The following is a 57,671-nucleotide window of genomic DNA, read 5'->3' as shown; positions in this document are numbered from 1 at the left end:
AGCTTTTTACGTTCCGCTGTTGGCAAATAAGAAGCCAGCTTTTGCTCAATTACTTTTGGTGTTTCTCCTTCTAGGAGTGAAAGCACTCCTTCGATCATCATATACTTTACCTTTACTTCATGTTTCGATTTACGCTTTAGTTTATTTGCAAACGGATGCCATAGTACATACCCAGTAAAAATACCAAGAAGCGTAGCAACAAACGCCGCGCTGATCGCATGTCCTAGCGTATCTGTATCTTCCATGTTCCCAAGCGCAGCAATTAACCCTATAACAGCTCCAAGTACACCGAGAGTTGGAGCATATGTACCTGCTAAAGCAAAAATACTTGCACCCGTTTGATGTCTTTCTTCCATCGCATCAATTTCTTCAGACAACACGTCTCGTATATAATCCGCACTTTGACCATCAATAGCTAAATTCAAACCATTTTTTAAGAAAGGGTCATCTACATCAATAATTTGGGCTTCAAGTGATAGTAACCCTTCTTTTCGAACAACTTGTCCCCATTCAGAAAACATGGATACTAAATCAACGGGCTGCAGCATTTTTTGTTCTTTAAACAGGACACCAAACAGTTTTGGGACTCTTTTGATTTCATTTGAAGGAAATGCAATCACTACTGCTCCGACGGTTCCCACAATAATAATTAAAATAGCAGCCGGATTTCCTAACACAGATGGATTAACCCCTTTGAAAAACATGCCTACAATAAGAGAGGCTATTCCTAAAATCAGTCCAATAAAAGATGTTTTATCCATATGTAATTCTCCTATCCTTAACTTCCTGTTCTTTCTTTTTGTGTATTTTATCCTCATCTTTTATTTCGACTATTTCATAGAATTTTTAAGCTTTTTATGAATCATATTTACAATTACAGCTTTTCTCTTATTATAAAAACACTTTTTTCAACTTTTCATACAGAATATCTGAAGGTCCAGCTATAATCGCTACAATTTGATTTTCCACATAAATAGCAGCCGTCATCTTATTATCAATATCAGCTAAAATGGCAAATCCGACGTTAATGTTCAACTTTACTCACCTCTATCACGTTCTTGTTTATTCAACATATAAAAAGAACAGTCTTACCATTTATTTTTCCGTGTTTTATTGACATTTGTAAATTTTATATTAAGATTATGTAAATGAGTTGACAAAATGGAGGTGATATTATGCTATTAGAAAAATACTGTAAAGACACTGATTTAATGATTATCCAGTTTACAATCGAACTAACAAAAGACATTCACGCTAAAATCTCCGCACGTACTTTATTTTATGAAGAACAGGTGATACGTTATGCTGAAAAAAGAATACGTTCTTTCTTACATCCTCTTTCTCTTAAACATACGCTAAAATTTGTCTATCAATCTGAAATACTACAAACCATTCTATTCAAATTAAAACCAACTTTTGAGCAGCAGCATGTATTGCGCTGTATTTCATCTTAAAAAGGAGTTTCCTTTAGCGGAAACTCCTTTTTGATTTGATTCTACGATATAGACGATATGCTTTTCTGATCACGTTTAAAAGCGGATACGGCAAGCGGATATGGTACTTATCAATAAACGGATAAAAGGTGTAATAAGCTTTTACAAGGTCTGTCCATTTTTTATCAATACCTTCCTTATAAAAGTCAGAGATATCCACCACATACCCTCTTCCATCTTTCATCATGACATTTTTACCATGCACATCATACGGGTTTAAACCTTGGCTTCTTGCATAGTCCAAAGCTGCGTTCACATCTTTTATGACTTGTTCTGGAATCTTTATTCCCCGCTGGACGGCATCATACAAGGTAACGCCTGTAAGTCTTTTTAAAATCAAGTACGTCTTTCCCTCATGAAAAAGTTGAGAATAAGCTGGGTGAACGCCCAGCTTTCTATACACTTGCGCTTCTTTCTTTACACCATAAATTTCTCTTCCGTATACTTTTACGACAAATTCAGGATAATTTTCGTGCGTAAACACACCGGCATAGTTTCCTTTACCAATAAGTACCCACTCTTTTGTTTTGTTCGTAACTTCAACTGGATCATAGTCACTTTCACTTTGAATCGTAACTTGCGTTAGTAATGATGTTTCAACTAGCGACACCAACTGTTTAATTGTTTTATCCATAGTCCCCTCTAAAAACCCTTCAGTAATCTCTATCAAATATTACCCTATGATAAATCTCAATGCAGGATGTGTCAATAAATTGACAGCCTGATATAAAGAGGGAAAGTATTCCCGTTCATTCAAGACTGGATGTGAACTTTGTGAACATTCACCTTCAGTTCTTCTTTCATATTCAGCATTACGCCCGCCATCGGAGCAATAGATTCGGGCTTAGTCAGCTGAAATAAAAAGCGCTTTGTCATTTCTGACAGAAAAATGGTTACTATTTCAGTGATATAGTCCATGCCCCTTTCCGCTTGATGCTCAATCCCAAGCGGCATATACATATAGCTTGGGACATCAATGGACCCTCCTTTTTCAAAACGGTCAGGTAAAAATTCACTTGGCTCTAAAAAATAATCTTCATGGCGATGCATCATATAAGGGCTAATTAACATAATCTCCCCTTTTTTAATACTGTAGCCATCTATTTGTATGTCTTCACATGCTTGACGCCCAAATAGCCAAAGAGGCGGATATAATCTCATGCTTTCAGCAATTATTTTGCGCATATAGGTCAGATTTTTGGTTGAAAGCGATTCGCCGCTAGCATAGGCTTGAATTTCTTTATGCAGCTGAAGGTGCTCCCTAGTATTTTGAGACAGTAAATGAATAGACCAGCTGCATACGTGCGTAATCATTTCATACATCGAAAGGAATATAGAATTTAGCTGTTCGTATATTTCTCTTTCATCGCTGTCTTCTCCGCAAGAATTCAATATATACTGCAGTAAATCATTTCCTTCGGTTTTGTTTTGAACACGCATTTGAACGCGTTCAAAAAGGAGTTGTTCTAGCTGCTCATCTAAGTCAGGCTGGTGCAAAGGCAGACGAATATAAATTTTGCCTAACTTTTCTTTTTTTCTCATAAGCGCTTGAACGTAGTGAATTTTATCTTCATCCTGAATCGAAATGCCAAATACAAGTTGAAGGAGTACAGCTACGACTATCTGTCTTATGTCTTTTACTATCGTTCGAAGCTGCCCTTCTTCCCACGTTTCCGTATGCTTTTCAATTATTTTTGCGATTGCTTCCTTATTATAAGTTAGATGTTGTTTAAGTTGTGAGGGTTGAATGGGGCTCATGTATAATGCTTCATCTGTCCATAACATTTCTTCGCCTAGCAGCGTTTTAAACATGTGCGTTAGTTTAATTTTTTGAAACGCCTTGCTGTTTGTAATGACTACATCTTTAATAAGTTGAGGGTCTCTCGTTACATAAAAGCGTTTGTGCGCAACTCTAAATGTTGCAATTTCTCCATACTGAGTCAAGTTTTCCAAAAAACCCAGGGGGTTCTCTCTAAACTTTTGCAGGTGACCGGTAAGCTTATACGACGAGGGGCCCTGTATAACCGGCAATGTTATCACTCCTTTTCTAAAAATGCGGGACTTAAACAAATAAAAGAGTAGTCCACTAAAGACTACTCTTTTTCACACAAAGATATGCTATTGATTTTCACAAAAATTCTTACTTATTATTCCATATTGATCCATACGCTTTTCACTTCAGTGTAGTTATCAAGCGCATAGCTTCCCATTTCACGGCCAATTCCCGACTGTTTATAGCCTCCAAACGGGCTTGCTGCATCAAATACGTTGTAACAGTTCACCCAAACTGTACCTGCTTTAATACCATGAGCAATATAGTGTGCTTTCTTTAAATCCTGTGTCCAGACGCCCGCTGCTAGACCATATGCTGTATCATTTGCTTTGGCAATCAAATCATCAAGATCGTCAAACGGCATAGCAGCTACAACCGGACCGAAGATTTCTTCACGAGCAATCGTCATTGAATGATCGACATCTGCAAAGATAGTCGGTTCTACGAAATAGCCTTGATCAAATGGAATGTTTCCTCCTGCGAGTACTTCCGCTCCTTCTTCAATTCCTTTATCAATATAGGTTTTCACTCGTTTTTGCTGCTGCGCAGATACAAGAGGACCCATTGTCGTCTCATCTGCTAATCCATTTCCTTGTTTAATAGATTTCGTTTGAGAAACTAAATCAGCTACGACATTATCATATAAGCTTTTTTGGACATACAGACGACTTCCAGCACAACATACTTGTCCTTGATTAAACATAATACCTGAAAGCGCACCAGGCACCGCTTTTGTTAAGTCTGCATCCGGCAGGATAATGTTTGGTGATTTACCTCCAAGCTCTAACGTCACACGCTTTAAGGAGTCGCTAGCTTGCTTCATAATTGCTTTTCCGACAGCAGTAGATCCCGTAAAAGCAATTTTATCGACAAGATCATGATGAACGAGCGGTTCACCTGCTGTTTTCCCGTAGCCTGGCACAATGTTTAGCACGCCTTTTGGGAACCCTGCTTCATCTGCTAGTCGAGCTAAGTAAAGTGCAGAAAGAGGGGTTTGCTCGGCTGGCTTGAGCACAATTGTACATCCAGTTGCCAAAGCGGCTCCGAGCTTCCAAGCGGCCATTAAAAGCGGGAAGTTCCACGGAATAATTTGGCCTACAACTCCTACCGGCTCATATCTTGTATAGTTAAAATACGCTCCTTGCACAGGAATAGTTTGTCCAACCATTTTAGTTGACCACCCAGCAAAGTAGCGGAAATGTTCGATTGCTAATGGAATGTCTGCATTTGATGTTTCACGAATTGGTTTTCCGTTATCAAGCGTTTCAAGCTGCGCAAGTTCCAATTGATGTGTTTCCATTAAATCAGCTAATTTATAAATAAGTCGGCTTCTTTCAGCTGCTGACATCTTTGTCCAAGGTCCATGATCAAAGGCTTCTCTAGCCGCTCTGACGGCACGATCAATATCCTCTGGATTTGCTTCAGCTACATCTGCCAACTTTTCACCCGTTGCTGGATTTACTGTTTCAAACGTTTTTCCTGAAACAGAGTCTACCCACTCGCCGTTAATGTATAGCTGTTTAACTCCTTTTAAAAACTCCACTACTTTCGGACTCATTTCAACTTTTTTCGCTCCAAGATTTTGCATCAAATACATACCTCCCCACGAATTTTGAAAACGCTAACAATGAATATTTTACCATGTTATCTAGTAAAATCAACAATTTTACATACAATATTCTGAATTTTTCTACATGTATTCTAGCTATCTAAAACTTATCTTACTAGTACAAATGTCGAAAGAGGCGAAACGTTTACTGTATTTCCTTTCACCGTACGGAGCGTTTTTGTTCCTGCCTGCTCGCCGTCAACAAGTAATCTCCACGTTCTGTTAGAAGGCAGATGAACCGTTTGAGCTTGTTTATTTGCATTATGAATCACCATTATTTGGTTTGCTTTATCTTTATTGGCTTTAGCATTTAACGTATAACCTACTACGTTTGCTGGTGCGTCAACAAAGCGTAAATTTTGATGAATAGCCTGTGCACTCGTCATTCTAAATGAGGAATATTGCTTTCGAAGCGCAATAAGTCCCTTCATATAATCTACTTCTTGGCTGAAAGCTGCTCGGCGCTTCCAATCTAGCTGATTGACAGAATCGGGTGACTGATAGCTATTATGATCTCCGCCTTTTGTTCTCATAAACTCTTGACCTGCATGTATAAAGTTCATTCCTTGAGATGTTAAAATAATAGAAGAAGCAAGCTTATGCATCTGCTTTCTCGTTTGCTCGGTGTCAGCAGGGTTCGTCAGCTGAAGCTTATCCCATAACGTATGGTTATCGTGGGCTTCTACATACGTCACAACTTGATCCGGGTCTTCATACGTGGCAGTTGAATGATCATAATCTATTCCAGCTGCTATACTTTGCTGTATGAGCTTTTCTTGACCCTGTTTTCCATTAACAAATCCGTTTTCACGATCAAAAAACACGCTGCCTTTAAGACCATCTCGCATACCATCATTGAAGTGAGCGATGCGCTTCATATCCTGAGCGTTTTTCTGATTAGCTTTTAGCTTAGCATCAAGCTCGGTTCCTAGATCCCAGCCCTCTCCTAAGACGATAATAGAAGGATCAATTTCATCTAATTTCTTTCTCACTTCATTCATTGTCTTTGTATCGTGAATCCCCATTAAATCAAATCGAAACCCGTCAATGTGGTACTCTTTTGCCCAATACGCAACAGAATCTACAATAAACTTCCGAACCATCTTCCGTTCAGACGCCGTGTCGTTTCCAACACCTGTTCCGTTGGATAAAGTTCCATCTTCTTTATAACGGAAGTAGTAGCCTGGAACTAGTTTATCAAAGCTATGCTCACTCACTGCATACACATGATTATAAACCACGTCCATTACCATACGAAGCTGCTTGTCATGAAGCGTTTGAATCATTTGTTTAAGCTCAATAATTCTCGTCTTAGGATTATATGGGTTTGTTGAATAAGAACCTTCTGGGACGTTGTAATTTTTTGGATCATATCCCCAGTTAAACTGCGGCTCGTTTAATTTCGTTTCATCCACCGTACGATAATCGTAAATAGGCAGGAACTGAACGTGCGTCACACCTAAATCTTTAATATGACTGAGTCCTGTTTTTACTCCATTTGGTCCTTTCGTATTCCACTCCGCTACGCCTAAATATTTTCCTTTATTTTTGATACCGCTCTCTTTTTGAGACGATAAATCTCGTACGTGCAGTTCATAGATAATCGCATCTTCTGGATTTTTAAAATTCGGCTTATTTGCACTCCACTTTCTCGGATTTGTCTTAGCCAAATCTACGACAACTCCGCGATCTCCATTCACCGTTGTTGCTCGTACATATGGATCAACCGCTTCGTTCCAGCTGTTCCCAATTTTTACTTTGTACGTATAAATTAGTTCATCTTGGTTTCCTTTTAACTCCGCTTTCCATGTTCCTTTTTCACTTTTAGTCATAGAAATTTCTTTTACAGCTTTGGAGTTCCAGGACGCATAAATCACTAGCTTGGCTTCGCTTGCAGTTGGAGCCCATACGCGAAAATTTGTTTGTTTCTTAGAATACGTGTTTCCTAAATCGTTTCCGCTATATGCATACTTTTCGTCAAATTCTTTCGTGCGAACGACATTTCCATTGACTACATCAGCTGAGCCGTAGCCTTTTTGCTTAACTCTATACGTTTTTGTAACATCCAAAGGCTGTTTTGTTATGATTTTAACTTTAGTAGTAGCAGCGTCTTCTCCCTCTTTATAAGGTATCACTTTCTCAATTTGAGCTCCGTCAATTTCAATGTCTCCTACACTCTTAGAAGAGTCAAACGGCACGTTTGTTTCTAAGGTGATTTGATTAAATGTATCCATAGTCGCTTTCGTGATTTTCCGAGTGATATCTACTCCTGCTCTATCATAATAAATTCGATTTTGTCCTTGAACAATCCATACTTCTACATTCCCATCTTTACCAACCTTGGTAATAAAGTGGTCTCCTCCATCTTTATTTTCCCAATCGCTGTCACTAGTAGAATGGCGTACAATAAAACCAATTTTGTCAAATAAATTGCCACTTCCACTGTTAATGGCGTAAGTCGCTCTCTTCCCAAAATTCGTGTCTTCCGTAAATTCGATTTGCTTGCCTGCTTTTTCATCACCTGGCCATGTCCAAATGTTCCACCCGCTGTAATCTCCGTCGTACCGATGATAATTTAAGGTAACGTTTACTTTATCAAACTTCGGTAAATCTCGGTATTCACCGTCAGGAGGAGACGTATATGTATGTTCATCTCCACTTTTCACCCATACTTCTCCTTCACCGTTCTCCACCGAAACGAAGCGGTCTCCTCCATCTTTTTCCCACGACTCTGTTCGAACAATAAAACCTACTTTGTCATAAGTACCGGGTAATTCAACTTCCGCTACTTTTCCAAATTGATCTTCCCCTGTAAATGCGTAAGGCTTCCCTTCTCCTCCTTCAGGAAAAACCCATAATCCCCATTCCTTTGTATCATTTGGAGCAGGCTGATAGTGAATCGTGATTTTTGTTGCGTCTGATGCAGATGCAAACGATTGCATAAATGGGCTAAAAAAAGAGCTTACTAGTAAGAGTAAAGCCGTCAGTACCATTGCATATTTAGTCCAACTACGTTTCAATGAAAACCCTCCCGTAAAATAAAGTACGTACACATTTTTCACTATAACCTTTTTTGGAAGCGTTATCATAAGTATTTTTTCCTATTTTATGTTGATAAAGAAAAAAAATCCATAGTTAACAATGTTAACTATGGATGACATATCTCTTTTACACTTCTGCTGTTTCAGATGAGATGGTTTGATCGTTGTATACGTTTGTATCTAGCTCTTTTGTTAATTTACTAGTGACGACTCCGGCTGTCATGCTTCCACTTACATTAAGCGCCGTACGCCCCATATCAATCAATGGCTCTACTGAAATTAATAAGCCTGCTAGCGCTACGGGCAAATTCATAGAAGATAATACAAGTAAAGCCGCAAATGTCGCTCCTCCGCCAACGCCTGCTACGCCAAACGAACTAATTGCTACAATGGCAATCAACGTGAAAATAAATGAAGGCGTTAAGGGGTCAATACCTACCGTTGGTGCAATCATAACGGCTAACATAGCTGGATATATTCCAGCACATCCGTTTTGACCAATTGTAAGACCAAATGAACCTGCGAAATTCGCAATTCCTTCTGGAACCCCTAACTGTCTTGTTTGGGTATTAACATTCAAAGGTAATGCTCCAGCACTTGTACGGGAAGTAAAGGCAAAAGCCAATACAGGAAATACTTTCTTAACATATGTGATCGGATTTACACCGATGATTGTTAGAATAACTAAGTGAACAATAAACATAGCTGCCAATGCGACATATGATGCTACAACAAATTTTCCAAGTTTAACAATTGCATCAATATCACTCGTTGCTACTGTTTTGGTCATAATTGCAAGTACCCCATAAGGAGTTAAACGAAGAATTAGCGTCACTACACGCATTACAATTGCATAAAGCGTATCAATAATTTTTGAAAATAACGCCGCTTCCTCAGCCTTTTTACGCTTCACGCCTAAATACGCAATTCCAACAAATGCCGCAAAGATGACAACGCCAATCGTGGAAGTTGAACGTGCGCCTGTTAAATCAAGAAACGGGTTAGCAGGCAATAATTCTACTACTTGCTGCGGGATTGTTTTTGCTTCTAAACTAGATAAATTGTTTTCTAAGTCCTCTCCGCGCTGAAGTTCTGCTTCCCCTTTTGTGATTTGGACAGATTCTAAATTAAAGCTCGTTGTTGTAAAAATACCAATTGCAGCTGCTATCGCTGTTGTGACAAGCAAAATCCCAATAATTAAACTACTAATCTTTCCAATATTGCTCGTCAATTTTAAGCGAGTGAATGCCGCTACAATCGATACAAATACAAGCGGCATAACAATCATTTGAAGAAACTTAACATATCCGCTTCCTACGATGCTAAACCAATCGGCGGTCGTCATCGTTACTTCATGAGTCGGACCATACACCCACTGAAGGGCAAAGCCAAAAATAATCCCTAGTCCAAGCGCTGTAAACACACGCTTTGAAAATGATACATGTTTTTTCTGCATCATAAACAGCCCCGCAAGCAATGCAAGCATAATAAGGATGTTTAGGATGACTAATAAGTTATTCATAGATGTTTCCCCCTGTAATTTTTTCCATAAATTATGTCTCTATTACTTATAATATAACAATACCAATAAGTCAACTAGGTTTTATATTTTTTCCTGAAGACAGTTTTTTTGAATAATTTTGACAAAATAAAAAAGCTAAGGATTTTCCTTAGCTTTCTATTTTACGCCTGTATGTACTTCAGTGGTCTTTTGCTCCATTACCAGTGATGGCCTTTCTTTCATCAGACCAGATGTACTACAATTCATATACATATATAGGATTACATTTCATATAATTCATTTAGCCATTTTACAAACAAATGTCTGGGTAATTCTAGTTCGTGAAGCTCGACATATTGAATATCAGATAGCGTCGTTCCTCTAGCCATATAAAAGTACCACTGCCAGCCAATATCTTTAGCAATGGCATAGGATTTAGCTAGATCTTGCCTATTATCTGTCTGCTGCATATCATTCATCCACTGCGTTTCATCCGCTTCATACTCATAATAATGGAGAGTATATTTATCACACCAATACGTAAGGTCCTGATGGGAAAACGGATTTTCTCCGTCACATACTTGAAGCAATAGCATTCTTAAATTTTCCGGTGTATACGGTAATATAATTTTTTGATCTGCACGTCTCATTTTGCTACCTTCCTGACATGTTCGTTTCTTTTATTACATCATGTACGGCTGCGTTTAGCAATAAGAAATGGATGACGTTTTCATTACTTTTCGTTTACAACATTTCATTTGCTTGCAAAAACCGCCGTATCTTCGACATACAGAGGCAGTCGGATTTTAACAATCGTCCCTTTGTTTTGCTCACTCTCAATCTGCAGGGTACCGTGATGATCATGAATAATTTTGGAGCTGATTGTTAATCCAAGCCCCATTCCTTTTTCTTTTAAAGTAAAAAACGGTTCTCCTATATGTTCTAGACGGTCTTTAGAAATTCCTACTCCTTCATCTCTAACTTCTATAAAAATATAGTTATCCTGCGCTGTTTTGATTGTAATGTAAATATTTCCAGGCCTATTCATGGCTTCAATTGCGTTTTTAAAAACATTAAGTAATACTTGAATAAGGTGATTTTTATTTCCATACACACTAGCGTTATTTGTTTGTTCATCGTATAAGAAGTCAATGTTTTTCAATAAAGCTTCATGGGAAGTTAAACTCATTACATACTTAACCGCTTCTGTAAGAGAAAACACGCGAAAATGTTCACTTTCAGGTTTTGACAAAAGGAGCATTTCACTGACAATACCATTAATTCGTTCCAGCTCATCAAGCATGATGTTAGCATACCCTATTGCGGATCGGTCTGTTTCTTTCATGAGCTGAACAAACCCTTTAATACTCGTAAGCGGATTTCTAATTTCATGAGCAATTCCGGCAGCTAGTTCGCCTACTACAGAAAGCTTTTCCTTTTTTATGAGAAGCGCTTCTGCGAGCTTTTGCTGAGTGATATCTCGTCCAATCGTGATAAGGGCTTTTCTTGAGCCATCATCAAAAAACACAGGCACTTTAATAACATCAAATGTTTTGACCTCGCCGTTTGGTATTTCAAATGCTTCTTCCGTGCGTACCTTTTCCTTTTTTCTCCATGCTTCTTCATCCGATGAAATACAGTGTAAGAAAGCGGATTGAAAGAAAGGCACAAGTTCCCCAAGTTCTGCATCGGTTTTACCCCTGTAATCAATACCCTTTAAATGATAAAGTTCTCTTCCAAAATCATTCACCGCCACCCATTTGCCAGCTCCATCTTTAAAACAAATAAAATCTGGCATTGAATTTATTAATGTAGCAAGCTGATACTGTTCATCAGAAACCTGGGTATGAACCGAACGCTTATGAAGTAAATAAAACGTGCCAGCCGTTACGCCCACTAGTAAACTATCTTTTATCAAACTGCTAAGAGCATATGCTCCTTTAAAAAATGCCATTGTTTGAAAGACGATGTACACCCCTACAAGCAGAAGACCCGCTACCGCCGCTGCTTTTCGTACACCCTCCCTATTTTTTATCAATATTTCCCACCAGCCTTTGTTTTTTACGTGAATACTCTCTATGTCTCATCAATTAAGTTCTGAATATTCTTCTTACTTTTAAACTAGTTTACCTTATTTTTTTATTCTTATCTAATACCTTTTTTTATTACTTTTGACACAGTTTCTTTTATCCTCTTTATTTGTTTTTGCATTTTCATTTTATTTGAATTATTTTCTCTATCAAAATAGGAATTTAGATACGGAATATCCTGGAACATTTAGGTAATAATACTCTTTTTTGTATTTTCTTAATATTGTAAATTCGAGTAGTACCAACTACATCGATAAATTTAGGGGGATTTTAATGAAAAAAACCGTGATTTCTTTGGCTGTAGCAACAAGTTTGACTTTATCTTTTACAAGTGTACAAGCTTCTACTTCTGCAAATGCTTCTCACCATCAAATTTCTGAACAAAAAGTATTAAAAAAAATCAATGCTGAGAAAATTTATCAAGACATTGCGTATCTCTCAAAAAAACCTCGTGTGGCAGGAACTGAAGCTGAACGCGAAGCTGCTACATTTGTTCAAAAGCGTTTATCTAAACTAGGCTATAAGAGCGCAGTAGAGCCTTTTACCTTTACCGGTTACACACCAGCAGCTAGTTTTTCACTAAGCGTAAACAGTACCAGCTACTCTCCAACAACTTTTACTTATAGCACCAATGGAAATGTCACAGCTGAAATTGTAGATGGAGGGCTGGGTACAAAAGATAATTTAGCAAACAAAGATGTGACAGGTAAAATTGTATTAGTTCAGCGAGGCACTATTACTTTTGGTGAGAAAGTATTAAATGCTGCTGAAAAAGGGGCTGCAGCCGTCATTATTTTTAATAATACAGACGGTGAGCTAAACGGAACGCTTGGCGGCGCTAATGACAACTACATTCCGTCTCTTGCTGTTACCAAAGAAGAAGGTGAAAAGATTCTTACTTCTATTCAAAAAGGCGAAAAGCCTTCAGGTACAGTAAAAATTGAAGGAGCTGTCGTAAGTGAGCGAACATCTTATAATGTAACCGCTACTAAACCTTCTACTTTTAAGAAAAAAAGAACAAATGATATTATTGTAGTAGGTGCTCATCATGATTCTGTGGCCGGAGCGCCGGGGGCAAATGATGATGCTTCTGGAACAGCAATGGTGCTTGAATTAGCTCGCGTATTTAAAACTCTTCCTACTGCTACAGAACTGCGATTTGTTACATTCGGAGCTGAAGAAGTAGGCTTACTAGGATCCGAGCATTATGTTAGTGAGCTATCTGAAGATGAGAAAAATCGTATTGTTGGAATGTTTAATTTAGACATGGTAGGAAGTCGAGATGCGGGAGATTTGGTGATGAATACAGCTGATGGAACACCAAATCTTGTCACAGAATTAGCTCAAGCTTCAAGTACAAGATTAAATGGATCACCTACGCCATTCCAAGCTGGCGGCCGCAGTGATCACGTTCCTTTTGCAGAAGCAGGAATACCGGCTGCTCTATTTATTCATAGTCCGTCTGAACCTTGGTATCATACGCCTGAAGATAGCCTTGATAAAATAAGCAAAGAAAAACTTCAAGATGTGGCTGAGATTGTTGGAACAGCTATTTACGATCGTTCCCGTCCCGACCAACAAGGTTCTTCAGTTAAAAAGAAAGCAACATTTAAAGCTCCTCATCTTTATCACGAGCAAGATGTTAAATAAGAATCTATCCCTGTTATTCATACATGATCAAAAAAAGAGATGTTTATGCATCTCTTTTTTTGATAAGCAGATTTCTCAAGGTTTTAAATCCATTATGCTACAATTATTATAGAAGAGCCTCACTTATTGCTTACATAAAAATTTTGAACAAAAGAGGTGTATTTTTTGGATTTTACGGTAGACCATTCAATTCTTTTACTATCTATTCTCCTTGTCATAGGGGTACTTACTGCAAAGTTCTCTACTCGCCTTGGAGTTCCTTCGCTTGTACTCTTTATTATTGTAGGAATGGTTGTTAGCCACTACATCTACTTTGACAATGCTCTTTTAACACAAGGATTCGGAATATTAGCGCTTATCATTATTCTTTTTGATGGGGGCGTGCAGACCAAATGGAAAGATGTTAAACGCGTTGTTCGCCCTTCCGTTTCATTAGCTACTTTCGGAGTCCTCATTACGACAGTTTTAACGGGTGCACTTGCCAAATATATTTTAGGTGTTACTTGGCTTGAAGGCTTTTTATTTGGGGCAATCGTTGGCTCTACAGATGCTGCAGCCGTGTTCTCTGTACTAGGGACACAGAATATCCGCCAAAAATTAAACTCCACGCTAGAAGCAGAATCTGGTTCCAATGATCCGATGGCCATCTTCTTAACCGTTTCTATTATTGAAATAATTCAACATCCGGACTCTCCTATCCTCTTGTTAATCCTTAATTTCTTTTGGCAAATGGGAATCGGGCTGGTACTTGGTTTAGTACTCGGAAAAGCATCCGTCTGGATTATTAATCGAATTAATTTGGATTCTTCAGGTCTTTACCCTGTGCTTACATTGTCATTGGCCGCCTTAACCTATGGAATTTCCACATTTGTAGAAGCAAGCGGTCTACTTGCTGTATATGTAATGGCAGTGGTAGTAGGGAATGCAGATCTAACTTATCGTCACACAATTGTCCGCTTTAACGAAGGTTTTGCATGGATGATGCAAATTTTAATGTTTATTTTACTCGGCCTTCTTGTCTTTCCTAATCAACTGCTAGATATCATTTGGCAGGGTATACTGTTATCTCTTTTACTTATGTTTGTCGCTCGTCCACTCGGCGTATTTCTTTCGATGATGTTTGCTAAATACTCACCCAAAGAAAAACTGTTTATTTCTTGGGCCGGTTTAAAAGGGGCTGTTCCAATTGTATTGGCTACTTATCCTATGATGGCAGGTTTGGAGAACAGCACGCTCATTTTTAACGTCGTTTTCTTTGTTGTCTTAACTTCCGCTCTTCTTCAAGGAGCAACAATCGCTCCTTTAGCCAAATTTCTAAATCTTTCTCAAGGTGAAAAAGAGACGGTTCCTCACAGTCTCGAGCTTGTTTCGATGGGCAAAACCAAAAATGAAATGATTGAGCTGAAGCTCGTGGAACATGCAGATATATCAGGAAAATCGCTTGAAGAACTTCACCTCCCTGAAGACATTTTAGTGACTGCTGTTATTCGAGATGATAAACTACTTACTCCTAGAGGAAATACACAAATTTTTGCAGGGGATACATTATATATTCTTATTTCGAAGAAAAAACGGGATAAAGTAAAAGCATTTTTCCAAAAAAATACGTCTGATGGGGACGAAAGAGAAGGAAAAACCAGTTAAAAAATTGGTTAAAGTCTTTACGAGAAAAAATACAGCACCCGATTATTGAACGGAGTGCTGTTTTTGCTGTTGCATCAAATAAAGAGATTTATAATTGGGGTGATGTTTTAAAAGTTCTGAGACCGTTACAAATTTATACCCCTCTTCCTTTAACTTCGGTAAAATTTGTTTTAATGCTTCAATGGTTTGGGTTCGATCTCCTCCCGTATCATGAAACAATACAATATCTCCTGACCTGGCATGGTTAAGCACTTGACTTACAATTTTACCTACGCCTGGATTTCTCCAATCAAATGTATCTTGATGCCAAGACCAAAGAATAATGGTATACTGCTGATTTTTAGCAGCTTTTACTACCCTATCGTCATAATAGCCAGTAGGTGGACGAAACAGGTAAGGTTTTATTCCTGTAATAGCTTGTATACGTTCATCCGCTTTTTCGATTTCTTGTTCAATTCTCTCTACTTCCTGGCCCCTTACTTTCAAATGGCTATATGTATGATTGGCAAGTTCATGCCCTTCACGAACTTCTCTTTGAGCAAGCTTGGGAAACGACGTTACTCGATCGCCGACTACAAAAAAAGTTGCTTTGGCACCGTACTCTTGCAATAAGTTCAAAATGGTCGGCGTATATTTAGGATCTGGTCCATCATCAAATGTGAGCGCAATCAACTTCTCGTCTTTCATGGGAACTTCCCACACGATATCTCCTTTTTTTTCATAATAAAATCTGCTCTTCTTTGCAGCATCCGCCTGAATACCATAGAAATTAATGGAAACAATAATGATAATTGACAAGCACCATTTCACTCAATGACCTCCTTTTTTGTCTAGGTGTGATTCATGCGTATTGTCAATAAACGCTTTGATACCAACTGCAAATAATCGTTCATCACCCAAACACACGCGCTGTTGACGGCGATTAGCTGCAGAAGTTGATTTACGGTTTTTCATAGTCTTCTCTCCATTACTAATTGATTGTGTTTTTAGCTTTACCAAAAAGTCAAAAATAAACCTACAGGTTCTAACATGGCGAAAACATTTTTTTATAGTAACTACACGCTGTCTAGCGTTTTGAATAGGAGATATATACATGCGAAAATTTTATTTAGCGCTTCTGTTAATGATAAGCATAACCATGGTTATACTGCCTTCTGTTAAAGCAGTCAGTGAAAGCAATAAGGAACATCAGCAGCTCACCGTAAGCGAACAAGGATATTCTCTTTCATTGCCCAATGAATATACGCTTCAAAAAGAAGAGGATGGAAAAGATATTCTTTTTTCAACCAAGACTCCCTATACGTGGATGCGAATTGAAGTCCTTTCCGCGAAAGAAAGTACAAGCAAATCATATCTAGAGCGCTCAAAAGAATTGTTTGATGACCAGTTTGGAAAATCGTTAAAAATTTCTTCTACATCCCTATTTCTTCAACCTGTTATGTTTGCATCTACATCAGGGAGTAAAAAAGAAACGGCAAAGCTGTATGTACTAAGAGAAACAAAGGGGCACCCTGCTTTAAAAATCACGATGGTTACAGCTGAAAATTCTGATGATGAAAAAAAGTTAATTTCAATTGTGAACTCAGTAAAAACGCATGAATGAAAATAGATAAGGAAGCCAACTATGAAAAAAAAGATATTTCTTGTTTGCTTTATATGTTTGATGGGTGGCTGCTCAACTGCTTTTCGTGAAGAGCTTATTAACACACAAGAAGAAATTCCAAAAGAACGCTTGCCACAGCAAAAGTTCACCTATCCTTACAAAGGAAGCAGCAGAACAGATGCGGGTTATCTTAAAAGAAGCACCAATCAAAACTATACGCTTTACGTACTAGAAGGATACGAGTTTACAGAAGAAGAGCCACGAAAAGATGTCATTTACAACAAAAAAATGATGCTTTGTGGATGCGGATTGAAGTGTTTCCCTCAAATAAAAGTGTAGAGGAGCTCAATAAAGAAACAAAAGAAATTTTAAGAGCTGGCTTTTCGGAAGTGGCTTCTCTTGATACACACCTCATTCACCATAACTTAGAGATAGAAGCTGCGTACAAAGCGTCAGATGATAAAAGTAACGCATACGGTTTTCTCGTTCGAAAGCAAAATCAACACCCTACTTTCCGGTTAACGATCTTTGCTCCTAAATCCGAAAGGGATTTAACGCCGTTTTTTGAAATGGCGAGAACGCTTCAAAATGCATAAAACAGAGAAAAAGTCGGTTTACAAAGTGTGTAAACCGACTTTTTCTTTATTTCATATCTAACAGTTTAGTTTTTAAATCTTTTTCCATTTGATACAGCTCTGATTCTGCCTCGGTACGCTTCGTACGTCCTTCTTCTTGTATCTTTAGCACTTCTTCTAACGTGGTAATCAAATCGGACTGCGTTTTTTTCAATGTTTCGATATCGACAATCCCCGCCTCGTTTTCACGAGCTACTTCAATCGTGTTCTGCTTGAGCAGCTCTGAATTTTTAGTAAGCAAGTCGTTTGTTGTCTTAGATACTTGCTTTTGGGCTTCCATTGCTTTCTTTTGGCGTAATAAAGTGGTTGCGATTACTACTTGATTTTTCCAAAGTGGAATAGCCGTTAAAATAGAGCTTTGAATTTTTTCAACAAGGGTCTGATTGACTTCTTGAATTAATCGAATCTGCGGTGCACTTTGAATGGCAATTTGACGGCTCAGTTTTAAATCATGCACTCGTTTTTCTAGCCTATTGATAAATTGATTTAAATCATTGACTTCCTGAGCCATCAAGTAATCATTTTTTTGAGATGCTGTTTGCTGAAGCTGGGGCAGCGTTTCATTCTGCAGCCCCACTAACTTATATTCTGCCGCTGCAATGTAGACGTTAAGCGCCTCGTAAAACTGTTTATTTTTATCATATAAGCTATCTAGCATCGTAATGTCTCGATACAGCATTTGTTTTGAGCGCTCTAACTTATCTGCAATTTTATCAATTTCAACATTAATGCTTTGATATTTTGTTAATAAATTTTGAATAGGCCTAGAGACTCCTGAAAACAATCGACCGATGACTCCTTTTTTCTTTGCAGAAAAATCATCGGGATTCACTTGGCGAATCTTACTCATTAAATCTCCTATAACGTCTCCTACTGGTCCCGTATCTTTCGTTTGAACATGCTGTAGTACAGATTGAGAAAACTGAGATAGTTCTGACTGAGCTGCTACCCCGTACTGTAAGATAGCCTGCTGATTTTTATAATCAATTTGATTTGCGATTTTCTGTGCTTTTTCCTGATATTCCGGTGTCAAATCATCGTATGTGTTTCTTTTTACAGCGCGAGAGTCCGATTGTACCTGCGGGGTAGGCGACGCAAAAGGGTCATCAAGCAGCGCATCTAACGATTGATTTTGATTATATTCTTTCATCATAAAATCCCATCCTTTGCATTTACGTTACTTTGTGCGATTAGTAGCTGTCGGTATATACGGCTGCTCTTCTTCAAATGCTTGTTTTAGCACTTTAAGCTCTACATCTAACGTCAGCTTATCTTGTGAAAGAGCATTTGTTAATAAATGCTCATACTTTCCTGATAACCCGCGCAGCATGTCTTCCGCTTCATGAAGACTTTCTTTGACTTCTATGCTTTTCGTTGGTTTTGATAATAAAAACATATACCTTTCAATGACGGTAACCGTTGATTGTAAGTAGTTCGTAAAAAAGGGCTGAACATCTTTATATCGTGCGGGCTCTTTTTCTACCATTTCAATGATGCTTTTACCTACTTTGTATAGTTTAGAAAGTTCTGTCCACATATGAACAGATCGAATTTTAAAACGATAGCTTCCAATGGTTCTTAATTGCTTTCTTGCCTCTTTTACTTGATGACGAACGTATGCAATTTCTTCTCTATACGGATTTTGATAATGACGTCGAGCACTGCTCATAATAAAAAACAGGCTCATCACGACCATTACTCCTACACTAATGCCAAAGGATTGAATCATCGTGGTACTAAATCCAAAATAGCTGACCGGAACGGCTACTGCTCCTGTTACCCAAATGGCAAGAATCTTTTTTATAATTCGAACGACTTTCATCGCTTTCACTCCTATCTCAAATGTGACCGAACTTTTAAACGTATACATATTATACCATTGTCTTCCCGTCTCTTAAAACGATTACTGTTATAATTTATATACGGATAAAACCTTTAAAGGTTTCACAAAACAAAAAAACAGGCAGCTATTAAAAGCTGCCTGTTTTTTATTGATCTTCGCGCTTGTTGTAATCATACTTCGAGCGTTCAATTGGTTTGAACCCTTCTGGCGTATGAAAGCGGAGTAAATCTCCGTAAACAAGTTTATCTGATAGTTCTAGCTTTTTCTTAACTAGTTCATCATACTTATCATACTGTTTCGCTTCCTTATCTGAAAGCTGCTTGCCCGTTGCGTTGTCATACACTTTCTGATCAACTTTTGTTACCTTAGGTGTAACAAAGTCACCGTTACGGAAAGGTACAACTTGCTGATGTTCTTTTGATAATAAGTCTGTACCAAAGTCAATATAGTCTTTTGTATCAAGACCTAATAAATGCATCACTGTTGGACGAACATCTACGTCTCCACCATACGTATGATTTACGCCGCCTTTAAGGCCTGGTGAAGTAATAAATAATGGTACGCGCTGCAGCTGAGCTTGTTCAAAATCATTGATGTTTTTACCCATTACTTTGCCCATTGCACGCTTATGGTTTTCAGAAATACCGTAGTGGTCACCGTACATCACGACCATCGTATTGTCTGCTAAGCCAGAGGCCTGTAAATCCTCAAAGAATTGCTTGATTGATTCATCTAAATAACGAGCCGTTTGGAAGTATTGGTCAACTGACTTATCTCCTGTATTATGAGGTCCAATCGTTTGGTCTTCCTTATCTAGCGGATAAGGGAAGTGGTTTGATAACGTAATGAACTTCGCGCTAAATGGCTGCTTTAAGCCTTTTAGGTACGGCATTGATTCTTTAAAGAATGGCTTATCTTTTAAACCATAGTTCAACGTATCTTCGTCTGACATATTGTAATAAGCTGAATCAAAGAATTTTTCTACACCCATTGATTTATACATTTCGTCACGGTTCCAGAACGATTTTCCATTTCCGTGGAACACAGATGTTGTATAGCCTTGCTGATCTAGAATACCAGACAGCGACTGATAGGTGTTATTTGCTTTTGTTGTAAATACAGAACCTTGAGGTAAGCCGAATAATGAGTTCTCCATCATGAATTCAGCATCTGACGTTTTACCTTGCCCTGTTTGATGGAAGAAGTTATCGAAATACATTGTGTTCTGATCTTTTAATAGTGAATTTAAGAATGGCGTTACTTCTTCACCATTTAACTTATAACCAATCATAAATGACTGAAGTGACTCTAATGAAATATAGATAACGTTTTTGCCTTTTGCTTGACCGAAATATTCTTTGTTCGGCTCAGCATATGTTGCTTTTGCATAGTTCTCTACCTCAGCCACATCACTGCTATCTGCTAGCGCGCGCTGTGCTGAAGATTTCGAGCTCTGGATGATGTCATAGATCGTATAGTTATACGTTCCTAAATATTTTACTAAATAGTTGCGGTCAAATGTTCTTGTTAATAGTTGAGGACGATCCATTTCCGCTAGTGCGATGTTGGCACTTAAGAATAAAATCCCTGATAGAAATACACCTGTCACAGTACGTCGACTAATTGTTGCTGGTAAGTCAACTTTTTTCCATAGTACTAAAACTAAAAGAATAAAGAAATCTGTGAAGTATAAAATATCAGTTGGGCTAATTAAAGCCATGGCACTGCCGCCTAATTGACCAAAGTTGTTTGACTGAGTCAATACAGGAACAGTAATAAAATCATTAAAGAAGCGATAGTATACTACATTTGCGTACAGGATGAATGAAAGTAAGAAATTCATTCCAAGCAGTGCTCGTACTTTTCCGCGCCCTTTAAATAGTAATGCAATGGCAAAAAAGAAAATTGCCGAACCAATTGGGTTTATGAAAAGTAAGAACTTTTGCATAAAATTATCTAGCCCTAAGTTAAATTCGATACGATAAACGGTATACGTTTTAATCCAAAACAACAAAACTGCAATTAGAAATAACGGCAGCTGTTTCGAAAAAATATTTTTACCGTTTGTCATGAGCTGTTTCATATTCCCACCTCTGTCTCTATTGAAATTTAAGCTCACTTTTATTTTTATAGTAAATGTAAAAAGAAATCTCTCTTACAAAAAATGTAAGAGAGCTAATCTGTTCTTTCACATTTTAACTCTTTTAAAAAAATTGTCAACACCGTTACGTATAATTTTCACCAAACGTGAGAAAATAACTACTTTCTTATTCCCAGCTCTATCGGCTTTCAAACACAAATGTATTCTGTGCTTTTTTCTTCTCACTATTTAATACGGACAGCTTCTCTTTAAGTTTCACTATTTTATATTTATTTTTTATTTTGTCCACTATACATATAAATTTAACACTTGCCTTAGTTTTCCTTCTACTTTACAAGAGAATGCATAAAAGCACTTGTGAATATTTGTTATATCAATCCCTCTTATTTTCTTTTCTTTCTACAGTAAACCACATATTTTGAGTTATTTCTTTCTTTAAATATGAAAAAAATGTGTCAGTTTGCATCGAAAATTTTTATTTTTTTACCTTTTTGTTTATAATATAAATTATAAATATTATTTGAAATTTCAGATCTCTTTAACGTCTGATCTAGAAAGTGCATTTTTTATATAAAATTGGAATGAGTACGGGCTATGCATGCGTGTATGCCTAGCAGTTTAAACGTCTTACATTTTTATAAAGGAGAAAAAATGAAAGAATGTATTGTTTTCATTACAAATATTATTAATGTATTGCACGACGGATTAATTTATATTTTTTATTTACTAGGATTTTCTCTTTCAGATAAAGAACTTCACTTCTGGATTATCGGTATTATTGGACTGCTCACGTTTTTAAGCGTTTATATGATCTTTAAATTATTGTCAAAGTGGAAATTTAGTATTACAGCTATTTCTTTTATCTATACCCTTACCGTTATGCTTGTCTTAGTTTTTGCCATTGAAATTCAGCAAGGAATTACCACTCGGGGCAATATGGAATTTGATGATGCTATAGCAGGTTTATGGGGGTTTTTAGTCTTTTTTAGTATTTATATCGCCTTTGCTTCTTTTTTTCTTTTATCCAAGAAGTTATTGTCTTCGAATAAGGAGAAAAAAATAAAAACCGAGGCCCCTACTCGGAGCCAAAGGCACGTGAATTAATTTCATTTGAGTTTCAAAACAACTTGATGAATTCGTATTCGATTATATCGTTGAACCAAAATAAACGGGACGTTTGCGACAATCGCATAAATAACCATCCAAACACCTATAGAAGGAGAGTTCCATATAAAAAAAAGAATAGAAGGAAGTATGCTGATCCAGTGAGTTAACTCTGCTCGATTTGTTTCAATTAAAAAAAGCTGTGCATATTCCTTCGTTCTACTCTCCCATTTCTTTTTATAAAATCCTCGTTTAAATAGCTTTCCTGCATCAGGAAGCCACGTTTTCCATCGGTGTACCCCGAATTTTTTATATATCCCAACTGTTTCCCAGCTTTGAACCTTAAACAGCGCAAGGTCCTTTTTTAAATAAAAGGCAGAAATTTTTGTGCATCTGTAGGCGATGAACATGTGAATCACAAACCATGCCATGATATTAATTAAGAGCTGAACACCTGTCATTTTATCACTTTCTTCTTTTTTTCTTCTTCTATAGATATGCTGCGTTCTTTCCATTTAACTTTCTTTCTCACCGCTGTTTGGATGAAAGACCATACGAATAGACCCAGAAAAAATAGCACATGAATAGGAAATAAGCATAAAGAAAAAAAAGGAAACGAACCTATTTTTCTTAAGCTATTAAATAAGAGACTTACATAGCAAACATAGCTGCTAATTGCCAAGCCTGCATGTTGATTCCATAGAGTAGGTAAAAAAAGGACATAATTAATCATGCTAGTAAGCCACAAACTTATTAGAAATAAATAAATGGCTTCCGTTTTCCCCGCACCTGAAGCAAAACTTTTACTCCACCCTCTTATAAGGCTTTTCATACCATTTGGATACATACGCATGGAAAGAGCTCCCTGTCCACTCATACACGTAATAAATTCACCTTGTTTGTTCATTTTCTCAACCAGCGCCATATTTTCAACCACTTCTTTTTTTATCCCTTCGTGGCCTCCGCTTTGAAAGTAGGAGGCTGCGCTGCAAAGCAAGCACTGCCCGAAACCGACAGAAGGACTTTTCCAATTTTTAAAGGGGTGAAACGCGCCAATCGATGCAAACGTAACATAGTGAAATAAAGCAGAAAACATTTCATAAGGCCTCTTAACAAGGTGATAAGGATGAACCGACAGCACACCCCCTTGCTGTTGGTAATAGAAAAATACTTTTTCAATTCCGTCTTTCTCTACTGTAATATCAGCATCTAAAAACAAAAGCACCGAGCCTTTTGCTTCTCGTGCTCCATTCCAGCATGCCCATGACTTTCCTAGCCATCCAGCTGGAAGTGCGCCCGGGTGCACTACTTTTACGCCAGATGCTTTGGCTACCCTCTCAGTATTATCTGTTGAATTGTCATCTACAACAATCACTTCAAAGTCAGCATTCTCTAACTGGAGTGACTGCAATAAAAAGGTAAGGTTTCTTTCTTCATTTCTAGCTGGAATAATAATGGACAAACATGACATATCGTTTTTTACTATTTTTACACGTTTAAATGTAGGGATAGTGATGACAAGCGTACCTGTCAAGACAAGAGCAACCAGTAAAAAGGACATCCTTTTCTCCTTTCCTTTACGTATGAAAATTAGCGAACTGGACAAAATAAAAAGTTGTAGACCTATTTTTATTTTGCGTGAAGTCATTTTATACACATTGTTGACAACTCGCTTTGGTTTTATAAGGAGGAAAAAGATGAAAAAGAAAGTAATTGTTGTAGGCGCAGGTTTAGGTGGTCTGTCAGCTGCTATTCGTCTGTCAGCTGATGGATATGATGTAACAGTCGTTGAAAAAAGCGAGCGAATTGGCGGTAAGTTAAATATTCGCAGCGGCAAAGGATTTTCTTTCGATACGGGACCTTCTATTTTAACGATGCCGTGGGTGCTAGAGCAGCTATTTGAAAGTGCGGGCCGCAATATCCACGACTACTTAACAATAGAACGAATTGAGCCTCAGTGGAGAACTTTTTTCCAAGATGGAACACAAATTGATTTGACCAGTGACCTTCCTGGCATGCTTCAGCAGCTTCAAGAGCTTGCTCCAGAAGACATTGAAGGTTTTTTTGACTATTTATCTTATGCAAATAAAATGTATGAATCGAACTTAAAAAGTTTTTATAAAAAAAGTTTATCTGGACTGCACGACTTACGAACGATGCACACAGTAAAAGAACTGCTTCAAATGGATCCAATGAGATCTATGGATGCTACTACACGCAAATATTTTTCAAACAAACATTTGCGTCAATTGTTTAATTTTTTAATTATGTACATCGGTTCTTCTCCTTATCATGCACCGGCTGTATTAACACAGCTTGCTCACGTTCAGCTAGGATTAGGTATTTATTACGTAAAAGGCGGAATGTACAAAATCGCTGAAGCGATGGATAAGCTTCTTCAAGAACTTGGCGTCACTGTGCATCTAAATACGCCGGTAAAAGAAATCACAACAAGCGGAGCAAAGGCAACTGGAATTACACTAGAAAATGGCGAGAATCTATCAGCAGATATTGTGGTATCTAATCTAGAAGCAATTCCAACTTACCGCTATTTATTAAAGAATCATGCGCAGGCAGCTAAGCAAACTCAGCAGCTTGCTAAATTCGAGCCTACTGTTTCTGGGCTTGTTCTTTTATTAGGGGTTAACAAACAGTACAAGCAGCTTCAACATCATAATTTCTTCTTCTCAAAGGATCAGAAAGAAGAGTTTGATACAATCTTTAACAAAGGTCAAGTAGCTATGGATCCGACAATTTACATTGGCGTATCGTCTAAATCAGACCCTACGCAAGCTCCTGAAGGAAAAGAAAATCTGTTCGTTCTTACTCATGTACCTCCTTTAAAAGAAGGCGACGACTGGGCTGCATTAAAAGACCGCTACCGGGATGTCGTATTGAAAAAGCTTGAGGCAATGGGATTAGAAGACTTACGTTCAAGCATTGAGTTTGAATATACGTTTACTCCTAACGATATCCAGGAGCTTTACGGTGCTAACGGCGGGTCCATTTATGGCGTAGCGACTGACCGTAAGAAAAATGGAGGTTTTAAAATCCCGGCAAGAAGTCAGCTTCTTTCTAACCTTTATTTTGTAGGCGGCTCTACACACCCTGGAGGCGGGGTGCCAATGGTGACATTATCTGGTCAGCTTACAGCGGACGCAATTAACGAAGATTTTCAGATTCCCCGTATGCAAAAAGATATTGGATAATGAAAAAGTGCAGGAAATTCCTGCACTTTTTTTAAAAGTTCATTTTTGACTGCCCACCGTCTACGTTTAACGTCGCACCCACTATCCATGAAGCTTGAGAAGATGCTAAAAAAGCAACGGCGTTTGCCACTTCTTCCGGCTCTCCAAAGCGCCCTGCTGGTATTTCGTTTTCAACAAACTGCTTAATCTTTTCCGGATTTTCATCCATTCTTTTTTTCCAATTACCCGTTTCATGCAAAATGCTTCCCGGCGCTACTCCATTTACACGAATTCCTTTAGAAATCATTTCATCTGCAAACGACTTTGTAAAGCTGATAAGCGCTGATTTTGCGTTATTGTACGTGACTTTCCCTCCACTTTCTCTCCCGAAAATAGACGTCACATTAACGATTGCCCCATCTTTTGTCATACGAGCTGCTGCTAGCTTGCTCAAGTGGACAGCTGAAAAATAGTTAAGCTCCATCGCTTCTTTGAAAAGGGATAAATCTGTTTCCATTGCCTTGCTTCCATTACTTCCTCCAGCGTTATTAATTAAAATATCGATGCTTCCAAAGTCTTTAATGAATTTCTCGATTAATGCAACTCTGTCTGATTCGTTTGTTAGGTCTGCTGTATATGTACGTACGTTTTCTAATTCTGACTGTGCATCCTGTAGCGCTTCCTCTCCTCTTGCCGCAATTCCAACGTTTGCTCCTTCTTGAATAAACAAGGCAGCAATAGCTTTCCCAATTCCTTTTGACCCGCCGGTAATAAGTACATTTTTATTTTGCAACTGTAAATCCACACGTATCCCTCCACGCTAAATGATAATTACTATACTTTCTATCATAGCTCACTGCATGTCAAAATTAAAATCATATACTGTTTTACCTTTTTACTCCTTTTAAATCGCTGCGTTTTATGGATACGTTCTTTGAATTTATTGTCAGAACTCTTAGCAAAAACAAGCCACGGCGTGATATAATGCTTTTTGGTGTAAATGTTTTCAAATTGGGGGTTTTTTAATGCAACAAACGTTTTCAACGTCTCAAAAAGTTAAGCAGTTCGTTTTTATTTTATTTCCGATATTGGTCACCCAGTTTGGAATGTTTTCAATGACTTTTTTTGATACGATGATGTCAGGAAGAGTTAGCGCAGACGACTTGGCAGGGGTAGCAATTGGTTCAAGCTTATGGGTACCTGTTTTTACAGGGCTAAGCGGAATTTTAATGTCTATTACGCCAATTGTTGCACAGCTTGTCGGAGCTAATCAAAAGAAAAAAGTTCCGTTCTCCGTCATTCAAGGGCTTTATGTCTCCATTTTAATGGCCGTTGTGATTATTTTAATCGGCTTTTTTGTTGTTGATCCTATTTTAAAAGGGATGAATTTAGAAGCAAACGTAATGCGCATTGCCAAACAGTATTTAATTGCTTTATCTTTTGGTATTATTCCGCTTTTTATTTATACGGTTTTACGAAACTTTATTGATGCTTTAGGGCAAACTCGTACGTCTATGCTTATCACCATTTTAGGGCTTCCGGTTAATGTAGCTTTGAACTATGTATTAATCTTCGGTAAGCTAGGCTTCCCCCACTTAGGTGGAGTAGGCTCTGGTTATGCAACTGCCGTTACGTATTGGTGCATACTCATTGTATCCATTGTAATTATTCATAAAAAAGAACCTTTTTCTAACTTCGATTTATTTAAAAGATTTCACCGTATCTCTTTTTCTAATTGGAAAGAAATATTAAAAATTGGTTTACCTATCGGTTTTTCGGTCTTTTTTGAAACAAGTATTTTTTCAGCCGTCACGCTGTTTATGAGCTCATACAATACCATTACAATCGCTTCTCACCAAGCAGCTATTAATTTTGCCTCATTTCTCTATATGATTCCGCTGAGTATTTCTATGGCTTTAACAATTGTTGTAGGATTTGAAGCGGGTGCTAAACGGAATCAAGATGCACGAAGCTATAGCAGGATCGGTATAACAATTGCTGTTGGCATGGCTTTTGTTTGCGCATGTCTTTTATTTACTCTTCGAGAATCTGTAGCATCTTTATATACAAAAGATGCAGAGGTACTCGCATTAACTTCTCACTTTTTGATTTATGCAATTTTCTTTCAGCTTTCTGATGCTCTTCAAGCTCCTATTCAAGGCGCTCTGCGAGGATATAAGGATGTAAATGTTACCTTTTTAATGTCCTTGGTATCTTATTGGGTAATTGGTCTACCTTTAGGCATTGTTTTAGCAAAATACACCGATTTGCAGGCGTTTGGCTATTGGGTTGGACTAATTGCGGGGCTCGCTGCAGGAGCAACAGGACTTGCGTATCGTTTGATAAAAATACAAAAAAAGCAGCTGCTAGAGGAGGATAAATCTTCTCGAACGGCTTAAACAAAAAAAGAACGTTCTCAAAAGAACGTTCTTTTTTTGTTTAAAGATGGATCGATATTCTTCCTTATACTAAGGCCTAAAACTTCTTATTTATTTAAGGTACGCTCTAACTCTTGTAAAAGCTGTTCCGCACCTTTTTTACTTAACACAACGTTTCCATTCCCAAAGGTTAAGTTTTCACGCGTAATTTCCCCAGTTACTAAGCAAGCACCATACGGGCTATACTTTTGTAAAATAATAATATCTTCATCAACATATATTTCTACTGGATCACCTGTGTTGATATTTAAAATGCGGCGCAATTCAATAGGAATTACTACGCGACCCAATTCATCTACTTTTCTTACAATTCCTGTAGACTTCATAAAATCCATTCCTTTCATAGTAAACAAATAATATCTTCTCGATACAAATCTAGTCAAATTCGTCAGAGTTGCTAAAACCAAAATGCTTCAATGATGGTCTGATAACGGTTTATAAGTTCTTAAAATATGGCAAATAACGCATTAAATAGATTTATATACACTTTGTATCATATCAATTCGTACACTATTTATGAATAGTGCATAATCTTTAAAATCGAATTCATCCATATATGTTAAAAGTGTGTATTTTATCCATAATATAACTATATATCCATCTTTTACACTACTTTGTACCCATTTTATAACTTTTATTCCGACATAAGACGACAAAATCAGCTATAGAAAAAACGTGCCTTTTCTAACTAAAGACACGTTCATTTGGACCCGAAGTTGTCACGAATAGCTTTTTGAATCATAGCTTCACACCGCTCCAGCTCTACTTTTAATTGTTTTTTATATAGTTTAGCTTTCTCTTCTCCCTCATTTGTAAATGTATAATAAACCACTTCTTGAAGCTTCATTCCTTCTTTTTTACGCTTCACCTGTTTGAGGACACCGTCTTCAATCAAGTCATGAAGGGCTTTGTATACTTCAGAATGATTAGGTTTGAACCCAAAAGGTCGAAATTCATCTCTCAACACATCTAATAACCGAAGGCCATACAGACGCTCTTGTTCTGTCATCGTAATCATATATAATTTTAAGAAAGCACGTTGTTTTAATAGAAAACCACTGGATGTACGCTTTTCTCTCATCTCAACTTCCTCCTTCACATACTTGCTTTCATTCAGGAAAATAGAAAGCTCTATACGTAATTATACTTTTTTTATTCTACATAATCCTTCTTTTTCACTCAAAATCTCTTTTTTTTCTCACATTTTTTCACTTATTTACGCGTTTTTCTCATTCTTTGTAAGCAGGCATTGAATTTTCTTTTTTTCATATATATAGAAGGAATTTACGTGAATATAAGGAGGGGTTCCTTTGAGTAAAAAATATGAAGAGATTGATTGGGGTTCGATTCAGCATAAGGTAGAAGATATGCTTGGAAATCACTTTTGGAGCGATTTAAATCACATCTTACCAAAGCGATTTCCAAACGTCGACTTATATGAAACCGATAAAGAAGGCATTATCGTCGTTGAGGTTCCTGGACTGCATTCAACTAACGACATTCAAATCAAGTTGGACGCAAATATATTAACAGTTGAAGGGAACGTTCCTTATGCTTATGAAGCATCTAAACAAAAGTTAAAGCTCAACGAACGCCATACAGGCGTATTTTCTCGCACGGTCAAACTTCCTTTTCACTACACAGACGAACCAGTTCGCGCTAAGTACAAAAATGGATTATTGGAAATTCGACTGAATAAGATAGAAAATGACCAAACCATTGCCATACAATTTGAAGATGATTAACTGCACGTAACAAAACCCTTCTGTTAGCAGAAGGGTTTTTGTTAGAGCGCTGAACTTAACACAATGTTTCCTTTTGGCGTCTTGTTGTTCGCATTCGGTTCTAAAGTAATGGCCATAACATCCCACTTTTCAGTCTGTTCTTTTTGACTCATCGTATAGACCACTGTCCCGTTTCCATTTTTATCTGTTACAAAAGCACCTGCCGGATGAGGCTTATCACCTTTTATGAGCCACACCTGATAAACTTCATTTCCCTTTACGTTTTTCAAGTTATTCGCTTGAATGACCACATTTAAATTTCCACCTTTTTTCGTAAGAGATGCTGTTGCTTCACCAGAAACGTTCGGCTCCGCCTGCAGCTTCATTGTTTTTTCAGATGTAAGAGGTTCGTTTTGAGGAGCAACCGAAACATTTGGTTCTTGTTTGCCTTTGTCTCCATCTTTCAACAGAAAGTAGCTGTTTCCTGCAAGGGATAAAAGAAGTGCCGCAGCTAATCCAATAATGATGGATTTTTTATTTGATTTCTTAGACGCAGCATGTTGTTTTTCACTTTTTAAAGCGATTGGTTCTCTCTTTGTCTCATCTTGATCTTCTTCAAATACGTTCGCAAGTATTCGCTGTTTCATTTCTGGCGGAGGAGATTGTGCTGGTGTCAAATACGTTAGATCTCCAAGAACTTCCTCCAGCTCTCTTAGTTCTTCTTGACAGCTTTGACAGTTTTTTAAGTGCATTTCAAACTCTTTTTTCTCATGGGAAGTCAACTGATCATTATAGTAATCAATTAGTTTATTGCACATACTCATGAATCAGCTCTCCCTTCTGCATCAGTACCTAAATATGTTTTTAATTTCCGCAACGCTAATCGCACCCTACCCTTTACTGTTCCTAATGGGATTTGCTGCTCTTCTGCTACTTTTTGCTGCGTTAATCCCTTAAAATAAACGGATTGAATAATCTTTTTTTGGTCTTCAGACAATTTTGATACAGCGTGCCGTACTCTCTGCTGTTCTTCTTTCCACTGAAGCTGCTCGTCAATCTGAGGATGATCATCTTCAATAAAATCAAAAATTTCTTCTGAGAAAATAGGATCGTTTTTTCTTTTTCTTACAATATCAATCGCGGTGTTTCTTGTAATCGTAAACAGCCATGATGAAAACTTCCCTTTTTCATCGCTGTAAACTCCCTTTCCTCTCCACAGCTTAATAAACACTTCTTGAACAGCTTCTTCAGCAATATCAGAGCTATTTGTTAACCGGTATATAAACGAATAAAGAATTCGCTCATACTTGTCATACAGCAGTTCAAGGGCTTTTTTGTCTCGTTCTTTTATTCTATTGTATAAGACAACGTCGTTTTGCTCTTTCATACCCTTCTCCTTTAACTCTTATGAGTCCTTATTGTATAATCGAATTACCTTTGAATTTGGATCACTTTCACATCTTTTAAACGTACCTTTATTTTTCAAAAATGACAAGTAATTATACTTTTTTTATGGAATAGGAGCGAAATCGTCCAATGAAACATTTAATTCTTTTTGATGGTATATGTAATTTATGTAATAGCAGTGTTCAATATATTATTAAACATGATGAACAAGCTTTGTTTTCTTTCGCTTCTCTTCAATCAGATTTCGGAAAGCAGCAGCTAGCCTCTCACGGTTTACTTCCTGAGCAATTAGACAGCATTGTATATATTCATGGAAACCAAAGATATGTAAAATCAACGGCTGCTTTAAAAATCGCCAAGCGCTTAGATGGACCCGTTAAATTTTTATATGCTTTCATTATCATTCCTGCACCTATTCGAGATATAGTATACAACTGGATCGCTCGCAACCGATATAAGTGGTTTGGTAAACAGCAGCACTGCATGCTCCCAACTTCTGATATGAAAAAGCGGTTTGTTGATGACTAAAAAAATTTGGGACATAGAGAAAAAACAGCTCCAAAGAGGAATATATGTATGTTAAGGAAGTCTATTCATTAAAAAATCCGAACTGATTCAACATTCTAATGAAAGAATGCTGAACTATAGTTCGGATTTTTCAGCTAACATATGGTTGTACGAGTTTTTTAACTTCCACCCATTGCTTTTTTATTCGTTGCTTCAATTGCCTGTTTCATTATTAAAGAGAAGTCCTGTTCTTTCATCACTTTTAACCCTTCGGCAGTAGCGCCGCCTGGAGTTGTTACTCGCTCTCTTAAAGACGCAGGATCTTTGGTTTCATGCAGCATTTGTACAGAGCCATACATCATTTGAATAACTAAATCTTTGGCTGTTTTTTCATCTACACCGTAAGCAGTAGTTGCATCAATTAACGATTCTGCAAAATAATATAAAAACGCAGGTGCACTGCCAGTTACAGCCGTTAACTCATGTACTTCTTTCTCTGAACACTCATGCGCTTCACCAATTCCTTTTAAAATCATGTGAAGCACTTCTTTATGCTCTTTTGTGGCAAAAGTTCCAAGTGTATACAGTGACATCGATTGTCCAATCATAGCAGCTGTATTTGGCATAATCCAAGCGACAGGCGTATCTTGCGGAAGGTGATTTTCTAAGTAACTCGGACCAATTCCTGCCGCTAACGTTACGACAAATTGTTGATTTAAATGAGTTGAAAGTTCCTTGAGCACGGAAGGATGGGCCTCAGGAGGCATCGCTAAAATAATAACGTCCGAATTGTCAACTTCTTGGCGCCAATTTTGCGTCGTTTGTACGCCGTACGTTTTTTCAACACGCTGTAACCGCTCAATATCTCCGTTGTTTGACATCACCACTGCCTCAATACTGTCAGCGCTGCTCGTAACCAAACCAGCTGCTACAGCTTCAGCCATTCGTCCTGCTCCAATAAATAAAATTCGCTGTTTTTTCATCTGTTACTCCCAGTTATATGTCCAGAATTCTTCTCTAGTTAATAAACGTTCCATTTGCGGATAGTCAGATAAGCGGTCGAAGTCAATTGCGTTCATCATTCCTTCTGTTTGAGAACGATGGGCTTTTAACGCTTCAATTTTTTTATCTTTCATCGCTGTTACATCAAAAATAACATCTGGTTCTCCAATATGTTCAATACGATCTTTTGAAAACGCATGACACCAAACCACCGGACGCTTTTCTTTTGGCATACGTTTTACTGCTTGAATGGTAGCTGCTCCTGTAGCATTATGATCAGGGTGTACCGCAAAGCCAGGGTAATGCGTTAAAATGTGAGTCGGCTTTACATCGTTAATGATTTCTTCAATTTTATCTGCAAAAACATCAATATCAAGAAATTCCAGCGTTTTATCACGAAGCCCTAGCATACGCAAGTCTTGAATATCTAAAACGTTCGCTAAATCCAAAAGTTCTTTTTTTCGGATTTGAGGTAAAGTTTCACGGTTAGCAAACAGCGGTCTACCCATATTTCGTCCCATTTCACCTAGCGTAACACAGGCATATGTAACGGGCGTTCCTTTTTGTCTCGCTTGCGTGATCATTCCTGCTGCTCCATATGCTTCATCGTCAGGATGCGGAAATACAATTAATAATCTTTCTTCCATGTTCTATTCTCCTCTCTTTTCTGTTATGAAAACGGATGTTCACTTAATTGAAGGGCAACTGCTAAACGACCTTCAAAGTCATGCCCAGCTAGAAGAAGTCGGCCTTCTTCATCAATTTCCCAATCTGTTAATCCCTCTGCATAAATCCATCCTAAGTCAATTTGAAGACCTACACGATAAGGACCTTCTCCAGTTATCTTTCCGTTTGAAATAGTGACTTTACCATTGCGAATAAAAGCCCCAACTGTCATTACTTTTTCATTTACGTGTGAAGCATATGCACCGTTTGTCGTTTCAAGGTGTACATATACGTCTTTATTTAAAAATGTTTGTATTTTTTTTTGGACTGTTTCTTTATGAATTGGTTGCACGCTTGTTACTCCTTTCTCATGTTCATAAATTGTATTGTACTAAAAATCATGAGCGAATCCTAATGTTTAGTTCTAGACTTTGAATTTCTTTATTCCATCGTTCATAATCATACATAAATGTTAATTCTCCCCAAGTCAACATGCTGATTTCTTGAATGTCTATAATAATCTCAGCAAGTTCACGACTAAGCATACCTAGTTCTTTTCCTTCGACCAGCTTTTTTTTGTACCGATTAAAAGCTGGATCTAATTGTTCAATTTGTGCATAAATTTCATGGATAGAGCCATATTGTTGAATAAGAGGCAGTGCGGCTTTTTCTCCTACACCAGGAACGCCCGGAATATTGTCAGATTTGTCACCAAGCAATGCTTTTACGTCCACCCATTGACGAGGATGAATATTGTATTCTTCTTGAAAGTGCTTAAAGCCATAAACAAGATCTCCCACCTGCTTTTTAGCAATAATTTGTGAAATATGTTGATCTAGGAGCTGAAGCAAGTCTCGGTCGTTGCTGTAAATATATCCTGGGCTTTGCTTTTCTTTGCTCCACTTATTTGCCAGTGCGCCGATTAAATCATCTGCTTCATAAGAAGACAATGACATTTGATAAATCCCGACGGTGTCAAAAAACTGCTTTAACGTTTCGTACTGCTGAATCAGCGGCTCAGGCAGCTCTGCTCTTGTTTGCTTATATAGGGCGTATGTATCTTTACGTTTTGTATCCTCGCGCTTAACATCCCAAGCGACGAAAATATGGGTTGGCTCATATTGGTGAATCAATGCATGCATTTTTTGAATCGTTACTCTCAGGGCATTCGTAAATTGACCCTTACTGTTTCTTGTCAACGCTGCTTCATCTCTGCCATAAGAAGTAGCAAAATAACAGCGGCTTAATAAATTAAATCCATCAATTACTAATAGTGTTTCGTTCACATAGTCACGTCCTTTGAAAACTTTGCTCCTTTAGCTTTTAGAGCAAACATACTATAGCACTTGTTCTTTGCACGCGTCAATGAAGGGCACAAAGCTCAAAACACGCCCATTTTTTTCTCTCAATGTAAATGTAGTATAAAGATGTTAAATTGTTGTTATGATTTATTCGTTTGACTTTTAGAACTTTTGACTATCCTATAAAATGAGGATGAAAGATCAATCCTACAAATGAAGGTGAAAAAAGTGAATAAAAACACGATGATTAAAACATTAAAAGTTATATCTGTTGTGTCGCTTCTCGCTTTGTTATTTATCATTGCTTATGATCGTTCCATGTCTACATCCATGATTATTTTGTTCAGTTCGCTCATTTTCTTTGTATTTGTACTTAGCGACTTTTTTTTCGATCGCAAGCCATGGGGATTAAAAGGCCTTCAATTATATATATCACTGATGTTATTCATCATTGCCATTTTTGAAATGCATCAAGTTGTCAGTTCACTTTGCGTTATTTCCATTATGGCTCTACCAAAAGTTATTGACGAATTAGCTTAAGTGTGAATGATAAATGATAAAATCCATGATCACAATGATCATGGATTTTATCACGTTTTGAGTAATTTTTCAGAGATACGAAGAGCTTCTTCAATGCCAAATTTACGCACTAAACTGATGGCTTCCTTTATTTCTCGTTTTTTCAAATCATGGATCGGATTTAAATTTAACAACACTTGAATAACAACTAAATCCCACATCGTAAACATTATATTCTTTTTCATATCTCGCTGAAATGTATACTGCTCTTTTAAGAGCCGATCACTTATTGCTAACACTTTCGACTCCGGAAGATGTAGCTGCGCTCCTGCTTCTTGACAAGACCACAATTTTTTCACTCGATCTTCAGCATTCATATTTGCCACTCGTGCATATGTAATATCGCTGTTTTCTTGACGAATCTCTATCTCTTTTAACGTTGGCTTTAGCACCGTTTTTCGCTTGGAGGCTTTTTTCTTATCAACTCCTGTATCCTTGAGGCTTCTGCCGTGAACGGTGTAAATGTCGTATTCATTTTCTCTTTTTACATCTTGTTTATTGTATTTTGGAAAATAACCATTTACAAGCATCGTTCTCAGCATATCCAATTCTTTTTTTAATCCATGAACTTCAATATATCCAACAGCATAAATCTCTTTGTGAAATTTTTTTGTGTTGCTAACGCCTTTTCCTGCAACGTGAGCTCTTACTCTTTCTAATAGAGAGCCCGTCGTTGTTCCGATATACAAAAGCCTGCCGGGTTTATCAAAGAAAAAATAAATGCCGGGAGCGGAAGGCAATTGTCCTATTTCTGCTGTACTTAGCAGCTTCTGCAGTACCTGCATGACTGCTAAATCAATTTTCACTGTCATTATTTTTGATAACCTTTTAACATTTCTTCATACACTTTTAGATGCGTATACACAGTTTGAAGAAGGGGTACGTGTATAGACGATTTTTCAGCTAATGTCAGCAAATATCCTTGAAGGTGGTCTCCTTCAATTTGAGAACTTTTTTCCATATCACGCTGCATCGATGACTTCATGTCATACGTCATTTTGTCCATCGTATTCATATGCTGTTCAATAATCCCTTCAGCTAATGGGGCATCGTATGCCATCATAATATTTTCAACTTCTTTAAAAAGCTCTTGTACGAATTGACGCCCTCCTTTTGCCGCTAGCACTGGGCCAACAGGTGCGCGCATAAGAGTAGTCATGCCTGACATAACCGTAATAAATAAATACTTATGCCACATATCCTGTTCAATATATGAACTTTTTACAAACGAAGCTTTTGTACCACCGAACACTTGCTCAATCAGTTGTAATCTTTCTGTTTCCTTCTGCTTAAATTCACCAAATACAAGTCTGTGAGCAGGACTCGTCTGGACGACATCTCCATCTTTGTTTAACGTTGTCTCAATAAAGCACAGTCCCCCAATGACTTTTTCTTCCCCAAAAGCTTCTTGTAAAGGACCCACGTGAGCCATACCGTTTAACAAAGGTACGACAACTGTCTGATTCCCTATAAAAGGACGCACATCCTCAATTGCTTGTTTAAGATGATAAGCCTTAGTTGTGAACAAAATAACATCATAAGGCTCTTTCATCTCAGATTTTGTAATAGCTTGTACAGGTGAAGTGAAGTCACCGTGTATGCTCTTGATAACAAGTCCATTTTGTTCCAGCTCTTTTTTTCTGCGATCTCTGACAAGGAAAGTCACATCCTCTCCTTTTTCCACAAGCCTGCCTCCAAAGTAACCTCCAACGCCGCCTGCGCCTAAAACTAATATTCGCATAACTTTTGCTCCCCTTTTTCTTTTTCTTTTATTGTAGCACAGCTAGTTTGAAATTTTATAATATTCTTATTTCATTGTGTATTTTGAGTTTTTTACAAAAGATAGCCATAGCGCTTTTAAAGTTGTTATAATGAATACAAAAAAGCATAAAAATTTACTCTTAGATATTTATCCCCTCTTGGATATACTATTTACCAATCGGTAATCGGAAAAGTTTCGATTTAAACAATGTTATTTACATAGGAGAGACTGAAATGAAAACAGAAATCTACATTTTATCTGGATTTTTAGGCAGTGGAAAAACAACGTTACTTAAACAGCTGCTTCAGCAAGAAAAAGATCGTAATCGCAACATTGCTGTTGTGATGAATGAGCTTGGCCAAGTTTCGATTGACTCAAATGAAGTAGAAAAAGACACGCCGTTAAAAGAATTGCTAAACGGCTGCGTGTGCTGTACTATTCAAGGTCAATTTGAAACTCAGCTTCATTCACTTCTACAGGAGAACACATTGGATGCTATCTATATAGAAACAACCGGAGTTGCACATCCCATTGAAGTGTTGGATGCCTGTATGTCTCCTCTTTTTGCGCATCAAGTCACGATTAAAAGTATTATCACCACACTCGATGCAACAAGGTGGGAAGAACGTGGGTCCTTAAGCATTCAACTCCAAAAACTTCTTCAAGAACAAGTAAAACATGGGGATGTAATTTTATTAAATAAAACGGACATGCTGTCTGAGTCAGAAAAGTCTTCCCTGCTTTTTGAGATTCAATCCATTAACCCAAGTGCAAGGACGTTATTAACGGCATTTTCCCGCGTGAAGCTTGATGTGATTCAAAAAGCTCAGCTGTCTCAAAAACAGCCGCACCATAAGGCTCATGTTGAAGATCATCTTCATTTGAAAACATTTGTATATGAGTTTACAAAAAAAGTGGATCTTGAATTATTTGAAAATTGGCTGCGCCAAATGCCAGATACCATCTATCGTATTAAAGGCTATATGCGCTTTACTCATTCGAACGATACGTATTCGTTTCAATATTCATACGGCATGCCTCTATATATGAAAGAAATGATGAAGCTGCCCACCACTCTTGTCTTTATAGGGGAAAACCTCAATCATGCTAAGATGAAACAAGAATTATTTACTCTTGAACAGCAATCTCATTAAAAAATCCCGCTCTAGGCGGGATTTTTTTATTACTTATAAACAGGCATTTTGTACTCTGCGCAAAATTTCATATGCATGATTTCCGGCTAACTCTGTCAATTCTTCAAATTTTTCATCTCTTTTCAAATCAAGTTCAATAATTTCTTTTGCCAGCTCAATAATCTCTTCTTTTTTCAATTGTTGCACAGCCATTTAAAACGCCCTTCCCTTTTAGAATTTATGTATATTCTCACATTTATTTTCTATTCATCATTTTGAAAGCAAGTGATTAACCACAAGGCTTTATCCTGTATGGTTAACCACTTGGGATCGAGTTAATCATTAGTTTATAGGACTCTTTTCCCTATTTCATTATTTATGTCACTTTTTCTCACATAGTAATTCAAAAATATAACATATATATGTTAGAATGTATTACATGTTATAATTTTTTGTATTTTTTTCCTTTATAATAATAACATACTACTACGTACTCAGGGGTGAGGGAGATTGTCTACGAATGAAGCGTCATATCGAGATAAAAAAGTCATGTCTATTGGGATTGTAAAAGAATTAACCGGTTTATCAGAAAGGCAAATTCGCTACTACGAGAAAAGAAGCCTGCTCTTTCCGGACCGAACCAATACGGGTATCCGGAAATATTCGTTTTCAGACGTCGAACGATTAATGGATATTGCCGATCGCATAGAAGAAGGAGTTCAAACAAGTGAAATACGCACAGAACTGGCCAAAAAAGATGAAGCGAGAAAAATGAAAGAAGTAAAAAACCAAATGCTTCAAGGTCAGTTGAACGCTCATTTCAAGCGGAAGCTATAAAGTATACATACGGTGACTTTCCCGTCTCCGTTTTTATTTCTTTACGGCAGACAAAAAAGCGCATATCTAAAGATATCCGCTTTTTTGTCCGTTAAGCTGAGCGCCCTTTAAAGAATTTCGGCTGATGAGAACTCATGAACTTAGTTTTAGATAAAATGAACATAACCGATCCGCCCCAAATGAACAAAAAGGCAATCATCTCTACGCTAGAAAACGGTTCATGATACACGAATACCCCTAATAAAAGCGTCATGGTAGGAGCAATGTACTGTAAAAAACCGACCATCGATAGCGGAATAAGCGGCGCTCCTTTAGCAAAATACAGTAGTGGCATAGCTGTAGCGACACCGCCGCCAATTAAAAGAGCGCTCAGATCAAGCGACTGAAGAGAAAAACTTGAAGATCCTTTCACTAAAAGAAAAATAAAATAAATAACCGCAATAGGTGCAACCATCATCGTTTCAATCGTTAATCCTACTTTTGCTTCTAATTGAATCGTCTTTTTTACAAGACCGTACAAACCAAAGCTAAACGCTAAGCTTAATGATACCCATGGGATATGCCCGTATGTAACTGTCATAACGATAACACCTATAGCAGCCAATCCAACAGAAGCACCCTGCCAAAAATTAAGCTTCTCTTTTAAAACGACTATACCAAGCAAAATACTAACGAGCGGGTTGATGTAGTAACCTAAACTTGTTTCAATAATATGATTATGGTTAACCGCCCAAATGTAAACGAACCAGTTGATGCTGATCAGCACTGAAGCCACAAATAAAATGACCGCTTGTTTCGTATTACGAAATAATAAACCAAGCATCTTCTTTAAAGCACTCATTTGCTTTGTCACAAGCAAAAGTAAAAGCATAAAAACAAATGACCATATGACACGGTGAGCGAGTATTTCATTCGCATTCACTTCGCCAAGAAGCTTCCAGTAAAGCGGAAAAAGCCCCCACATAACGTAAGCGCTGGCTGTATAAACAATACCTGCTCGTTTAGAATCTTGATTCATTTCTCAACCTCTTTTCTTTATCTCTCTGTCTCTTATCATTATAGATGCATTTACCTCTTTTTTATAGCTTTATTTTGCCTATCGAAATAGCTCATAAAAAAAACGATCGCTTTTAGCTCGACCGTTTTTTATACCTTATTTTTTAGGCTGTTTAAATACTTTAGCACTGCGAATATACTCTACATCCTGTACATTTTCTCGCGCGTTAGCGATTCGAGCCGCAGCAAAAAAATAATCGGATAAACGATTTAAATACTGAAGCACCGCCACATTAATTTTATGCTCACGCTGCACGCCAACAACAAGCCGTTCTGCGCGGCGTGTAATCGTCCGGCAAATATGAAGCGTTGTTGCTGCAGGTGTGCCTCCAGGTAAAATAAAACGCTCAATGGCCGGCGCTTCTGACATATAGACATCAATGCGTTTTTCAAGTACTGATATCATGTCGTTTGTTACTTTGTACGGATGATCATCTTTTGCAAATGCTAAATCACTTCCACAGTCAAAAAGCTCATGTTGAATCGTAATTAGCTCTTCTTTTACATCTTTTAATGCTGCTTCATCCAGCTGATAAATTGCTTGACCTACAAAGCCATTTAGCTCATCAATCGTACCGTATGCTTCCACTCGAATATCGTCTTTATTTACTCGTCCTCCAATTAAGCTTGTCTGCCCTTTGTCCCCTGTTTTTGTGTAAATGTTCATTGTATTTCCTCCTTCAATCGATTAGCAATTCCGTACCAAATGTGATCTACTTTCCGGGCATGCGCTGCTAAATACTGATACGCATACCCGCACTCATCTCTCCACTGCCGCTCTGTTGGATCTAAAGGAACAATCCCTCTGCCGACTTCAGTTCCAATCACTATCAACTGTTCCCATACACCGCTGTCTCTCCACTTCTGTATCAACTTTTCAACAACAAGGTGCGGAGACTCCAGCTCGCTATGTATTAATTCCTTAACATAGTGCTCAAATCCTTCTAGCACTATGTAACTTTCTTCGAACTCAAGCGCTGGTAAAACAGGGTCTTCATACAAACAATGCCATTTTACCGACTCACTGGCATAATGCTGCTTCACCCATTTTCTTTTGCCGGTAAATGCACCGCCGAATACGAAATGCATGCTCTTCTCTCCTTTGCCTGTTTGTATGTACACGCTACTGAAAAACCTTCTCCATAAGAAAAAGAAACATCCCAAAGCGACGCTGTCTGTTTAAAATGGGATGCAAGTAAACGCAGTGGTCCGCCGTGCGAAACAATAGCAATGTGACGCAAATGCCGACTGGCCGCCAAATCGACCGCTTCTTCCCACGCTCCCCAAACTCGGTTTGAAAAGCTTGAGAAGCTTTCACCCTTCGGAGGCGTATGTTCTGTCCAGTGATCAATCCAATTTCTATACGCCCGTATGTTTTTTAAATCTTCATACGTCTTCTCTTCCCAATCTCCAAAATGCAGCTCACGCCAATTTTTACTTTTAACCACCTGAGATTTTGGAAAAACAACTGCACTTGTTTCTAGCGCTCTTTTTAAGTCACTGGAAATAACGAGCTGAGGTTCTAGAAAAAGCTCTTTTAATTCATTTTTCCCTTCTGTACTTAAAGACGGATCACTCCACCCTATATATTTTTTCTGTTGATTTTCAAGCGTCATGCCGTGACGAATACATGTGATAACCAAAGAATTATCCATAAAAACGTTTCTCCTCCTTCAATGGTTGCCCCTATAACATCTCCTGTTACGCCCCCAAACTGCGAACGATAAAACCGTATCCACAGCCATAAAAAACCGGCAAAGAAAAGAATAATGAATTTATTGTCCATAAAAACAGCGAAAATAGCAACTAAGAATAGGCTCATGACGATAAATACATAAATAGACCGTTTGGTGACTCCTTTTTGAAAATAAGCAGCCAGACCCGTATCTTTAGCGGGCTTATCTCTCATCAACAAAAAGGCTGCTCCAATTCTTGGAAGGGTAAAGACAACTAAGCATGCCCAAATTGATAAAGAAGAAAGAGACGCTAATTCATAGATCGCACTAAAACGCAGCAGCAGAAGAACCATAAGAGAAAGAATAGCAAAAGACCCAACGTGCGGATCACTTAAAATCTGCAGTTTTTTTTCCTTTGACTGATGAGAAAAATACGCATCGCTTACGTCCATCCAGCCGTCTAAATGAAGACCACCCGTTAAGATAAGCGGTAAAAGCAAAACTAAAATACTATCAACAATCGTAGTGATAGGTGAAGATTGAAGCAGCTGTAAAAAGCTATAAAGCATCAAGCCTAGTAACATACCAATCCACGGCAGCACAAAAAGTGAGCGTGCCGTTCTTTTTTCAGTCCATTGAACCGTTTTAGCCAGCGGTAAAATCGTAAAAAACTGGAGAGAAATTCGTAGTATGGCTATCCATTCTTTCATATATCTACACATTCCTTTCCTTTTTTAAAACGATAAATTCCCGCTTCTACACAAATAGCCACATCTGCTTTTTCTACAATATACTGATGTAATTTCCCTAACATCTTCATATAGCTATATGTGGGCTCCTCTAATACGCCCGCTTCAAACAGTTCATTAGATACTAGCACAACCGTCTGAGACTGCGCAAACAGCTTATCGAGCGCTTTGATCATATGACGAAAAACCTCTTGTTTGCCCTCTTTTGTTTGCCACCTTTTTTCTGTTAAAAAAAGCTCATTGGCAAGCCAGTTCGTGACACAATCCAAAAGTATAGCATCATCACTTTGAAGATTTGGCAGAATTTGTTGTAAATCTACAGACTGTTCGATCGTTACCCAAGGCGTGTTCGCTGCTTGGCGTTCTGTTTGATGAAGCTGGATGCGTTTTTGCATTTCCTTATCTGTTTGCCTGCTTGTGGCAATATAAACAGCGCGCTTTGTACAAAAAGTTTGAACCATATTCTCCGCTGCACGTGATTTTCCACTTCGAACGCCTCCGCTAATAAAGATGATCATATTTCATCAAGTCCTTGTTTGATTACGTTAAGTAAATAGTCATTTTCTTCTTTCGTTTTCACAGCCAAACGGATATAGCGTCCATTTAAAAATGGGAAGTTTTCAGTATGCCGGGCTACCACACCGTGGCTTGCTAAATAGCCAAGCCATTCACGCGTTTTAATAGAAGACGGAACGCTGCAAAGATAATAGTTTGTTTGAGAAGGAGAAACCAAAAGCCCCCATTCCTCTAGTTGACTCAAGATTCGTTTTCGTTCTTGTTTAATATAATGTACGGTGTTTTTCACAAAATCTTTTTCATCTACACATATCATCCCTACTTGCTGCGACAATCCATTTACACTCCAAGGAGGCTGTTTTTTAGACATCTCGCTAATGATTTTTTCATTTGCCAAAATATAGCCAAGGCGAAGCCCGGCAATATTAAACATCTTCGTCATAGAACGCACAATAATGATATGTTCATAATCCAGAATAAGAGAATCAAATGAAGGCTGATGTTCGACAAAATCAACAAATGCCTCATCAATCATTAAGTATGTACCATGATGAGCAGCAGCTTTTACTACTTTCATCCATTCCTCATGACTATACATAACGCCTGTTGGGTTGTTTGGATGACAAATCCAAAGTACTTTTATATCCGGAAGGATGCTCATAATTAACTCTATATCCCAGCTCCAGCCGTTTTCTTCAGCTAAAGGAATGTACGTCACTTCACATCCATAAGCTTTACTTGCCTGTTCATATTCAACGAAAGTCGGCTGTACAATCCCTGCTTTCTCTCCTGAAAATAACGAAGCAATAAGGAAAAACGCTTCAGCGGCGCCATTTGTAGGCAGCACTTGAGCAGCTGAAACATCATGATGAGCTGCTAGTTTATTTTTCAGCTCTGTTACTTGAGGGTCAGGATAGCTAAACGCAGCATCCTTGAATTCGTTCCACTTTTCGTGAAGCACAGGGGGAGCCCCTAAAGGATTTGTGTTCACACTAAAGTCTTTTATGTGTGACAAATTCTCGGTCCCTATTGCTTTTAAAAAGACAGTAGGATTAGCTCCATGTGTAGGTAATAGCACTAATAACTCCTCCTAACAAAAGATATAATAACCACGTAGCATAGACCGTCCTTTTCATAATGAAAACAGCTTGTTCAATATGACCGGCTTGCAGAGGAATGAACGGTTCGCCCATTTTTGCACGATTAGATTCTATGCCTTTGTATGTATTAAGTCCGCCGAGTTGAATACCTAAAAGAGCAGCTACTGCACTTTCCCCGTATCCGCTATTTGGACTTGGATGCTTCTTAGCATCACGTTTAATCAAACTCGTTACATGCCCAAGAGAATACTGGCTTTTTGCTACATTAACAGCCGTCATCACCACTGCAGTTAACCGACTTGGAATATAGTTTAATACGTCATCGGTTTTTGCACTAAAGTAGCCGAACAGAAAGTAGCGGTCATTTTTGTACCCAACCATCGAATCACATGTGTTAATAGCCCGGTAAAAAAACGCTAGGGCTCCTCCTCCTATAAATGCATAAAAAAGCGGAGCTGTAATACCATCACTTGTATTTTCAGCCACGGTCTCTACCGTGGCTCTGGCAATTTCTCCTTCTGACAAACGATCTGTATCTCGTCCCACAATCATGCTTACTTCATATCTAGCTTTCTCCATATCTCCTAGCTGAAGCGGCTTTTGTACCTTATAAGCAGCTTCGCTTAAAGAACGAGTGGATATAGTAGTCGCAATCATTACGCCCTCTACTAAAACACCTGCTATAAAATGAACTTCGTATAAAGCATGAAGGAACAAAAAGGGAACAACTCCTGCGAGCACAGCCATACTTATCACAAGAAGCAATCCTTTGAATCGTTTTCCTGCACCTTTATTTAATCTGGAATCCATCCAATAAATCCATTTGCCAAACCAGCGAACGGGATGCGGCCAATTTTCAGGGTCGCCTATAATTCGGTCAATTAGTAAAGCAATCGTCATGGCCGTCATGTGTGCAATTATCGCTTGTGTAATACTCACTTCTTCACCTCTTTCCCTTAAGTCCCTGCTCTAAGCTTATTTTCACCAGCTTGGCTACCGCTTGCCCTAAAGCGGTCATAGAGCCTGCATATTCATATAATGGTCCTTGCTGAGACGCTGCAACTGAGATGCTGTCCGTAGATGTTCCCGTAGCAATCGTCTTTGTAGCCGGATCTATGACACCCAGCTGTGACAGCGTTTTTGTTTTAGCTTCTGTGGCCGCAATAAAAAGCTGTAAAAACGCTGCATCCGTAAGCGTACCTTCCACGAAAAAAAACATATTAATTGTACCGGGAGAGGAATAGAACGGGACAGCTTCGTCAGCTATAATATCTACTGCGTTTCCTACTCCAGCCGTTATCACGGAAGCTACTCTTACTCCGTAGCCTTCATAACAGTAAACCGCTCTTTCTTTTAACCAAACGGCTGTCATCAACCCTACGATTTGCTCATGGCGCACATTTTCTTTCATCAAATATTGCTCATACTCCAAAGAAGGAGTATCTGAATAATAGTCTTTGTGAACAAATCGATTGTAAAAGGTGTCCGTTTCCGTAATGCCTGTTCCTAAAACCCCTGAGCTGTATGTTTTATAAGAAGTCTCGGTTTTCATGATTAAAAGCTCAGGCCGTTCTTCAATTTTAAGATGTGAAAAGGGACCAATCCCCTTTTCAATTCGAACTGGAATATGGTCCCTCTTCTTATTTATTGTACACCTCAGGGTATACTGCTTTTGCTAAGTCCTCTAAGCCATCTACAATACGAGGTCCTAAGCGGTTGATTTTGTTTTGATCAACCTTCTCGATGTTACCCTCTTTTACAGCAGTCATGCTGCTCCAAGCGGGACGCTTCATAATCTCATTTTTGTCTGCATCATACGTTGCGATAATATCGTCAGGGTTTAACTTAACAACTTGCTCTTCAGAAAACTTAACCCAACCCTTTTCACTAGCCGCTACGTTATCAGCACCGATCATAGTAAGCATTTCGTTCATGAACGTACCTTTTCCTGTTGTATAAATCTCAGGAGCTCCTGATACCTCTATCCATACTTTTTTACGATCTTCTTTTGAAATCGTTTTTGCTTTTTTCTCAATTGAAGCTACTTTTTCTTTCATGTCTTTAATTGTTTGATTAGCTTCTTTTGTTTTACCCGTTAATTTACCGATTTGGGTAATAGAATCATAAACCGTATCAAACGTTGTTGAATCTTTTACAACAAATACCGGAATCCCCGCACTTTCAATTTGTTTAAATACTTCATCCGAAACGCCCATACTTGAAGCGTGTGCCAGCACTAAATCAGGATTTAAAGCAATAACTTTTTCTGCATTAACGTTCATATCTCCTACCTGCGCTTTTTTCTTTACGCTTTTAGGATAATCATCGTTGCTTGTGACACCTACTAATTCTTTTTCAAGGCCAAGGGCATATACAATCTCCGTATTACTTGGCATTAGTGAAACAATTTTCTTAGGCTGTTTTTTCAACGTAATTTCTTTATCACGCGCGTCTTTTACCTTCACAGGAAATGCAGCTTGTGACGTTTGTGCTGTATCTTGCTTCGTTTTTTTATCACTGTTGCTTTGGCTGCCTGCACCGCATGCAGCAAGTACGATGACTAACAGTGCAATAATGGAATACGAAAGCCATTTTTTCATCTAAATACTCCCCCTATATATTGTTCATTGTGAATACGAAACCTCCACGTTAAAGAAAAAGCAAATGATCATGCAAAAAGCAGCGCTATCCCGTTTTTCCGCTTTGACTATGTATACTGCTCGCAGGCAGCTTCAAAATAAAAAAGCTTTACTTTCAATTGAAAGCAAAGCAGGTAACGTCAAGATAAGCAGGAAAAGAATCCGTTCACTATACTTGATATGTATGTTCATTACCCTGCTTCACCCTTCCTCGAAGGTTTCACAGCTAACAATAAGGCAGGTCTCCTGACTTACGCACAAAGCGCTTACAGTGGCGGGACCGCGCTGGCTTTTCACCAGACTTCCCTTTTCACTCAATCTTTAAATTGAGACCTTATTGCTTTACGATTATTCACTTGTCCTAGTATACCCCACTCATGGAAAAATGGAAATAGCCATTCTCACAAAAAAAAGCTGCAAGAATGCTCTCGCAGCTTAGGGAATTAAAGAGTTGCTAAAAATTCACGGACCGCTTCAGGCGTTTTAGCATTTGCACTGTGCAAGTGTGCAATTTTTTCACCGTTTTTATATACAAGAAGAGAAGGAATACCCATTACATTGTTTTCAGCAGAAAGTTCTTCAAACTCATCCTTGTCAATTTTAAACCATGCTTTATCTGTATTTTCGTCAACGATTTCATCAATGAACATATCCAAACGTTTGCAATCAGGACACCACGTTGTCGTAAAAATCCCAACGCTTAGTGTTTCGTTCTTAATTTGTTCGCGAAATTGTTTTTCTTCCGTAAATTGTTTCATTGTGTTACCTCCAGCATCTATTCGTTCCTTCTCCCTATTCTATGGTAAGAAGTCTGACTTCATTATAAACGATTTTTTTATCGTTGTGCTAATGTTTCAGCTTATTTAGACCATAACGGTTTTAGACGTAAAAAAATGCTAGCTTAAAAAAGCTAACATTTCGAAATCACAGAATGTTGTGTCTATTATCAGCTAAACCATTTAGGCGGCATGTTTCGGTTCCAATAAATTTTCCCTAAATCATAATGCTTCTGAAAATTATCTGCAGCCGCATGATAGTGAAAATTAAACCAGTATCCATCTTTTGGAGGATTTTCACGCCGTACATGAAATCGTATTAAGTCCTGACCGGTTTCCCGGTCATATACATGGAAAATCTTTTCACCGTAGCCAGCAGCAGGATGCTCGCTTATCTCGAGATTCTGAATCGACTGTTCACGCTCAGTGCCAATGTCGGTCAGCACTTCTTCAATTTTAGGTAACACTGCTTGACGAAATTCATCTTCAATGACAGGTCCAATTTTTGTTCCGAATTTTTCCACTGACTGTTTTTCAGCTGATTCCATTGCATACGTAACAAATGATGAAACGTCTTCATATTTTGGTTCTTCATATGGCAAATGAATATCTTCTATAACAGCTGTGACAGGAGTTGTTTCTCTTACATACCCTGCTTTATGTTGCTTGTCCGCTTTTGCATCATCAACGTATAAATATTCTGGTGGAGTGACAAGCCCAAATGTAAATACTGTAATAAATACAATTAGCATTCTTTTTATCCATCTAGGCATTCGTATCTTTCCTTTCTCATCTTTTCCCATATGGTCTTTTCATATCGTAAAATTCATTGTTATAACTCACTAGGTATTGTAACATACTTATTAATTTTTTACCTATATTTGCTTATTCATTTATGCTGCCTACGGGCATTCGACGACTTTTTAGTTAGCACCTTCCTTCTTCTGTTTGAGCTTGTCACACCGAGCGGAAACCTATACAAGATATTCCTTTTTTGCTGGATGCTTAAACACAAAAGTATTTTTATGTTCAAAAATATATCATACTTTTATGAACTTTAGATGAAATTCATAAAAAAAACTTCCAAAACTTTTTAATCCCTAAAAGGTTTTGGAAGTCTTTTCAATGATCGGGATTCATTTTACTTTTTTGTTTATTATTGTATATCAATTGTCCCGTAATGAAATTTTGATGTTTTTCGTTTTTGTACGGTAAATCCATGTTCTTCAAAACGAGTGCTTTTCCAATGATCTTTTAGCACGATCTTTTGTTTGGCTACTCTTTTTGCTTCTTGTATAGCCATTGGCGTCAGCGTAGTATAAAGTGCTATTGCTTTAATACCGTTAATTCCATTCGATTCATCAATTTGCTCTTGAAACATAGGATCAAAGTAGACAACATCAAAAGAATTATCTTCACAACACGCCAAAAACGCTTCAAAATTTTGATGAACCACGTTTATACGCTTCATTGCATCGTTCAACTCTTGTACGTCACTTTCCCAATTTAAAAGCCCTTGTTTGACTAAATAAGCTACATAGCGGTTGCCTTCTAGTCCGACAACTTTCCCGCTTTCCCCTACCGCTGCGCTCGCCATCATACTATCCGATGCAAGACCAAGTGTACAGTCAAGCACGCTCATTCCTTTTTCTAAACCAGCAGCTTCAATAAACGGATCACGTTCTCCCCGCAGCCATCTCTTCACTCTAAACATAGCGGAGTTTGGATGAAAAAAAATAGGTTCCTCTTCGTTTTGAACGTGCAACTCTACTCTATTCTTACCGACAACCAGCACATCTGCAGCTTGAAGATTCTGAAGATCTGCAACGGATTTCTTCTCTCTTACTACAAAAGGTATACTTAAATCAGCGGCTACTTGTTTGGCTTTTACAATCATCTGTTCATTTGTTCGACCAGCAGTCGTAACAATCACTTTCATAACTCCCCCTACACTGTTTGGCTATTTACATAAAGAAAAAGGATGCCGATAGACATCCTTTTTCTTATAAAGTATATGCGATTTTTCTCTAAAAATCTATATACTAGATGTGACAAAAGCAGGACATTTTATGAACAGTGCTGCTTAAAGCCATTTAAAATGTTTTCAAAAATAACTTCTAACGGCTGACCTTCAATTTCATGTCGAGGAATAAAATGAACGACTTCTTTTCCTTTTAAAAGCGCCATAGACGGTGATGAAGGCTCAATGTCCCCAAAATATTCACGCATTTTAGCTGTTGCTTCCTTATCTTGGCCAGCAAAAACAGTTACCACTTGATCTGGTTTTTGCTCAGACTGTAAGTACGCTTGCGTTGCTGCAGGACGTGCTAAACCAGCAGCGCATCCACAAACTGAATTAACGACAACAAAAGTTGTGCCTTCTACGTTTTCCATAAAATCAACTACGGCTTCCTCTGTTGTTAATTCTTCATAACCAGCTTGAGTTAATTCTTGACGCATTGGTTTAACTAACTGACGCATATATTCTTCATATGCCATTGACATATTAACATTCCTCCTAACAATCATTCACGCTAAAAGCATACTATAAAAACCAGGAAAAATCTAGCTACTCACTCTTCAAATCCTTATCGCTGTCCCGTTCTCCTTTTCCATTTGACAAAAAAAGATTAAAACCGGGTCATATCATCTAATTTTTTTCCATAAAAATGTCGATTTTTACTATTAATATTCCATTTTTTGTACTATAGTAGTAAATAGTAGTTTAGTAGAAAGGATTTTCAAATTGAACCAGCGATTTAAACCGAACAAGCGATTTAAGCCAAACAAACGATTTTATGCATTTTTGTCTTTAGTGTTAGTGATCGTCGCTTCTTTGTTTTTTATTACAGAAGCCAAAGGAAGTGAATCCGCTGCATCTCAGCAAGTATTAGCATCTACTGCGTTGCCGCTGAAAGAAGCTACATCTTCAGCACAGCCTGAGAAGCTGCTTAATACACTTCATCATAATATGTATGTAGGAAATACGGTGAACGATCAAAATCAAGCTCTTACACAGCCTGTTTACCTTACGTTTGACGATGGTCCAACACCTGATACTCTTCATATTTTAGATGCTTTGCGTCAATATAACGTAAAAGCAACTTTCTTTATGTTAAAGCATCAAATTGACGCTCACCCTGAAATTGCTAAAAAAGTAGCACAGGAAGGACATGCCATCGGCTGTCACGGCGTCTCTCATGATATTCATGTCATGTATAGTGAAGACGGCGCCGCGTTAAAAGAAATGCAGGAGTGTCAAGCGACAGTGAAGAAAGTAACCGGTGTTGACAGTAAGTTAATCCGCGTTCCTTACGGCAGCGTTCCTTATTTAAAAGAGCCGCACCGTACAGAGTTGCTAAGCCACTTTAAATTATGGGACTGGAATGTAGACAGTGAAGACTGGGCACTTCGTTCTGCACCTAGAATTATTCAGGGCCTTGAACCTCATATTCAAGGGGTTAATTCCAATGGAAGAACACCAGTCATTTTATTTCATGATAAATCCTTTACGGCACAATCCCTTCCTGCTATTTTGACTTACTTAAAGCAGTCGGGCTATCAGCCTATTAAAATTGATAACACCATGCAGCCTATGCAGTTTCCAATTCCCGCTGCAAAACAGTCGTAAAAAAAGATCATTCAAGTGAATGATCTTTTTTTTATGCTTTTCTGCTTTCCGTCATTTGTTTCCAAACAGAACCTTTTGCTTCTTCTCCCCCTTCGATACGTTCAATTGCTAGCTTGATTTGTAAATCTACCTCAAATTCTTTATCATTCTCTGCTGCTTTTAATGCAGAAAGAGCCGTCTCGTCCCCTACCTCGTATAAATACATAGCTGCACGCCAGCGAACAAGCTTGTTTTTATCACCAAGAGCTTCACACATTGCCGGAATACCTTCTTCAAAACCTAAATCTGACATGCAGTCTCCAGCAGTACGGCGCACAGTGACTGATTTGTCTTTTAAGGCTTTGTATAAATAAGGCAGTACCGCTTTTGATTCAATCATTCCTAAGTAGACCGTAGCTAAGCGGCGAATAGATGCTTTTTCATCATCAAGCGCTTTATTTAAAACGTCTAAATCAGCTTCTGTTGGATCCATTTGTTCTAAATGGGCATAGCGCACTGACCAATCGTTGTCTTCTAGCATTTCTTCTGTAACTTTATAGGTTTTACGCGGTTGTACAACTTTTCCGCCTTCTTTTTCTTCTTGTGCATTAGCCACAAGGCGAGTTAATCTTTCTTGCGGATATGCTGCTGCTAGCTCTTCCACTACTTCGTCTCCGATAGCCGCTAACTCTCCGTAACGAACGCCTTGTTCTTTCCATTTCCGTTCTAATACCACATTATCTGAAAAACGTTGAAGTTCTGCTACCGCTTTTGCGAATCGTTCGGGGAGACCAAAGCGCTTTTCTTCATTTCCGTCCGTTAGCTTGACTTGCATCGGTACATTTTTGAACATTTGAACTGACACATTGACCTCACCAAAATGCTCATTCATTTTGTGCTGCTCGCTGCTGCTTTGCAAATCTTCACCAAACGCTGCACGAACTTGCGGCAAAATTTGCTTCCAGTCATATTTGGCATTTCGCTCTACTGCTAAGAAGTCCGCTACGTGGTAGACTCCTTTTACCCCTTCTACTTTCAAGATGTCTTGAACAACTTCAGGCGCTGCTTCAGCATTTTTTTCCGTATAGTTATTGCTTTTTCCGCCTGATAGCACTTCGTCTAAATTAATTTTCATTGTATTCGGACTTGGCGTTGGCTCAATTGATTTAATGTTCATATCGTATCGTACTCCTCTCATTAAAATTGTAGCATGTGCTTTATACTCAGTCTAACGACTTGTTTACGCGTTTTCAATTTCTTCAATCAGCTCTGAAAGCTCTGCCCAGCGATCAAGCAGTGCATTTAATTCTTCATTTGCTTTTTCTTGTTCTAACGATAGGTTATGCGCTTTTGTATAATCGCTGCCCACCTGTTCAATTTCACTTGTTAAGCGGTCAATTTCTTCTTCTTTTGCTGCAATATTATCTTCGATTTCTTCCCATTCTTTTTGTTCTTTATACGTTAAGCGACGCTTTTTTGTTTTCTCCGGCTGTTTTGGCTTTTCTTCTTTCACTTTAGCCTGCTGAACCATTGCCTGCTTCTTCTTCATCGCTTCTTCCAATTGATCTGTATAAGCGCCAAAATAAATCGAAATGTTTCCTTCTCCTTCAAAAACTAGTAAGTAATCTGCTACTTTATCCAAGAAATAGCGATCATGCGATACCGTGATCACAACACCTGGAAATTCTTCGAGGTAGTCTTCAAGCACCGTTAGCGTTTGAGTATCCAAATCATTAGTCGGCTCATCTAGAAGCAAAACATTTGGCGATGTCATTAATAATTTCAATAAGTATAAACGACGGCGCTCTCCTCCGGACAATTTTTGAATCGGTGTTCCGTGCGTATGTGAAGGAAATAGAAATCTCTCAAGCATTTGCGACGCAGAGATCATTTTTCCATCCGTCGTATGCACAACTTCTGCCGATTCTTTAATATAATCAAGCATGCGTTGATTCAAGTCCATATCATCGCTTTCTTGGGTATAGTAAGCAACTTTAACCGTTTGTCCTCTGTCAATTTCACCGCTGTCCGGCTCAATGCGTCCTGCAATCATATTCAACAGGGTAGACTTTCCGCTTCCATTTTTTCCGACAATTCCAATTCGATCTTGTTTTTTCACGATGTGCGTAAAATCTGAAAGAATGATTTTATTTTCATACGTCTTAGACACATCTTTTAATTCAAACACTTTTTTCCCAAGGCGACTGCCTGCTAAACTTAAATCCAGTGATTCTTTTTCAGAGGAATCGATTTTCCCTTCTAATTCATCAAATCGCTGGATACGCGCTTTTTGCTTAGTCGTACGCGCTTTTGCTCCTCTGCGAATCCAAGCCAATTCATTGCGGTATAAGTTGCTTAATTTTGCTTGAGTTGCTTTTTCCTGCTCTTCTCGAATCGCTTTTCCTTCTAGAAAAGCACCATAGTTTCCTTTATAGCTATATAAATTCCCACCGTCTAATTCAAAAATTCGGTTTGTAACAGCATCCAAGAAATAGCGATCATGAGTAACAAGCAGCACGGCTCCTTGATATTTGGATAAATATTCTTCGAGCCATTTAACGGTCTCATAATCTAAGTGGTTAGTCGGCTCATCTAAGATCAGTAAATCAGGTGTTTGAATTAGGCTTTGCGCAATGGACACGCGCTTTTTCTGTCCACCTGAAAGCTCACCAATTTTTGCACTCATATTTGAAATTCCAAGCTTTGTTAAAATCGACTGTGCGTTAGAATTGGCTTCCCATGCGTTCATCGCATCCATTTTCTGCTGTAAATCATACAATGTTTGCTGATTTCTTTCGTTTGCAGAGTCTTGCTCTAACGCATACAGAGCTAGCTCATAGTTTTTTAATAAGTTAAGAAGAGGCGTATCTCCGCTGAAAACTTGCTCCAGAACCGTTAAGTCTTCATCAAAATCCGGATGCTGCGGTAAATATGTCACGCTGTAGTCTTTAGCATGAACAATATCTCCTTCGTCTCCGAGCTCTAAACCTGCGATAATTTTAAGAAGCGTTGATTTCCCTGTTCCGTTTACACCGATTAAGCCGATTCGCTCATTTTCCGTAATGGTAAATGTTAGTTGATGAAACAGCTCTTTTTCTCCATACGTTTTTGTTAAGTTTTCAACAGTCAGCATTTTCATAATGATAATTCCACTCTTTCTTAAATTGAACTAAAAATTCTTTCATATATGTATGTCGCTCTTGCGCTAGAGACCGTGCTGTTTGAGTATTCATTAACGCAGTGAGCTTTAATAACTTTTCATAAAAGTGTGCAATAGCCGTTGATTTGCCGTGTCTATATTCTTCTTCCGTCATCTCACTTCGTACAGCAATGTTTTCATCATACAAAGCCGTGCCTTTAGCACCTGCATACGTAAACGTACGTGCGATACCAATTGCACCAATCGCATCTAAACGATCTGCATCTTGAACAATTTCACCTTCAAGCGTATCCATAGCCGGACGGTTTCCGCCTTTAAATGACATCGTTTGTAAAATGTGAACGATATGCTTGCAGTTCTCTTCTTCTACCTGATGACTCTTCAGCCACTCCCACACTTCTTCGTACGCCTTTTCAACATCTTCCACTAGCTTATCGTCTACAACATCGTGTAAAAGTGCGGCTAGTTCGATAACTTCCCGGTTGCCGCCTTCTTTTTTATATAAAAGCACTGCATTTCGACGCACGCGATCGATATGCTGCCAGTCATGACCCGTTGTGTCATGCGCAAGCTTTGCTTGAACCCACTTTTCTGTTTCCACTATTTTATTCATTTGCTCACCTCAATTATATCCACCATTATTTTAGCACAAAGTGAGGCGCTCGTCTCACTGACAGCGGATCACCGTTTGAAAATCCTTCCTGAAAAATAAAAAACAGATGGAGATCCACCTGCTTTTAAAGCAATTCTTTTATATCTTTTTGAATATCTTTTGGTGCAGTTTGAGGTGCGTATCGCTTCACGACTTCACCTTGACGATTCACTAAAAACTTTGTGAAATTCCACTTTATCCCTTTGGAACCTAGTAGACCCGGTGCTTGTTCTGTTAAGTATGTAAATAATGGGTGTGCATGCTCCCCTTTTACATCTACCTTTGCAAACATCGGAAACGAAACGCCATAGTTTAACTCGCAAAATTGTTCAATATCATTTGAACTTCCTGGCTCTTGACCACCGAACTGATTGCAAGGAAAACCTAGAACCGTTAGACCGTTTTCTTTTTCTTCTTCGTACAGCGCCTGCAAATCTTTATATTGAGGGGTAAAGCCGCACTTGCTAGCTGTATTTACAATCAACAGCACGTCACCTTGATAGTTAGATAGCGATACGTCTTCGTTTTTAATTGTTTTTGCCGAGTATTCATACACGCTCATCAAAACGCCTCCTTTTCCCTATTGTAATTCACTTTATTTCGGAAGTACAACTGAAACGCTCTTATGATTTGTCGTAAAGAACCTTTAGCTGATCAGTCGTTTGCAGCATGTAATCAATCATCTCAATTAAATCTCCTACTTGGTCTTCGTAAATAAATCGGTTAAAGGTTACCTCAATATTGTTTTCGTATTCGCTTCCTCCGACTTCATGAGTAATACGCTGCTTAACAACTCTTGTTGTTCCCCAGATCTTCTCACACATTCCCTGTATGTTTTGAAACTCAGCTTCTTCAAACGGTTTTTGTTTTTTTAGCTGAAAATGAATATAAACTGTACACCCTGGTTTTTCTACACGGGAAGGCGTTAATTCGGCATGAATGTTGTCTAAGTCGGTTGATAAAGTTAGCGACGCGGTACAGCAAAAATGCTGTTGAAAAGAAATGCGGTACGTTCGAGTAAACTGAGCTAAGTCTACAAAATCTTCGCGATTCGTAACAGATACTTGCCCAGATAAGTCAAGATCATAGATCTCTCCTTCTACAACAACTTTTAAATTATCAAATACAATCGGATCAAACATTTCAACTACTTCCTTTTTTATAAAATACGAACAGTCAGCTCTTCTTCTTTCTTGCCAAATTAATTCATAACATACCTGTTATTTTGTTTTATATTGCAAGAAAGAGATTGAGACCCAACTAAGTCCACCCAATCTACATCTAGAAGCCACTACACCCATGAAACTTCTTTTTACCATAACTATGAAAAAATCCGAACGAGTTTGATTCTTCATCAAGAATCTTGCTTCATCGTTCGGATTTTCCTTCAACTAAAACACTCTTACCCTAGCCTCTTCTCTTAAAAAATCCCTAGGGCATGTCCATTCTCGTCAATATCCATATTGAGCGCAGCAGGTTTTTTTGGAAGTCCAGGCATTGTCATAATTGAACCTGTTAGCGCCACAAGAAACCCAGCTCCGAGTGAAGGACGGAATTCCCTTACCGTAATCTTAAAATCAGTTGGTCGCCCAAGCTTCGTCTGATCATCACTTAACGAATACTGCGTTTTGGCCATACAAATTGGCAGGTGATCCCAACCGTTTGCTTCAAATTGCTGTATTTGTTTTAACGCTTTTGGAGCAAAATCTACGCCTTGTGCTCCATATACAGTTTTAGCAATAGCTTCTACTTTTTCTGGAATCGAAGCTGACACATCGTAAAGAGGAGAAAATTGACTTTCTGTCTCGTTCATGACTTCAAGAATTTTTTCAGCAAGCATGACGCCGCCTTCTCCACCTTTTTCCCATACTTCTGTTAAAGCAACTGGAACATTCTTTGAAGCACACCAATTCATAAGCGCTTCTACTTCACCTTTTGAGTCCGTCACAAAACGGTTCACGGCTACAACGTAAGGAACGCCGAATGCCTGAATCGTTTCAATATGCTTTTCCAGATTTTCAATTCCCGCTTCTAAAGCCTCAATGTTTTCTTCATTTAAACGCTCTTTAGGAACGCCCCCATGCATTTTCAAAGCCCGAATTGTCGCAACGATTACCACCGTTTCAGGTTTAATATCTGCCATACGAGCTTTAATATTCAGGAATTTTTCTGCGCCTAAATCTGCCCCGAATCCCGCTTCTGTTACTACATAGTCGCCTAGTTTTGCAGCCATTTTTGTGGCAATGACGCTATTGCAACCGTGGGCAATATTAGCAAAAGGACCTCCGTGAATGAGGGCTGGAGTATGTTCCAACGTCTGTACAAGGTTTGGTTTAATCGCATCTTTTAAAAGAAGAGTAAGCGCTCCTTGTGCACCTAAGTCTGCAACCGTTACAGGCTCATTGTCTATGTTGTAAGCTACCACAATAGACGCTAAGCGACGCTTCAAGTCTTGTAAATCTGACGCTAAGCAGAAAATAGCCATAATTTCTGATGCCACCGTAATATCAAATCCATCTTCTCGCGGAACACCCTGCATCGGACCACCTAATCCAATGACGACCTGACGCAGCGCGCGGTCGTTTAAATCCACCACTCGTTTCCACGTGATTTTACGTGTATCAATACGCAATTCATTTCCTTGATGTATATGGTTATCTAAAATAGCTGCCAGCGCGTTGTTAGCTGTTGTGATGGCATGCAGGTCTCCAGTAAAGTGTAAGTTAATATCCTCCATTGGAAGCACTTGAGCATAACCGCCGCCAGCGGCACCTCCTTTAATTCCCATTACCGGACCAAGAGATGGTTCACGCATGGCGACAATCG

Annotated in this window: 63 protein-coding genes and 1 riboswitch (2 of these 64 cut by a window edge); of the genes, 15 read left to right on the top strand and 48 right to left on the bottom strand. The window is 38.3% G+C overall.

Annotated elements, in window-relative coordinates; all coding sequences use genetic code 11:
- Both motA and LJC66_RS10270 read right to left on the bottom strand, forming a co-directional pair.
- Positions 1-761, bottom strand: partial view of a flagellar motor stator protein MotA gene (gene motA / locus LJC66_RS10275; protein WP_013056745.1) — the 5' portion only. The gene continues 34 nt to the left of window position 1, outside the view; 761 of the gene's 795 nt are visible here — the first part of the coding sequence; it begins with the start codon at positions 759-761; its stop codon lies beyond the left edge, outside the window.
- A 130-nt stretch (positions 762-891) separates the two neighbouring features.
- Positions 892-1,035 carry a hypothetical protein gene (locus tag LJC66_RS10270; RefSeq protein WP_014460421.1) on the bottom strand — a complete coding sequence of 48 codons (144 nt, stop codon included), beginning with the start codon at positions 1,033-1,035 and terminating at the stop codon, positions 892-894.
- Between the two features lie 140 nt (positions 1,036-1,175).
- Here LJC66_RS10270 and LJC66_RS10265 point away from each other — a divergent pair, with 140 nt between their 5' ends.
- The gene (locus tag LJC66_RS10265; protein ID WP_014460422.1) at positions 1,176-1,454 is read left to right on the top strand and encodes a hypothetical protein; all 279 of its coding nucleotides are present in this window, start codon (positions 1,176-1,178) and stop codon (positions 1,452-1,454) included.
- 13 nt (positions 1,455-1,467) lie between these two features.
- Here LJC66_RS10265 and LJC66_RS10260 read toward each other — a convergent pair whose 3' ends face one another.
- The 7 genes from LJC66_RS10260 to LJC66_RS10230 form a co-directional block, all read right to left on the bottom strand.
- Complete coding sequence (locus LJC66_RS10260) at positions 1,468-2,127, bottom strand: serine/threonine-protein kinase (RefSeq protein WP_025752067.1); 660 nt, start codon at positions 2,125-2,127, stop codon at positions 1,468-1,470.
- Positions 2,128-2,246: 119 nt separating this feature from the next.
- Positions 2,247-3,533, bottom strand: coding sequence for a cytochrome P450 (locus tag LJC66_RS10255; RefSeq protein WP_230932816.1), 1,287 nt, complete (start codon positions 3,531-3,533; stop codon positions 2,247-2,249).
- Positions 3,534-3,640: 107 nt separating this feature from the next.
- Complete coding sequence (locus LJC66_RS10250; protein ID WP_013082880.1) at positions 3,641-5,134, bottom strand: aldehyde dehydrogenase family protein; 1,494 nt, start codon at positions 5,132-5,134, stop codon at positions 3,641-3,643.
- A gap of 128 nt (positions 5,135-5,262) precedes the next feature.
- Positions 5,263-8,244, bottom strand: coding sequence for a type I pullulanase (gene pulA, locus LJC66_RS10245; protein WP_230932482.1), 2,982 nt, complete (start codon positions 8,242-8,244; stop codon positions 5,263-5,265).
- A 79-nt stretch (positions 8,245-8,323) separates the two neighbouring features.
- A complete protein-coding gene (locus LJC66_RS10240; protein ID WP_230932481.1) occupies positions 8,324-9,718 on the bottom strand; it encodes an L-cystine transporter in 1,395 nt (464 codons plus the stop codon).
- Positions 9,719-9,978: 260 nt separating this feature from the next.
- The gene (locus LJC66_RS10235; protein ID WP_013082877.1) at positions 9,979-10,347 is read right to left on the bottom strand and encodes a hypothetical protein; all 369 of its coding nucleotides are present in this window, start codon (positions 10,345-10,347) and stop codon (positions 9,979-9,981) included.
- Positions 10,348-10,451: 104 nt separating this feature from the next.
- On the bottom strand, positions 10,452-11,735 hold the full coding sequence (locus LJC66_RS10230) for an ATP-binding protein (protein ID WP_230932480.1): 1,284 nt from the start codon (positions 11,733-11,735) through the stop codon (positions 10,452-10,454).
- 325 nt (positions 11,736-12,060) lie between these two features.
- Here LJC66_RS10230 and LJC66_RS10225 point away from each other — a divergent pair, with 325 nt between their 5' ends.
- Both LJC66_RS10225 and LJC66_RS10220 read left to right on the top strand, forming a co-directional pair.
- Positions 12,061-13,437 (top strand): M28 family peptidase, encoded by a 1,377-nt coding sequence (locus tag LJC66_RS10225; protein WP_230932479.1) that lies wholly within the window; start codon positions 12,061-12,063, stop codon positions 13,435-13,437.
- A 165-nt stretch (positions 13,438-13,602) separates the two neighbouring features.
- Positions 13,603-15,081, top strand: coding sequence for a potassium/proton antiporter (locus LJC66_RS10220; RefSeq protein ID WP_230932478.1), 1,479 nt, complete (start codon positions 13,603-13,605; stop codon positions 15,079-15,081).
- A 42-nt stretch (positions 15,082-15,123) separates the two neighbouring features.
- Here the strand turns inward: LJC66_RS10220 and LJC66_RS10215 are convergent, their stop codons facing one another.
- Positions 15,124-15,891, bottom strand: a complete 768-nt coding sequence (locus LJC66_RS10215; RefSeq protein ID WP_025752060.1) for a polysaccharide deacetylase family protein — start codon at positions 15,889-15,891, stop codon at positions 15,124-15,126.
- Complete coding sequence (locus tag LJC66_RS10210; protein WP_013056734.1) at positions 15,892-16,035, bottom strand: hypothetical protein; 144 nt, start codon at positions 16,033-16,035, stop codon at positions 15,892-15,894.
- A gap of 139 nt (positions 16,036-16,174) precedes the next feature.
- Here LJC66_RS10210 and LJC66_RS10205 point away from each other — a divergent pair, with 139 nt between their 5' ends.
- Genes LJC66_RS10205 through LJC66_RS10195 form a run of 3 tightly spaced genes read left to right on the top strand, consistent with a single transcriptional unit; the run spans position 16,175 to position 17,280 of the window.
- The gene (locus LJC66_RS10205; protein WP_230932477.1) at positions 16,175-16,684 is read left to right on the top strand and encodes a hypothetical protein; all 510 of its coding nucleotides are present in this window, start codon (positions 16,175-16,177) and stop codon (positions 16,682-16,684) included.
- Between the two features lie 21 nt (positions 16,685-16,705).
- Positions 16,706-17,023, top strand: coding sequence for a hypothetical protein (locus LJC66_RS10200; RefSeq protein ID WP_230932476.1), 318 nt, complete (start codon positions 16,706-16,708; stop codon positions 17,021-17,023).
- Positions 16,999-17,280 carry a hypothetical protein gene (locus LJC66_RS10195; RefSeq protein ID WP_230932475.1) on the top strand — a complete coding sequence of 94 codons (282 nt, stop codon included), beginning with the start codon at positions 16,999-17,001 and terminating at the stop codon, positions 17,278-17,280. The genes LJC66_RS10200 and LJC66_RS10195 overlap by 25 nt, the downstream gene beginning before the upstream one ends.
- A gap of 46 nt (positions 17,281-17,326) precedes the next feature.
- On the opposite strand, the gene LJC66_RS10190 is transcribed toward LJC66_RS10195, so the two are convergent.
- The 3 genes from LJC66_RS10190 to ltaS form a co-directional block, all read right to left on the bottom strand.
- Positions 17,327-18,472, bottom strand: coding sequence for a toxic anion resistance protein (locus LJC66_RS10190; RefSeq protein ID WP_230932474.1), 1,146 nt, complete (start codon positions 18,470-18,472; stop codon positions 17,327-17,329).
- A gap of 24 nt (positions 18,473-18,496) precedes the next feature.
- The gene (locus tag LJC66_RS10185) at positions 18,497-19,141 is read right to left on the bottom strand and encodes a 5-bromo-4-chloroindolyl phosphate hydrolysis family protein (protein ID WP_230932473.1); all 645 of its coding nucleotides are present in this window, start codon (positions 19,139-19,141) and stop codon (positions 18,497-18,499) included.
- Positions 19,142-19,307: 166 nt separating this feature from the next.
- Positions 19,308-21,245, bottom strand: a complete 1,938-nt coding sequence (ltaS, locus tag LJC66_RS10180; protein ID WP_013056729.1) for a lipoteichoic acid synthase — start codon at positions 21,243-21,245, stop codon at positions 19,308-19,310.
- A gap of 669 nt (positions 21,246-21,914) precedes the next feature.
- Between ltaS and LJC66_RS10175 the strand changes: the two genes are divergently transcribed.
- A complete protein-coding gene (locus LJC66_RS10175) occupies positions 21,915-22,367 on the top strand; it encodes a hypothetical protein (RefSeq protein ID WP_013056728.1) in 453 nt (150 codons plus the stop codon).
- A 2-nt stretch (positions 22,368-22,369) separates the two neighbouring features.
- Here LJC66_RS10175 and LJC66_RS10170 read toward each other — a convergent pair whose 3' ends face one another.
- Positions 22,370-22,882 carry a glycosyl-4,4'-diaponeurosporenoate acyltransferase CrtO family protein gene (locus LJC66_RS10170; protein WP_230932472.1) on the bottom strand — a complete coding sequence of 171 codons (513 nt, stop codon included), beginning with the start codon at positions 22,880-22,882 and terminating at the stop codon, positions 22,370-22,372.
- Positions 22,825-23,928 carry a glycosyltransferase family 2 protein gene (locus tag LJC66_RS10165; protein ID WP_230932471.1) on the bottom strand — a complete coding sequence of 368 codons (1,104 nt, stop codon included), beginning with the start codon at positions 23,926-23,928 and terminating at the stop codon, positions 22,825-22,827. Before LJC66_RS10165 ends, LJC66_RS10170 begins: the two co-directional genes overlap by 58 nt.
- Positions 23,929-24,064: 136 nt before the next feature.
- Between LJC66_RS10165 and LJC66_RS10160 the strand changes: the two genes are divergently transcribed.
- Complete coding sequence (locus LJC66_RS10160; RefSeq protein WP_195694336.1) at positions 24,065-25,576, top strand: phytoene desaturase family protein; 1,512 nt, start codon at positions 24,065-24,067, stop codon at positions 25,574-25,576.
- A gap of 31 nt (positions 25,577-25,607) precedes the next feature.
- Here the strand turns inward: LJC66_RS10160 and LJC66_RS10155 are convergent, their stop codons facing one another.
- Complete coding sequence (locus tag LJC66_RS10155) at positions 25,608-26,360, bottom strand: SDR family NAD(P)-dependent oxidoreductase (protein ID WP_195694338.1); 753 nt, start codon at positions 26,358-26,360, stop codon at positions 25,608-25,610.
- 220 nt (positions 26,361-26,580) lie between these two features.
- Between LJC66_RS10155 and LJC66_RS10150 the strand changes: the two genes are divergently transcribed.
- Entirely contained in the window at positions 26,581-27,954 is a 1,374-nt protein-coding gene (locus LJC66_RS10150) for an MATE family efflux transporter (RefSeq protein WP_050690005.1), read from the top strand.
- An 86-nt stretch (positions 27,955-28,040) separates the two neighbouring features.
- On the opposite strand, the gene LJC66_RS10145 is transcribed toward LJC66_RS10150, so the two are convergent.
- Positions 28,041-28,319 carry an AbrB/MazE/SpoVT family DNA-binding domain-containing protein gene (locus tag LJC66_RS10145; RefSeq protein WP_025752053.1) on the bottom strand — a complete coding sequence of 93 codons (279 nt, stop codon included), beginning with the start codon at positions 28,317-28,319 and terminating at the stop codon, positions 28,041-28,043.
- A gap of 374 nt (positions 28,320-28,693) precedes the next feature.
- A complete protein-coding gene (locus tag LJC66_RS10140) occupies positions 28,694-29,074 on the bottom strand; it encodes a replication termination protein (RefSeq protein WP_013056721.1) in 381 nt (126 codons plus the stop codon).
- Positions 29,075-29,303: 229 nt separating this feature from the next.
- Here LJC66_RS10140 and LJC66_RS10135 point away from each other — a divergent pair, with 229 nt between their 5' ends.
- Positions 29,304-29,738 (top strand): Hsp20/alpha crystallin family protein, encoded by a 435-nt coding sequence (locus LJC66_RS10135; RefSeq protein ID WP_013082862.1) that lies wholly within the window; start codon positions 29,304-29,306, stop codon positions 29,736-29,738.
- Between the two features lie 41 nt (positions 29,739-29,779).
- Here LJC66_RS10135 and LJC66_RS10130 read toward each other — a convergent pair whose 3' ends face one another.
- Both LJC66_RS10130 and LJC66_RS10125 read right to left on the bottom strand, forming a co-directional pair.
- Entirely contained in the window at positions 29,780-30,541 is a 762-nt protein-coding gene (locus LJC66_RS10130) for an anti-sigma factor (RefSeq protein ID WP_195694343.1), read from the bottom strand.
- Positions 30,538-31,104: an RNA polymerase sigma factor gene (locus tag LJC66_RS10125; RefSeq protein WP_025752052.1), complete on the bottom strand. Its 567-nt coding sequence runs from the start codon at positions 31,102-31,104 to the stop codon at positions 30,538-30,540. Before LJC66_RS10125 ends, LJC66_RS10130 begins: the two co-directional genes overlap by 4 nt.
- Before the next feature lie 149 nt (positions 31,105-31,253).
- Between LJC66_RS10125 and LJC66_RS10120 the strand changes: the two genes are divergently transcribed.
- Positions 31,254-31,652, top strand: coding sequence for a thiol-disulfide oxidoreductase DCC family protein (locus LJC66_RS10120; protein ID WP_013082859.1), 399 nt, complete (start codon positions 31,254-31,256; stop codon positions 31,650-31,652).
- Positions 31,653-31,810: 158 nt separating this feature from the next.
- On the opposite strand, the gene proC is transcribed toward LJC66_RS10120, so the two are convergent.
- Genes proC through LJC66_RS10100 form a run of 4 tightly spaced genes read right to left on the bottom strand, consistent with a single transcriptional unit; the run spans position 31,811 to position 34,585 of the window.
- On the bottom strand, positions 31,811-32,614 hold the full coding sequence (proC, locus tag LJC66_RS10115) for a pyrroline-5-carboxylate reductase (RefSeq protein WP_195694345.1): 804 nt from the start codon (positions 32,612-32,614) through the stop codon (positions 31,811-31,813).
- A gap of 3 nt (positions 32,615-32,617) precedes the next feature.
- Positions 32,618-33,280, bottom strand: a complete 663-nt coding sequence (gene bshB2 / locus LJC66_RS10110; RefSeq protein ID WP_013056715.1) for a bacillithiol biosynthesis deacetylase BshB2 — start codon at positions 33,278-33,280, stop codon at positions 32,618-32,620.
- Positions 33,281-33,303: 23 nt separating this feature from the next.
- Positions 33,304-33,651, bottom strand: coding sequence for a YojF family protein (locus tag LJC66_RS10105; RefSeq protein WP_013056714.1), 348 nt, complete (start codon positions 33,649-33,651; stop codon positions 33,304-33,306).
- A 46-nt stretch (positions 33,652-33,697) separates the two neighbouring features.
- A complete protein-coding gene (locus tag LJC66_RS10100) occupies positions 33,698-34,585 on the bottom strand; it encodes a 5'-3' exonuclease (protein WP_230932470.1) in 888 nt (295 codons plus the stop codon).
- Between the two features lie 243 nt (positions 34,586-34,828).
- On the opposite strand from LJC66_RS10100, the gene LJC66_RS10095 reads away from it, so the two are divergent.
- Positions 34,829-35,140 carry a hypothetical protein gene (locus LJC66_RS10095; RefSeq protein WP_016763842.1) on the top strand — a complete coding sequence of 104 codons (312 nt, stop codon included), beginning with the start codon at positions 34,829-34,831 and terminating at the stop codon, positions 35,138-35,140.
- A 50-nt stretch (positions 35,141-35,190) separates the two neighbouring features.
- Here LJC66_RS10095 and LJC66_RS10090 read toward each other — a convergent pair whose 3' ends face one another.
- A complete protein-coding gene (locus LJC66_RS10090; protein ID WP_230932469.1) occupies positions 35,191-35,991 on the bottom strand; it encodes a GIY-YIG nuclease family protein in 801 nt (266 codons plus the stop codon).
- Positions 35,991-36,920 carry a 2-dehydropantoate 2-reductase gene (gene panE, locus LJC66_RS10085; protein ID WP_230932468.1) on the bottom strand — a complete coding sequence of 310 codons (930 nt, stop codon included), beginning with the start codon at positions 36,918-36,920 and terminating at the stop codon, positions 35,991-35,993. The genes LJC66_RS10090 and panE overlap by 1 nt, the downstream gene beginning before the upstream one ends.
- A gap of 254 nt (positions 36,921-37,174) precedes the next feature.
- Between panE and LJC66_RS10080 the strand changes: the two genes are divergently transcribed.
- Positions 37,175-38,095 (top strand): CobW family GTP-binding protein, encoded by a 921-nt coding sequence (locus LJC66_RS10080; RefSeq protein WP_195694352.1) that lies wholly within the window; start codon positions 37,175-37,177, stop codon positions 38,093-38,095.
- A gap of 33 nt (positions 38,096-38,128) precedes the next feature.
- On the opposite strand, the gene LJC66_RS10075 is transcribed toward LJC66_RS10080, so the two are convergent.
- Entirely contained in the window at positions 38,129-38,287 is a 159-nt protein-coding gene (locus LJC66_RS10075; protein WP_165592300.1) for a hypothetical protein, read from the bottom strand.
- 297 nt (positions 38,288-38,584) lie between these two features.
- Here LJC66_RS10075 and LJC66_RS10070 point away from each other — a divergent pair, with 297 nt between their 5' ends.
- A complete protein-coding gene (locus tag LJC66_RS10070) occupies positions 38,585-38,911 on the top strand; it encodes a MerR family transcriptional regulator (protein ID WP_013082852.1) in 327 nt (108 codons plus the stop codon).
- Between the two features lie 91 nt (positions 38,912-39,002).
- On the opposite strand, the gene rarD is transcribed toward LJC66_RS10070, so the two are convergent.
- The 14 genes from rarD to LJC66_RS10000 all read right to left on the bottom strand — a co-directional run bounded on the left by rarD (position 39,003) and on the right by LJC66_RS10000 (position 49,928).
- Complete coding sequence (gene rarD, locus LJC66_RS10065) at positions 39,003-39,929, bottom strand: EamA family transporter RarD (protein ID WP_230932467.1); 927 nt, start codon at positions 39,927-39,929, stop codon at positions 39,003-39,005.
- Positions 39,930-40,064: 135 nt separating this feature from the next.
- Positions 40,065-40,634, bottom strand: coding sequence for a cob(I)yrinic acid a,c-diamide adenosyltransferase (locus tag LJC66_RS10060; RefSeq protein WP_230932466.1), 570 nt, complete (start codon positions 40,632-40,634; stop codon positions 40,065-40,067).
- Positions 40,631-41,056: a bifunctional adenosylcobinamide kinase/adenosylcobinamide-phosphate guanylyltransferase gene (locus LJC66_RS10055; RefSeq protein ID WP_230932465.1), complete on the bottom strand. Its 426-nt coding sequence runs from the start codon at positions 41,054-41,056 to the stop codon at positions 40,631-40,633. Before LJC66_RS10055 ends, LJC66_RS10060 begins: the two co-directional genes overlap by 4 nt.
- On the bottom strand, positions 41,008-41,622 hold the full coding sequence (locus LJC66_RS10050; RefSeq protein WP_230932464.1) for a histidine phosphatase family protein: 615 nt from the start codon (positions 41,620-41,622) through the stop codon (positions 41,008-41,010). Before LJC66_RS10050 ends, LJC66_RS10055 begins: the two co-directional genes overlap by 49 nt.
- Positions 41,580-42,353, bottom strand: coding sequence for an adenosylcobinamide-GDP ribazoletransferase (cobS, locus tag LJC66_RS10045; protein ID WP_230932463.1), 774 nt, complete (start codon positions 42,351-42,353; stop codon positions 41,580-41,582). Before cobS ends, LJC66_RS10050 begins: the two co-directional genes overlap by 43 nt.
- Positions 42,350-42,910, bottom strand: a complete 561-nt coding sequence (locus LJC66_RS10040) for a bifunctional adenosylcobinamide kinase/adenosylcobinamide-phosphate guanylyltransferase (protein WP_050690015.1) — start codon at positions 42,908-42,910, stop codon at positions 42,350-42,352. Before LJC66_RS10040 ends, cobS begins: the two co-directional genes overlap by 4 nt.
- Positions 42,907-43,986 (bottom strand): threonine-phosphate decarboxylase CobD, encoded by a 1,080-nt coding sequence (cobD, locus tag LJC66_RS10035; RefSeq protein ID WP_230932462.1) that lies wholly within the window; start codon positions 43,984-43,986, stop codon positions 42,907-42,909. The genes LJC66_RS10040 and cobD overlap by 4 nt, the downstream gene beginning before the upstream one ends.
- On the bottom strand, positions 43,961-44,947 hold the full coding sequence (cbiB, locus tag LJC66_RS10030) for an adenosylcobinamide-phosphate synthase CbiB (protein WP_230932461.1): 987 nt from the start codon (positions 44,945-44,947) through the stop codon (positions 43,961-43,963). Before cbiB ends, cobD begins: the two co-directional genes overlap by 26 nt.
- A 4-nt stretch (positions 44,948-44,951) precedes the next feature.
- Entirely contained in the window at positions 44,952-45,560 is a 609-nt protein-coding gene (locus tag LJC66_RS10025; RefSeq protein ID WP_230932460.1) for an adenosylcobinamide amidohydrolase, read from the bottom strand.
- A gap of 88 nt (positions 45,561-45,648) precedes the next feature.
- Entirely contained in the window at positions 45,649-46,608 is a 960-nt protein-coding gene (locus LJC66_RS10020) for an ABC transporter substrate-binding protein (RefSeq protein ID WP_230932459.1), read from the bottom strand.
- Between the two features lie 258 nt (positions 46,609-46,866).
- A riboswitch (cobalamin riboswitch) is annotated at positions 46,867-46,999 on the bottom strand.
- 91 nt (positions 47,000-47,090) lie between these two features.
- Positions 47,091-47,405 (bottom strand): thioredoxin family protein, encoded by a 315-nt coding sequence (locus LJC66_RS10015; RefSeq protein ID WP_013056696.1) that lies wholly within the window; start codon positions 47,403-47,405, stop codon positions 47,091-47,093.
- Positions 47,406-47,593: 188 nt separating this feature from the next.
- Entirely contained in the window at positions 47,594-48,196 is a 603-nt protein-coding gene (locus tag LJC66_RS10010; protein WP_028413645.1) for a YpjP family protein, read from the bottom strand.
- 383 nt (positions 48,197-48,579) lie between these two features.
- The gene (locus tag LJC66_RS10005; RefSeq protein WP_230932815.1) at positions 48,580-49,356 is read right to left on the bottom strand and encodes a class I SAM-dependent methyltransferase; all 777 of its coding nucleotides are present in this window, start codon (positions 49,354-49,356) and stop codon (positions 48,580-48,582) included.
- A 134-nt stretch (positions 49,357-49,490) separates the two neighbouring features.
- A complete protein-coding gene (locus LJC66_RS10000; protein ID WP_013056693.1) occupies positions 49,491-49,928 on the bottom strand; it encodes a BrxA/BrxB family bacilliredoxin in 438 nt (145 codons plus the stop codon).
- Between the two features lie 241 nt (positions 49,929-50,169).
- Here LJC66_RS10000 and LJC66_RS09995 point away from each other — a divergent pair, with 241 nt between their 5' ends.
- Entirely contained in the window at positions 50,170-51,054 is an 885-nt protein-coding gene (locus LJC66_RS09995) for a polysaccharide deacetylase family protein (protein WP_230932458.1), read from the top strand.
- Between the two features lie 31 nt (positions 51,055-51,085).
- Here LJC66_RS09995 and LJC66_RS09990 read toward each other — a convergent pair whose 3' ends face one another.
- The 6 genes from LJC66_RS09990 to LJC66_RS09965 form a co-directional block, all read right to left on the bottom strand.
- On the bottom strand, positions 51,086-52,210 hold the full coding sequence (locus LJC66_RS09990; RefSeq protein WP_097823632.1) for a conserved virulence factor C family protein: 1,125 nt from the start codon (positions 52,208-52,210) through the stop codon (positions 51,086-51,088).
- A gap of 63 nt (positions 52,211-52,273) precedes the next feature.
- A complete protein-coding gene (locus tag LJC66_RS09985; RefSeq protein ID WP_230932457.1) occupies positions 52,274-54,172 on the bottom strand; it encodes an ABC-F family ATP-binding cassette domain-containing protein in 1,899 nt (632 codons plus the stop codon).
- Positions 54,153-54,806, bottom strand: coding sequence for an HD domain-containing protein (locus tag LJC66_RS09980; RefSeq protein ID WP_195694374.1), 654 nt, complete (start codon positions 54,804-54,806; stop codon positions 54,153-54,155). Before LJC66_RS09980 ends, LJC66_RS09985 begins: the two co-directional genes overlap by 20 nt.
- A 124-nt stretch (positions 54,807-54,930) precedes the next feature.
- The gene (locus LJC66_RS09975) at positions 54,931-55,407 is read right to left on the bottom strand and encodes a glutathione peroxidase (protein WP_050690027.1); all 477 of its coding nucleotides are present in this window, start codon (positions 55,405-55,407) and stop codon (positions 54,931-54,933) included.
- Between the two features lie 61 nt (positions 55,408-55,468).
- Positions 55,469-55,987, bottom strand: a complete 519-nt coding sequence (locus tag LJC66_RS09970) for a hypothetical protein (protein ID WP_195694377.1) — start codon at positions 55,985-55,987, stop codon at positions 55,469-55,471.
- A gap of 278 nt (positions 55,988-56,265) precedes the next feature.
- A protein-coding gene (locus tag LJC66_RS09965) for a formate--tetrahydrofolate ligase (RefSeq protein ID WP_195694379.1) crosses the window boundary here: on the bottom strand, positions 56,266-57,671 show its 3' portion. It continues 283 nt past the right edge of the window; only the last 1,406 of its 1,689 coding nucleotides appear in the window; the start codon falls outside the window, past its right edge — the gene reads right to left on this strand; its stop codon occupies positions 56,266-56,268.

It is taken from the genome of Priestia sp. TSO9 (genome assembly GCF_021029645.1).
In the GTDB taxonomy this organism is placed as follows: Bacteria; Bacillota; Bacilli; order Bacillales; family Bacillaceae_H; genus Priestia; species Priestia megaterium_E.
Note: the sequence above shows the minus strand (reverse complement) of the source record. Positions and strands in the feature narration are given on the sequence as shown.

Coding starts and splice junctions, on each gene's coding strand:
- LJC66_RS10265 (WP_014460422.1), top strand. CDS start 1,176: ATGCTATTAGAAAAATACTGTAAAGACACTGATTTAATGATTATCCAG.
- LJC66_RS10160 (WP_195694336.1), top strand. CDS start 24,065: ATGAAAAAGAAAGTAATTGTTGTAGGCGCAGGTTTAGGTGGTCTGTCA.
- LJC66_RS10010 (WP_028413645.1), bottom strand. CDS start 48,196: ATGCCTAGATGGATAAAAAGAATGCTAATTGTATTTATTACAGTATTT.
- LJC66_RS10225 (WP_230932479.1), top strand. CDS start 12,061: ATGAAAAAAACCGTGATTTCTTTGGCTGTAGCAACAAGTTTGACTTTA.
- LJC66_RS09970 (WP_195694377.1), bottom strand. CDS start 55,987: ATGTTTGATCCGATTGTATTTGATAATTTAAAAGTTGTTGTAGAAGGA.
- LJC66_RS10055 (WP_230932465.1), bottom strand. CDS start 41,056: ATGCATTTCGTATTCGGCGGTGCATTTACCGGCAAAAGAAAATGGGTG.
- LJC66_RS10190 (WP_230932474.1), bottom strand. CDS start 18,472: ATGATGAAAGAATATAATCAAAATCAATCGTTAGATGCGCTGCTTGAT.
- LJC66_RS10200 (WP_230932476.1), top strand. CDS start 16,706: ATGAAAAAAAAGATATTTCTTGTTTGCTTTATATGTTTGATGGGTGGC.
- LJC66_RS10015 (WP_013056696.1), bottom strand. CDS start 47,405: ATGAAACAATTTACGGAAGAAAAACAATTTCGCGAACAAATTAAGAAC.
- LJC66_RS10205 (WP_230932477.1), top strand. CDS start 16,175: ATGCGAAAATTTTATTTAGCGCTTCTGTTAATGATAAGCATAACCATG.
- LJC66_RS10260 (WP_025752067.1), bottom strand. CDS start 2,127: ATGGATAAAACAATTAAACAGTTGGTGTCGCTAGTTGAAACATCATTA.
- pulA (WP_230932482.1), bottom strand. CDS start 8,244: ATGATAACGCTTCCAAAAAAGGTTATAGTGAAAAATGTGTACGTACTT.
- LJC66_RS10140 (WP_013056721.1), bottom strand. CDS start 29,074: ATGAGAGAAAAGCGTACATCCAGTGGTTTTCTATTAAAACAACGTGCT.
- LJC66_RS09980 (WP_195694374.1), bottom strand. CDS start 54,806: ATGAATAAAATAGTGGAAACAGAAAAGTGGGTTCAAGCAAAGCTTGCG.
- LJC66_RS10050 (WP_230932464.1), bottom strand. CDS start 41,622: ATGGATAATTCTTTGGTTATCACATGTATTCGTCACGGCATGACGCTT.
- LJC66_RS10000 (WP_013056693.1), bottom strand. CDS start 49,928: ATGTCAATGGCATATGAAGAATATATGCGTCAGTTAGTTAAACCAATG.
- proC (WP_195694345.1), bottom strand. CDS start 32,614: ATGAAAAAACAGCGAATTTTATTTATTGGAGCAGGACGAATGGCTGAA.
- rarD (WP_230932467.1), bottom strand. CDS start 39,929: ATGAATCAAGATTCTAAACGAGCAGGTATTGTTTATACAGCCAGCGCT.
- LJC66_RS10170 (WP_230932472.1), bottom strand. CDS start 22,882: ATGGAAAGAACGCAGCATATCTATAGAAGAAGAAAAAAAGAAGAAAGT.
- LJC66_RS10150 (WP_050690005.1), top strand. CDS start 26,581: ATGCAACAAACGTTTTCAACGTCTCAAAAAGTTAAGCAGTTCGTTTTT.
- LJC66_RS10040 (WP_050690015.1), bottom strand. CDS start 42,910: ATGATCATCTTTATTAGCGGAGGCGTTCGAAGTGGAAAATCACGTGCA.
- panE (WP_230932468.1), bottom strand. CDS start 36,920: ATGCGAATATTAGTTTTAGGCGCAGGCGGCGTTGGAGGTTACTTTGGA.
- LJC66_RS10165 (WP_230932471.1), bottom strand. CDS start 23,928: ATGTCCTTTTTACTGGTTGCTCTTGTCTTGACAGGTACGCTTGTCATC.
- LJC66_RS10025 (WP_230932460.1), bottom strand. CDS start 45,560: ATGAAAACCGAGACTTCTTATAAAACATACAGCTCAGGGGTTTTAGGA.
- ltaS (WP_013056729.1), bottom strand. CDS start 21,245: ATGAAACAGCTCATGACAAACGGTAAAAATATTTTTTCGAAACAGCTG.
- LJC66_RS10125 (WP_025752052.1), bottom strand. CDS start 31,104: ATGAAAGAGCAAAACGACGTTGTCTTATACAATAGAATAAAAGAACGA.
- LJC66_RS10020 (WP_230932459.1), bottom strand. CDS start 46,608: ATGAAAAAATGGCTTTCGTATTCCATTATTGCACTGTTAGTCATCGTA.
- LJC66_RS10235 (WP_013082877.1), bottom strand. CDS start 10,347: ATGAGACGTGCAGATCAAAAAATTATATTACCGTATACACCGGAAAAT.
- LJC66_RS10250 (WP_013082880.1), bottom strand. CDS start 5,134: ATGCAAAATCTTGGAGCGAAAAAAGTTGAAATGAGTCCGAAAGTAGTG.
- LJC66_RS10175 (WP_013056728.1), top strand. CDS start 21,915: ATGAAAGAATGTATTGTTTTCATTACAAATATTATTAATGTATTGCAC.
- LJC66_RS10120 (WP_013082859.1), top strand. CDS start 31,254: ATGAAACATTTAATTCTTTTTGATGGTATATGTAATTTATGTAATAGC.
- LJC66_RS09990 (WP_097823632.1), bottom strand. CDS start 52,210: ATGAACATTAAATCAATTGAGCCAACGCCAAGTCCGAATACAATGAAA.
- cobS (WP_230932463.1), bottom strand. CDS start 42,353: ATGAAAGAATGGATAGCCATACTACGAATTTCTCTCCAGTTTTTTACG.
- LJC66_RS09975 (WP_050690027.1), bottom strand. CDS start 55,407: ATGAGCGTGTATGAATACTCGGCAAAAACAATTAAAAACGAAGACGTA.
- LJC66_RS10240 (WP_230932481.1), bottom strand. CDS start 9,718: ATGAATAACTTATTAGTCATCCTAAACATCCTTATTATGCTTGCATTG.
- LJC66_RS10090 (WP_230932469.1), bottom strand. CDS start 35,991: ATGACAGTGAAAATTGATTTAGCAGTCATGCAGGTACTGCAGAAGCTG.
- LJC66_RS10080 (WP_195694352.1), top strand. CDS start 37,175: ATGAAAACAGAAATCTACATTTTATCTGGATTTTTAGGCAGTGGAAAA.
- LJC66_RS10060 (WP_230932466.1), bottom strand. CDS start 40,634: ATGAACATTTACACAAAAACAGGGGACAAAGGGCAGACAAGCTTAATT.
- bshB2 (WP_013056715.1), bottom strand. CDS start 33,280: ATGGAAGAAAGATTATTAATTGTATTTCCGCATCCTGACGATGAAGCA.
- LJC66_RS10075 (WP_165592300.1), bottom strand. CDS start 38,287: ATGGCTGTGCAACAATTGAAAAAAGAAGAGATTATTGAGCTGGCAAAA.
- LJC66_RS10145 (WP_025752053.1), bottom strand. CDS start 28,319: ATGAAGTCTACAGGAATTGTAAGAAAAGTAGATGAATTGGGTCGCGTA.
- LJC66_RS10185 (WP_230932473.1), bottom strand. CDS start 19,141: ATGAAAGTCGTTCGAATTATAAAAAAGATTCTTGCCATTTGGGTAACA.
- LJC66_RS10130 (WP_195694343.1), bottom strand. CDS start 30,541: ATGAGTATGTGCAATAAACTAATTGATTACTATAATGATCAGTTGACT.
- LJC66_RS09985 (WP_230932457.1), bottom strand. CDS start 54,172: ATGAAAATGCTGACTGTTGAAAACTTAACAAAAACGTATGGAGAAAAA.
- LJC66_RS10210 (WP_013056734.1), bottom strand. CDS start 16,035: ATGAAAAACCGTAAATCAACTTCTGCAGCTAATCGCCGTCAACAGCGC.